The following is a 57,671-nucleotide window of genomic DNA, read 5'->3' as shown; positions in this document are numbered from 1 at the left end:
CGTGTCGGTGATGTCGAAAGCGTGCCGTGCCGCGTGGTCGCCCAGCGCCTGCTGGATTTCCACCCGTGCCACGAACACCGCCGTCTCCGTCTGGCCGGCACTACGGCGCGAACCGGTTTTCGCACCGTACGCCTTCACCTCCGCCAGGTCCCGCGCATACTGGGCCGAGGCCAGTTCAGGCGGTGGTCCGGGGCGGAACTGGCTGGGGCTGTCCACGAGGAACGGGCGCAGCCGGCCGATCCACTCCGTCGTGAAGCCCTCGTGGCCGGGCGGTGTCGGCCGCCACACCCCGGGCGCCGGCCGGGGTATGAACGGCACGGAGGCCTCCCGCCCGTCGTTCGCACGCAGCCCCATGACGTGCTCCGCCGCCCGCTTGCCGAACGCCACTCCCGACCGCTCGGCGGGGCCGTCCGGGACTGCCGCCAACGACGTCTTCCACGCCTTCTCCAGCGCCGGCCCGGCCTGCGGGAACCCGGTCACGAGCACCTGGTACGCCGCCGTCGCGGCCGCCGCCTCGGCCGACGCCTCCTGTGGAGCTCGCGCCTGCCACCGGTAGGGGACGTAGCGGCCCTCGACGCCGACCACCGCGTTGTACATGGCCAAGGTCACATATGCATGCCACACCGCCTCCTCCGGCGTGGTCAGCTTTTCCTCCGGGTCGACGGTCTCGGACACCCTTTCCGCCCACTCCCGTATCACCGAAGGGTCGTCCTCCGGCTGCGGGACAGCGGTCTGCGCTCGGGCGGGCTGCCCACCCACCACCCCCGCCAGCAGCAACGCCGCCACGACCATCGCTCCGCGTCTGCGCACCGCTTTCCTTACGTGCATCGGGTGACCTCCAGGTGAACTCTCCGACACGCGGACCGTGTCGGCTCCGCCCTTACCGTGCCGTTGATGGCGCAGTTCGGGCTGGGGAGGGGCCGGGCGCACTGAAGCATTTTCGCGGCGCGATAGCGCGCCTCCGTGCCAGGGGGGCGCACGCCGGGCGGAAGAGGAGGAGCAGTCCGGGAGGAGGGGAACGACGACGGCGGCCCGACAGCGTCGGCAACTCGTGCGCGCCTCGGTCCGTCCCGCCCCGACGAAGTGTCAGTGCGCTGACGGTCGGGGTCCGGTGGCACAGCGCTTGGAGAGGTGCTGTCGCGTTGCGGCTGGCACCGAGCGGGCGACGGGTGCACCTCCCACCCCAACTGCCGTTCCCGGCTCGGCTTCCTTGTGGCCGGACAACTCGCCCACGCACCAGGGCCCGGCCGCACCACCCCTCCGGCTCTGTGGTCGGCGTCTTCAGACGAGAGTGAGAGGCCGGACCGCCTGCCCGATGGTCAGCGTTCCGTCCTCCAGGCGCAGTCGCAGGGGTCCTGGGACAGGGCCCAGGGTGCGGCGCAAGGCGGCGGGAATGTAATCCATGGTCGCGAGCCGTTCGGTGTAGTGCAGGAAGCGGTGGCAGCCGACGGCACGCAGGGAGGAGCCCTGTGCGGCGGCGGCCACTTCGGGCAGGGCGAAACCGCCGGGGCCCTCGCCCTGTATGACATCGACGGCGTCGACGTGCCTGTGGCGCACGCGTCCGGGATAGAAGCGTGCGGCGAAATGCCGGTAGAGGACGTACTCGGAGGCACCGGTCCACTTGCCAGGATCGGCGGTGCGCAGGAAGGCCTGCCAGAACGGCATGCCGTGGGCGTCCTCGGCCTGTTGAAGGAGGGCGTTGAGGATATCGCGGTCGAAGACGATGTGATGCTGCATACCGCTGTAGGCATCGACGGGCACCCAGCCCGGTACCAGTCTCCCCGCCGCCTCCAGCGCCGAGTGGCGGGCCGGCAACCGGTGCGCATCAGACGGCCCCGGGTGCCAGGAAAGCGGGTAGCCGTACGGCAGCACCGACCTTCCCCGGTTGTCGACGAATGCCGTGTCCATCAGGAACACGAAGTCGGCATCGACCACCAGGATGTGCTGGGGTGCATCGGCGGGGAGGACTGCGAAGCACAGCAGTTTCGCCAGTTGCTGGAAGTACCAGGAGGCCGTGGAGGAGTCCCTGCCCAGTGCCCGCAGGTACGCGCGCACCGCCTGGCTGCTGACGGTGCAACGGTGCTCCGGGCACCACACGACGCGCGAGTCGATGCCGCCGGGGAGTCGTCGCGGCCGGCGCTGGGCGATCACCTGCACCGTGGTGACCGGGTTCAGGCAGTGGGCCAGTATGCCCCGCACACAGACGTCCAGCCCGGACATGTCCTTCTCCGCAGCCAGGATGACCACGGCGACGGGCGGCAGCGCTTCGCTGCGGCACCCGTCGGGCAGTTCCCCGTCGGTCTCGGATGCGAGCGTGGAGGCCGCTGCGTTGACCCACTGCTGCTGCATCGACGCATCGTAGCGGCGCGCGGTGCGCAGCACACGGTGCCGGGTGGCCAGCACGTCGTGAAGCGGGGCCGGCCTGCCCACGCCGCTGGCGCGGTGGCCGACATCATCCGATGGCCCCTGTTCTACGGCGTGATCGCTGGCCCGCGGTGGTCGCAGCTCAGGCCGAGACAGCCGTGTCCAGGAGGAACGACGTCGAAGAAGTGCTGGAAAGCAGACGGCGATACGGACGGCTTCACCGGGCAGGTCGTGGATCGCCGGTTGCTGTCAGGGTCAGGACGGCGAGGTCGTCGCGCAGCCGTTCGCCCCACCAGCGGTGGGCGTCGTCCATCAAGGCGGTGGCCATGTTGCCGGCGGGATCCGGTGCTTCGGTCGGCGGCAGGGAGTCGACGATGGCGGCGAGGTCTTCCGGGGTCCGCTGATCCTCGGCGCCGGCTCCTTCGGTGAAGCCGTCGGTGTAGAGCACCAGAGTGTCGCCGGTCTCCAGCGTCACTTCGGTGATCGGGTGGCGTGGAGTGTCCAGTACGCCCAGCAGGGGGCCCCGTGTCTCCAGCGGTGCCGTGATGCCGTTGGCTCGGCGCAGGAGCGGCGCGGGGTGGCCGGCGCCGGCGATCTGGAGTCGGGCGGGGGTGTGGGTGGTGTCGATGACCACGTAGACGAGGGTGCAGAAGGGGGTGTTCTGGCGGCGCAGCGCGGCGTTGATCAGGCTCAGGACGTGGGTGGGGTCGCTGGTGTGCTGGGCGGCGGTCCACAGGGTGTGGCGGACCAGGCCGGTGATGGCGGCTGCGTCGGGGCCTTTGCCGCAGACGTCTCCCAGGACCAGGACATGGCGGCCGTCGGGGGCTGTGAAGGCGTCGTAGAAGTCGCCGCCTATGTGCAGGCCCTGGCTGAAGGGGGTGTAACGGGCGGCGAGGTCGAAGCCGGGAAGGTCGGGCAGTCGGGGTGGGAGCAGGGGGCGTTCGAGGGCACGGGTCGCCTCGCTGAGGCGGTTGAGCAGGCGGTCCTGCTGGGTGCCGACAGCTATCTGGTCGGCGATGTTCTCCAGGGTGGCCAGGACGGAGCCGGGCACCGCCAGGCGGGTGGTCACCGACAGTACGCCGAGCAGCTCCCCGCCGGAGATGAGCGGGAAGCCGGCGAACAGGCCGCGGCCGTCGGAAGGTTGGGAGGCGTGCGGGTCGGTGTGGGGTGGGACGTCCAGGTGCGGGCGGCGTGCCGCGACGACCTGTTCCACCAGGGTGCGCTGAGCCGTTCGGCACAGGGACGTGTCGGGGTGTTCGGTGTCGTTCTCGGCGCAGGTGACGTGGAGCAGTTCGCCGTGGGTGTTCAGGGTCCAGATGCAGACGCGGTCGGCGCCCAGGCGGTCGGTGGCGGCCCGCACGCACCGGTGCAGGCGCTCCTCCAGTGGCCCCGACGCCGTCATGGCGGCCGCGACTTCCGCGGTGAGCAGGGCGTGGCTGGTGCGTTCGGCGAGCTTGCGCTGGGCGTGCAGACGGTCGGTGACATCCTCGGTGAGGGCGAGAGTGCGGCTGCGTCCCTCGGTGTCCACCACCTGCCGCACGGCCATGCTCAGGGCCTGGGAGGTCCCGTCGCCGCGGATGCGTTCGAAGACCGCATCCGGTTCGGCATTACCGGGTGGCCCCGAAGCGGCCAGGTGGCGGTGCAGTACCGCGCGCTGGTCCTCGGGGAACAGGTCGGTCACCGGCCGGTGCAGCGCATCCGGCTCCGTCAGTTCCAGGATGTCGGCGGCCCGGGGGTTCCAGGCGATGACCGCGTCACCGTCCAGCATGAGCACACCGATCGGAGCCTGGGACAGGAACTGTCCCAGCAGCCGCTCCCCCAGTTGTCGGTCGATCGACACGCTCGACGACAGGTGCTGCTGGGCCGCGGCCTGCGCCGCGGCGTGCGCACGACGGTGACTGAGCTGCTGCAGCAGGACGCTCACCACCTGGGGCATCCGCAGCGCTGCCTGGCTGCCCTCCACGCGGCGGACGACATCGCTGGAGAACAGAAGCGGAAGCACGGCGAGCTTCTGCCTCGTGGCAGGGACGGCCGTCACCGCGACTGCCAGGTCCGCGGGGTGCGGCCGCAGGGCATGGACGACGCCGACAGGCGCCGTGACCGTCTCCCCGATCACGGCCACCGTCGGCCGACGCCGGCCGGGGGTTCCGCCGGTGTGGGCCAGCACGTCCTCGGCCGTGGTCCGGACGATTTCGCACGTCGGGGCCAGTTCGGCGGTGATGGCGTCGGCCGTCTCCGGCGGGACGTCGACGAACAGCAGCAGGGGCAGACCCTGGTCCATGGTGTCAGCCCTCGAGAAGCGGTTCGTCGAGCAGGGCTCTGCCGGTCCACACCCGCAGCAGATCGGTCACCGGAGACATCACGTGCGCGGCGCGGGCGTCCCGGAGCAGGCGGTGCAGGGACGAGTGCTCACCGTAGCCGATCCCGCCCACCAGGGTCAGGGCGTCATTGACGGTGGCCTCCGCGGCCTCGGCGACCTCGGCCTTGGCTGAGGCCAGCCCCAGCAGAGCCTCCGGGGATCCGATCTCCGCCTCGGCGGCGGCGTGGTAGATCAGCCGCCTGGTGCGTTCCACACGGGCCCACATCGTGCCCAGTCGGTGCTGCACCACCGGCTGGCCCGCGGCGGCCCGGCCCGTGCGTGTCCCTTTGCGCCGCAGCAGGTGGGCGCGGGCCTCCTCCAGGGCGGCCGCGGCCACTCCAAGGTAGGTGCCGGCCATCGCCATGAGGAAGTAGGGGGCGACGACATTGAAGACGTACCAGATCTCGTCGCCCTCCTCCCCCAGGAGGCACCAGTCGGGAATCTCGACACCACGCATTTCCAGCCCTCGCGAGGCGTTGCCGCGCATACCGAAACCCTGCCACGGCGGCCCCCACTCCAGCCCCGGCACGGTGGCGTCGACCACCACGCAGGAAAGCTGCCCCGGCGGCGTGCCCGGCCCGGCGGCCAGGGTCGAGACGACATAGGAGTCCGCGTGGCCGGCGTTGGTGACGAAGCTTTTCGCTCCGGTCAGCCGCAGCCGGTTCTCCGGCACACGCTCCATGCGCAGCTGGGGCAGCCAGAACTCTCCGCCCGTCCCCGGCTCGGACAGAGCCAGAGTCGTCAGATGCTCACCAGCAGCGATCGGCTGCACATAGGCTTCCTGCTGCCGGCCGCCGGCCTTCGCGGCGATCACCGCCGAGCCGACCAGATGCATACCGAAGCAGATCGACGTCGAGGCGCAGGCCCGTCCCGTCGCCTCGCCGACCTGCGCGACCGCCAGCAGCCCGTGCCCCATTCCCCCGAACTCGGCCGGCACCACCAGCCCGCCCAGCCGGGACCGCAGCGCGGCCATACCTTGCTCCGGCCATCTTCGCTCCTCGTCCACGGCCCCCGCCTGCGGGGCCAGGACCTGCTCACCGATCTCCCGCGCCATGGACACCGCAGTCCCGAGTTCCACTCGCACCACCGCTGCACTCCGTTACTTTCCATAGGCCCGGTGACGACGTCCGCGGGCATGATGATCCTCTCGGCGCACTTCTGCCAGACGCCCACGAATGTGCAACCCTACGGCGTACCCGGCCGTGACCCGCACGGCCACCGCGGCCGCCCGTCGGTCCCGGACGGATCGGTGTGGCCGCTGGACGGGCCGGGTCAGGCGGGTCCGGGCGTGGTGGGGAGTCGGGCGTTCATCGCGGCCTCGGTGCTGGTGTAGGACGGCATGATGGTGCTCAGGCCGGTGAGATCGAGCAGGCGGGACAGGCGGTCGGGGACCGCGGCCAGGGTCAGGGAGCCGTTCGCGGCCGTCGCGCAGCGCATGATGCCGATCAGGGCGTTGAAGCCGGAGGAGTCGCAGAAGGTGATCCCGGTCAGGTCGAGGATCAGGTGCGGGTGTCCTCGGGCGATGACGTGCAGTGCCTCCCTGCGCAAGGCGGAAGCGGTCCGTGTGTCGATCTCCCCGCCGACGCGGAGGGCCGCCAGGCGTCCGTCGGTGTGGGTGGTGGTGAGAGTGAGAGTGAGATCGTCGGTCACGGGTCAGCGCTCCTGGTCGGCGCGGGCGGTGCCGACGGCGGGCGTGGCGAGGGTGCGGGCCGTGGATACGGCGGCTGTCTGCTCGGTGGCCGGGGCCAGGGGTACGGACAGCGCGAGCAGGGCGATGTCGTCACCGGGACCGGTGGGCAGGTCCGTGATGAGGGCGATGGTGTCCTCGATCAGGCGTCCGGCGTCCGGGGTGATGCGGGTGGTGAGGAAGGCGGCCACGCCTTCCTCACCCAGCATGGTCCCGTCGGGCAGGCGGGTCTCGGTGAGCCCGTCGGTGTAGAGCAGAAGGCCGTGGCCCGGGGCGAGGTGGAAGGTGTGGGCGGCGAACCGGGCGCCTTCCAGTGCACCCACAAGCATGCCTCCCCTGGGACGTACCCCGTTCACCGCCATCGCGCCGTCGTCCCCGTGCTGTATGTGGAAGGCGGGAGGATGGCCTCCCGTGGCCACGGTCACGGTGAAACCGCCGTCCGGCGCGGGCTGCAGGGTGCCGAAGACGCAGGTGCAGAACCGGCTGCCCATCGAGGGATCGAGCAGCAGGGCGCTGTTGAGGGTGTCGAGGACCTCGGTGGGATCGTCGTGGTGCTGGGCTGCCGCGCGCAGGGTGTAGCGGGTCAGCGAGGTGACGGCGGCGGCTTCGGCGCCCTTGCCGCACACGTCCCCGAGGAAGAACGCCCAGCGCTGTCCGCCCAGGGAGAAGACGTCGTAGAAGTCGCCGCCGACGTCCCGGGGCGAGTCGGTCTGGTAGTGGCAGGCCAGCTCCAGCCCCGGAACCGGCGGCAGCGCCGGAGGCAGCAGGGTGCGCTGGAGGGTGGTGGCGAACGCGGTGATCGCCTCCGTGTCCCGCTCGGCCCGCGCCCGCGCCTCCTCCTCCCCCCTGCGGCGTTCCTGCTCCTCGCGCAGCAGCCGCAGGCCCGAAAGCCGCAGCTCCATGGCGTCCAGGACCACCGCGGCCAGGTCGGCCAGTGTGGCGGTGTCGGCTTCGGTGACCAGACGCGGTCTGGTGTCCAGGATGTTGACCGTGCCCAGCCGGTGGCCGTCGACGGTGATGATCGGCGCCGCCGCGTAGAACCGGATCCCCAAAGGACCGGTGACCAGCGGGTTGGCGCGGGCGGTCGGATCGGTGAGGGTGTCGGGGATCACCAGCGCGTCGTCGCGCATGATCGCCGACCCGCACAGTCCTGGGTCCCGGCCGATCTGTTCGACCCCTTCCAGGCCGTGAATGGCCTTGAACCAGATCCGGTCGGCGTCGACGATCGTCACGCTGGCCACAGGGACGTCGAACAGGCGGGCGGCCATCGCCGCGACCCGGTCGAACGCCCCGTCGGGCGGCGTGTCGAGGATGTCGTAGCGGCGCACCGCCTCCATCCGTGCCGTCTCCACCTCGTCCGGCGTCACCCGCCTCAGCCGCGGTTCACCCGGCGAAACCTCAGGCGCACCTGCCATCGCTCAGCTCCTGTCTTCCGCGACGGAACCGGTCCCGGCGCCCAGTCCTCGACCACCGACCCTACGGCAGCGGGGGAACCCGCCTGCCGATGAGCTTTCACCGGTCGAGCCCGCGCCCGGTGCGGGAGCAGTGAGGCGCGGGCGACGCCCGTCCGGCGCAGTCGCGATGGCAGCGCGGCCGCCGCCCGGGGAGGGTGGGACATACCCGGCCGCGTACCGGCCTGCCCGATCACACTGCTCAAGGAGCGCTGTCATGTCCGAGCGCAACACCCTCATCCGGAGCCTGCACGACCTGGGGCTGGCCGCCTGGTTCGGCGGCTCGCTCATGGGCGCGATCGGCCTCAACGGCGCCGCGCACGACGCGGACGGCACACAGTCCACCACGGACCGGATCTCCGCGGCCGGGTGGGCGAAGTGGACGCCGGTCAACGCCGCCGCGATCGGCGCGCACCTGTTCGGGGGCGGCGGACTGCTGGCCGCGAACGCCCACCGTGTCGCCACCCAGCAGGGCGTGGGCGGCTCCACCGCGGCCAAGACCGTCGTCACCGCCGCCGCCCTGGCCGCCACCGCCTACGCCCGCGTCCTGGGCAAGAAGATCGAACTCGCCTCCTCCACAGACCCCGCCGACGCCGAGAAGGCACAGCAACACCCCGTCGACCTGGAAAAAGCACGGCGGCAACTGGCCTACGCCCAGTGGGCAGTCCCGGCGCTGACCGGATGCCTGGTGGTCCTCAACGCCCTGCACGGCGAACAGCAGCGCCCGACCGAGCAGATCCCCGGCATCTGGGAACGCGTCCACTCCACCACCCACCTCATGCACTAGCAAGAGACCTCGTGGCGCGGGGCCGGACGGCGCACGGCGACACTCCGCCCGGCCTCCCACCAGGCGGCGCACGGCGTGGCCGCCGCCGAGGGGACGCCTGTTTCCGGGACGTCGCGGAGCGGCTGCGGGCACCGTCGCCGGCATGAGCGGCCTCCCCCGCCCGGCATCCCCGCGACGTCTGCGTCCGCGGAGGTCAGCCCTCGGCTCGGCAGACGGGTGTCGAGACAGTCGTCGGGGTCAAGCGGGGCGGCGGACAGTATGAGGGCGGGGCGGGCGGCGAGACGGCTGCAATCGCTCCCCGTCCTGTCTGCCTTCCGCGTCCATCTGCCGCTACGGGGCGCCCATGGCCCTGACGCTCATGGGCCCGAGGACGTGGGAAAGCCCGGCGAGCACCGCGGCACGCCCTGCGGGCACGACCCCGCGGTCGTCACTGGGCCGTGCGTGCCGAAGCCGTCCTGGTCCGACCGCGACCCGGAGAGCCGACCATCGCTTCAGGGCGAGCGGGTGCGCCGCCGCGCCCTCGACGGGACCGCCCACCGGCACAGGCCGACCGCCTCGCGCAGGCACGGTCCGGCCAGCGGCCTGCCCTGTGGCCGCCCCGGCGCGGCTCGCGGGGTGCGCGATGCCGTGCACCCGCAGGCGGGCCTGTTGCTGGAGACGGCCGGGCCCACGGCGAGGTGGCCGGGGTCCCGCCACTGCCGGCCGTGGCGGACGAGCATCCGGGACAGAGCCTTGGTGCATCCGGCGGGCCGTCGACTCGGTGCTGGCAGGCGAGCGCTCACGGTTCCGAGTGGGACGGGGCAGGCCGGGAACCGTTCCCTGACGAACCCCTCGGCGGCGAAGGGGCCACGGGGCGAGCGAAGGGGAACGCGGATGTCGGTCGACCTGACGGGTTTCCTCGGGGTGGTGCTGGTGGCCTACGTGGTTCCCGGCCCCGACTTCCTCGTAGTGGTGCGCTCGGCCGCCGAGAACCCCGCCAAGGGACGGGCCGCGGCGTTGGGCGCCCAGACCGGGCTGTGCGTTCATATGCTCGCGGCTGTCGCGGGGCTGTCATTGATCGCCGCCCGCTCCCCCATGGTCTACGACGCCGTCAAGCTGCTCGGCGCGGCTTACCTGGTGTACCTCGGGATCCGGGCGGTTCGGGCCGCCAGGATGACCGCCCGCGAGCGCGGCGCCGAGACAGCGGCGGCAGACGGCCTGGAGGGGCCTGCCGCCGCCTCGGTGCCGGACGAGCCGGCTCGCGGCGGGTGGCGGCCCGGCTTCGTCGAGGGCCTGCTCACCAATGTGCTCAACCCGAAGGCGGCGCTGTTCTTTCTCAGCATCCTGCCGCAGTTCGTGCACGGCGGCGCCTCGGTCGCGCGGCAGATCCTCTTCCTCGGCGTCCTCGACGTCCTGATCGGCGTCGTCTACTGGTTCGCCCTCATCGCCGTTGCCTCGCGGCTGCGGGACCTCCTCGCCCGGCCGAAGATCCGCCACCGCTGGGAGTTGACAACCGGCTGGCTGTTCGTCGCCATCGGTGTCGGTGTCGCGGCCTCCTGAGACGGCGGGTGAGGAAGGCGCATAGGGGACCGGCTCGCCCGTGTCGGCGTCGACCAGTCTGCGTACTGCTCCCAACGATCCCTCCGCACAGAGGGATTGATGGACGGTTCACAAGGGACGGCTGTGAGGCCGACCAGATGAACGCAACGTACATGAGCAGGAAGTAAATCGACTCCGCCTGTCGGCCGTGTCGCCTGCCTCCGCGCTCATTCACGGACCGTCCCGACCCGATGCATCCGGGACCGTGCTCATGTACGTCACGTCAATCTGGTGCTGTCCAGGGATCATCGAACTCGTCGGCCCGATGCGCGCCCTCGACAGCCGGGCCGGCGAGGTCGTCCGGTGACCTCACAGAGCTGCCAGGGCTGTGTCGTCGTTCACTCCGAGCCGGCCTGGGGAGCGCCCGAACCATTGGGGGCCGTGGTCCTTCCCTCACAACCCTCACACAGCCCAAGCATGCAGAAGACCCCCAGGGCCGGACGAGTGTGGGGGCCGCCCTGGAGCCGTTCGCAGCGTCTGAGAGGGTGGGGACATGGATATCGTCCGCAGGAACAACGTCACGGTCACCGGAAACCCGCGGGGACGGGCGGTGGTGCTGGCCCACGGGTTCGGTTGCGACCAGAACATGTGGCGGCTGACGGTGCCTGCACTGGCTGCGGACTACCGGGTCGTGCTGTTCGACTACGTGGGATCGGGCCGCTCGGACCTGTCGGCGTTCTCGGAGGAACGTTACGCCTCCCTGGACGGCTACGCCCAGGACGTGGTCGAGGTCTGTGATGCGCTGGACCTGCGCGACGCGGTGTTCGTGGGCCACTCGGTCAGCGCGATGATCGGCGTGCTGGCCGCCGGCATGGCTCCCGAGCGCATCGGGGCTCTGGTGATGGTCGCCCCCTCCCCCAGGTACATCGACGACGAGGGGTACCGGGGCGGGTTCGGCGCCGAGGACATCGACGAACTGCTGGAATCGCTCGAGTCGAACTACCTGGGCTGGTCGGCAGCGATGGCGCCGGTGATCATGGGCAACCCGGAGCGGCCCGAACTCGGCGAGGAGCTGACGAACAGCTTCTGCGCCACCGACCCGGACATCGCCCGCGTCTTCGCCCGGACCACGTTCCTGTCGGACTCCAGGGACGATCTGAAGACCGTGCAGGTGCCGACACTGGTGCTGGAATGCACCCAGGACGTCATCGCTCCCCGCGAGGTCGGAGCCTTCGTCCACCGCGCGATACCCGGCTCGACGCTGGTCACCCTCGACGCCACCGGACACTGCCCGCACCTGTCCTCGCCGGAGGCGACCAACGAGGCGATCACCGCCTTCCTGGCGGGCCTGCGTTGATGTGCCGAAGCGGGCAGCAGCCCGATCCCTACAGCACGGACGGCGTGGAGAAATCGAATGCGGCGTTCACCGCGCTGCTGGAGGACAGCGCCGAGGAACTGTACGAGAACGCCCCGTGCGGGTATCTGTCCACGCTCATGGACGGCACCGTCGCGAAGATCAACGCCACGCTGCTGGGCTGGCTCGGTCTGGAGCGGGAAGCGGTGGTGGGCCGAATGCGGTTCACCGACTTCCTGACCGTGGGCGGCAAGCTGTACCACGAGACGCACTTCGCGCCGCTGCTGCGGATGCAGGGCGAGATCGGCGGCATCGCCCTGGAGATCAAACAGGCCGGCGGAGACCGGATGCAGGTGCTGGTCTCCTCCGCGGTCAAATACGGCGCCACCGGCGAACCCCTGCTGATCCGCACCACCGTCTTCGACGCCCGCGACCGCCGCGCCTACGAAGAGGAACTCCTGCGGGCCCGCAGGGCGGCCGAGGAAGCACGCCGGCAGGCGGAGGCCGACCGCGCCCGGCTCCAGGACGCCCTCGCCGTGCTCCAGCAGTCACTGCTGCCCGACACCCTGCCCTCGGCACCCGGGCTGGAGTCGGCCGCCCACTACCGGACCGCCTCCCCCGACCGGCTGGGCGGCGACTTCTACGACCTCTTCCGCCTCGACGGCACACGGTTCGCCTTCTTCCTCGGCGACGTGTGCGGCAAGGGGCCGCAAGCCGCCGCGGTCACCTCGCTCACCCGCTACACCCTGCGCGCCGCCGCCCTGCACGATCCCGACCCCGTATCCGCCCTGACCACCCTCAACAAGGTGCTCCACGAGCGGTACACCGGTGGCGACCCCCGCTACTGCACCGCCATATTCGGCGTCGTCGCACCCGACCCCACGACCGGACGAGCCACCGTCCGCCTCGCCTCAGGCGGGCACCTCCCCGCGCTCGTCCTGCGCGCCGACGGCACAGCCGACTTCCTGCCCACACCCGGCGGCCTGCTCGTCGGCGTACTGCCCGACGCACCCTTCACCGCCACCGACACCGTCCTCGACCCCGGCGACACCCTCCTGCTCTACACCGACGGCCTCACCGAAGCCCGCACCGGCGAAGACCGCACCGACCTGTACGGAGCAGAAGCGCTGCGCACCTTCGCCGCCCGCCACGCCGGCAAACCCGCACCCGCCGTCATCCAGGCCTTGGCCGAACTCCTGGACGACTTCGGCGACAAACTCGACGACGACACCGCCCTCCTCGCCCTCGGAACCCCCGCCCCCGCCCCCGCCCCTGACACCACGAAACTCGCCGAATGACCCCGCTCAAGATCACCACACGAGACGCCACAACCGGTCCCCTCCTGCACATCACCGGCGAACTCGATTACAACAGCGCCGCCGAACTACGCGACCTGCTCACCCGGCTCGCCATCAACCCCGGCCAACGCCTCATCCTGGACCTCGGCGGCATGGAGTTCTGCGACTCCAGCGGCCTCACCGCCCTCATCGCCGCGCGCAACATCGCCCACGCCGCCGGAGCCGACATCGCACTCGCCGCAGTCCCCGCCCCCACACTGCGCGTCCTGCACATGGTGGGCCTCGACCAGCTCTTCGCCCTCCACCCCGACAGCGACGCCGCCACGTCCTGACCCGGACCACAGGGCGGGCGGGGCAGGACTCGCGGGAAGTGATCGCTGCGCATCGAGAAGACCCAGCGCCCGTGCGGCAGACCACCGGACGAACGCCGGCTCACGCAGACGCGGACGGTTCGGACGGAACAGGCCTCGCCGCGCCGCCGCGGCCGAGCAGACGCGCTGGCATGACGTCGGCTTCGGCCAGTCTCAGCGGTTGCGGGCGCCCGGACCATCTCCGTAGGCCGGAGGTGATCCGCTCCCGCCGGGTCTCACCCTCGCCCGTCTCGGGTCCTTCCCGCCGACCTGGGCGATTGGTCGTCTCGGCCACCTCGGCCTCCTACCGGCGTCCGTACCTCGTCAGCGAGCTGAGGACGGTGCTCGCCAGCTGCAGAGCACGGCGCACCAGGTCGCCGCCCTAGGTGCTTGAGGTCTTCGACGGTCATGGTGTCCATGAGCGCGAACGCGCCGTCGATCTCCTCGTCCGGCACGTCCACCGGGGGCGGCAGGAGTTCGTCAGGTTACTGCCCGGTGAGGTTGGGGACGCGGATCTCGCGGCCAGCGCATGGAGTGCAGCACGAGAACGTCACCGCGCACCCGCAGCAGGCCGAGGCGTTCGCGCCCGCTCCAGGCGTACTTGGCGACGGCCGCCTTGCTGGAGCGGCCGAGCGCCTGGACGAGGAGTTTGTAGGGCTTGGCCGCGACCTGGAGGGCTGGAGGTGGTAGCCCTCGCCGATCTGGTTGGGGACGCGGGCCTGTTCCCTCTCGCAGTGGCGTTCCCGTGGCAGTGGGGGGGACGGAAGGCCGCGGCCCCGGAGGGCACGGGCGAGGTGGCGGCGGCCTCCGCGCCGGGGGCCAGGGGGGAGATTGCGGCGGGGGTGGCGGCGAGCAGGCCCAGCACGCCGGTCAGCGCAAGCACGAGAAGCCGGTGCCGTCCGAGGGCGCGCCGAAGTCTCAGGATCCGCAACAGATCGACCGACCTGCGCCGGATCGCCGGGATCGCGATCGCCCCGCCTCCGTCGGCGAAGACCTGGTGACGAGCGCCGGGGCGTGCCGTCAGAGCCGGCGCGCCGGGTCCGTCCTAGCGTTCCTGATCAGCGGCCGGTGCCGCGGCGTCCCTCGGTGCTCTCCCGCAGGACGAGCCGGTGCGGCACCCGCAGGTCGCGGGGCGGCCGGTCGGCGGTCGAGGCGTCGCTCTCCCCGGCCGTCCCCGACGCCTCGTCCATGCGGCGTTGCAGCAGGTCCACCGCGGTCTTGGCGACCGCCGCCTTGTCGGGTGCCACCGTGCTCAGCGTGGGGATGCTGAAGCGTCCGCCTTCGACGTCGTCGAAGCCGACGACGGCGACGTCCTCGGGCACGCGGAGGCCGTACTCGTGCAGGGTGCGCAACGCGCCCAGTGCCATCTGGTCGTTGAGGCACAGCAGTGCGTCGGGGCGGACGCCGTCGCGGAGGGCGCGGGCCACCGCCTCGGCGCCGTCGGGCGTGCGGAAGTACGCCACGCGCAGCAGGGCCGCCGGATCGAAGGCGATGCCCGCCTCGGCGAGGGCCGCGCGGTAGCCGCGTGTGCGGGCCTGGGCCGTGCCGTGGCCCGGCTCGTCGCGCCCGCCGACCACCAGGATCGTCCGGCGGCCGAGGCCGATCAGATGCTCGGTCGCCTCGCGCGCGGCCTTCTCGTTGTCGATGGCGACATGGTCCGCGCCCTCCTCCACCAGTTCGCCGAGGAGCACGGTCGGGGGCGCGCCGCGCGGGCGGTCGGTGAGGTCGTCGGCGGTCAGGGCGAGCGGGCTGAGGATGACGCCGTCGACGAAGGTGGAGCCGAACCCGGTGAGCGCCGCCAGTTCGTGAGCCCGGTCCGCGCCGGTCTGGTGGATGAGCACGGTCAGGGAGCGCTGTTCGGCTTCGCGGATGACGTGCCGGGCGAGCTCGGCGAAGTACGGGAGGTCCAGCTCGGGCAGGACCAGCGCGATGATGCCGGTGCGGCCCTTGCGCAGGTGACGGCCGGCCAGGTTCACCCGGTAGCCGAGGTGCTCTATCGCCTCCTGGACCGCGCGTCTGGTGCGGTCGGAGACATGGACGTAGTCGTTGATCACATTGGAGACCGTCTTCTCCGACACGCCCGCGTGCCGTGCGACGTCCTTGATGCTGGGTCGTGCCACCGCGCCCTCCCTGCCCCTCGCCGCCACCGAGTCTATGTCCCGTCCCGGTGGCACACCTGAAGGCAGGCCTCGCGGGCCCGGCACCCGGCTGTCAGCCGGTCGTACGGGACCTCTTTACAGCCAGATGTACATCGATGTAAAAACGCAGCGTCGCATCGCGTCACCCGCACTTCCCCACCCGCCCTGTGCAGTGATCCACACCCTCGCCCGTGGACCACCGCCAGCTCGTTCAGGCGTATCCGGCCGTCGAAAGGTCCGTGATGACTCTCCGACCCCCTGTCCCAGAAGCCGGGCGCTCGCCCGATCCCGCGCCCGGACTCTCCCGCCGCCGGCTGATGCGCAATGGCATGGCCGCGGCCGGTGCGCTGCTCGCCTCGGCACCGCTGTCCGGCTGCGCCACACCGGCCTCGGCCTCCGGCGCCTCCGCGCTGAGCGTCTGGGACCTGTTCCAGGGCGGCGACGGTCTGCTGATGGACGACATGATCAAGGCCGTCTCCAGTGGCCCGAGGGGCTTCGACATCGACCGGACGATCCTGGACTGGGGCCCGTCCTACTACACCAAGCTCGCCATGTCGGCCGCCGGAGGCCGCGCCTCCGACGTGGCCGTGCTCCATCTGTCCCGGCTGGCGGGCTACGCCCCCGGCGGCCTGCTCGACCCCTTCGACCTGGACCTGCTCGCCGAGTTCGGCGTGACCGAGCGGGACTTCACGCCGGCGGTCTGGTCGCGGACCCGGCACGACGGCATCGTGTACGCGATCCCGCTGGACGTGCACCCGTTCATCGTGTTCTACGACAAGGAGGCGGCGGACCGCGCCGGACTCCTCGACTCCGCCGGGGAACTCGCGCCCATGGGTTCGCCCGAGGCGTTTCTGGAGGCGGGCAGGGCGCTGGCCGAGGCCACCGGGAAGTCGGGCGTCCTGTTCGGCCATGTCACCGACACGGCGCAGAGCTGGCGCCAGTTCTCCGCTCTGTACGCGCAGACCGGCGCCTCGCTCTCCCTCCCTGACGGAGGGCCGCCGGAGATCGACGTCGAGGCCGCGGTCCGCGTCGTGACGTTCATGCAGCAGCTGTTCGACGGCCGCACCAACCCCAACAACCTCGACTACAACGGGGCGATGGCCGGCTTCCTCGGCGGTCGCGGCGGCATGATCATGGTGGGCGAATGGGAGCTGCCGACGCTGAAGGAGTCCGGCATCCCCCTCGGTGCAGCGTCCTTCCCCCAGGTCTTCGGCAAGCCGGCCGTCTACACCGACAGCCATGCCTTCGTCCTCCCGCACCAGGACGACCCCGATCCGGCACGGCGGCGCGAGGCCCACCGGTATGTCGCGGAGATCGTCAAGCGGAGCCTGACCTGGGCCACCGCCGGTCACATCCCGGCGTACCGACCGGTGCTGGAGGAACCGGAGTACGCCGCGCTCGATCCGCAGTCCTCGTACGCGGACGCCGCCGACGTGGCGGTCCTCGACCCGCCCAACTGGTTCACCGGGTCCGGGTCGAACTTCCAGAACCGGATGTGCCAGCCGCTGCAGTCGGCGCTGCTGGGCAACACCTCCGCCGAGAAGGCGGTGCGCCAGATGGTCCGCGAGGCGGACGCGCTGCTGCGGCTGCCCAACCCGGTGGCCTGACGAGGACAAGGAGCGTACACATGGCAACCACCGCACCCCCGGGGACGAAGGCGCCCGGCGACGCGAGCATCCGACGGCCGGGCGGCCGTCTCCGTACGGGCCGTGCCGGCATCACCGCCACATCGGGTTCGGGACTCGTCTTCGTCCTGCCGTTCCTGCTCGTCTTCGGCCTGTTCCTGGTGTGGCCCGTCGTGCACGGGCTCTGGATGAGCCTCACCGACACCTCTCTCGCCCTGCGCGAGACGGCGTTCGTCGGCTTCGACAATTACACCGAGGCGTTCGGTGACCCGGACGTGTGGAGCAGTCTCGGCAACACGCTGTTGTTCACCGCGATTTCGAGCGTCCCGCTGGTGCTGGTGTCGTTGGCCATGGCCCTGCTGGTGCACAGTGGGATCGCCGGGCAGTGGGCGTGGCGGCTGGCCTTCTTCGCGCCGTATCTGCTGCCGGTGACCGTGGTGACCCTCATCTGGGCGTGGCTCTACCAGCCGGACCTGGGCCTCGGCAACCAGCTGCTCGGCGCGCTCGGTCTCGAGCCCGTCGGCTGGCTCTCCGACGAGTCCGTGGCGATGTGGTCGATCGCCGCCCTCACCGTCTGGTGGACGATCGGTTTCAACTTCCTGCTCTACCTCGCCGCGCTGCAGTCCCTCCCGTCGACCTACGACGAGGCCGCCGCGCTGGACGGCGCCGGTGCCTGGCGACGGCTGTGGTCGATCACGCTGCCGCAGCTGCACAGGACCACCGCGCTGGTGGCGATGCTGCAGATCCTCGCCTCCCTCAAGGTGTTCGACCAGATCTACATCCTCACCAAGGGCGGCCCCAACGGCTCGACCCGCCCGATCCTGGAGTACGTCTACGACGTCGGCTTCACCGGCTACCGGCTCGGCTACGCCTCGGCCGTCTCATATCTCTTCTTCGCGCTCGTCATCGTCGTCTCGCTCGTGCAGCTCCGCATCTTCCGCCGGGAGGACTGACCGTGTCCGCCATCTCCACCACCTCGCGCCCACGGCCACCCCGCGAAGCGGCCGGCTCACCCCTCCTCCTCGGCCACGGCCGGTTGCCGCGCGTGCTGGCCGGGACCGCGCTCGTCGTCCTCGCGGCCGTCTGGCTGGTGCCCTTCGTGTGGGCGATCGCCACGTCCGTGCAGAGCGAACAGGACGTGGCCTCCCCCGGACTGTCTCCGTTCAAGGGCGCGTTCACGGCGGAGGCGTACCGGCAGATCCTGGAGCGCGGCAACGTCACCCTGTGGGCCTTCAACAGCTTCCTGATCGCGGCGCTGGTCACGGTGATCACGGTCGCCGTCTCCACACTCGCCGCGTACGGCTTCTCCCGCGGCACGTTCCGTGGCCGCCGGGCCCTGCTCGGTGTCACCGTCGCGGCCATCATGATCCCGCCGCAGCTGCTCGTGGTGCCGCTGTTCGAGCAGATGCTGCTGTTCGACCTGGTGGACACCTATACCGGGGTGATCCTGCCGCAGGTGGTCGCGCCCATGATGGTGTTCATCCTCAAGCGTTTCTTCGACGGCATCCCCCGGGAACTGCAGGACGCCGCCCGCATCGACGGCGCCTCGGAGTTCCGGGTGTTCCTGTCCGTGGTGCTGCCGCTGTCGCGCCCGATCGTGGCCGCCGTGGCGATCTTCGTGTTCATCGGGGCGTGGAACAACTTCCTGTGGCCCTTCATCGTCACCAACGACTCCGACCTGATGACCCTTCCGGTGGGCCTGGCCACCGTGAAGGACGCCTACGGCATCCAGTACGCGCAGTCCATGGCGTCCGCGTTGCTCGCCGCGCTGCCGCTGATCGTGGTGTTCCTCTTCTTCCAGCGACGCATCGTCGACTCCGTGGCCACCACCGGCCTCGGCGGTTCCTGACCTTCTCCCCTCGCTCGTCCACGGGCGCGGCCGTCCTGGCCCCCCATCGATCCGACTGGAGTCTGTGTGCTCTCTCACTCCGCCCCGCGTCCGGAGTACCCGCGCCCGCAGTTCGTGCGGCGCGACTGGCTCAACCTCAACGGCGTCTGGCAGTTCGAGACCGACCGGGGCGACAGCGGCCTCGAACGCGGTCTGCTCGGCCGGGAGTTGCGCGAGGAGATCCTGGTCCCCTTCCCTCCCGAGTCGGAGCTGTCCGGCATCGGCGAAACCGACTTCCTGCACGCCGTCTGGTACCGGCGAGCCGTCACCCTGCCGGCTCAGTGGGCCGGGCGTCACGTGCTGCTGCACTTCGGCGCCGTCGACCACGACACGACCGTGTGGGCCAACGGCGAGGAGGTGGCGCGTCATCGCGGCGGCTTCACGCCCTTCACCGCCGACCTCGGTGACATCGCCGGGGCAGGTGAGGAGGTGGTGATCACCGTACGGGCCCGCGACGCCAAGTCGGGACCGCAGGCGCGGGGCAAGCAGGCGATCCAGTACGCCAACCACGACTGCAACTACACGCGGGTGACCGGCATCTGGCAGACCGTCTGGCTCGAGCCCGTCCCTGACCTGCACCTGCGGCGCCCTCGCATCACCCCCGACCTCGCGGGCTCCGCCTTCCACGTCGAACTGCCGCTGTCCGGCAACCGCCCGGGGTACCGGGTGCGGGCCGTTCTCAGCGACGGCGAGGGCGAGGTGAGCCGCGCCGAGGCACGCGCCGACCTGGACCTCGCCCCGCGTCTGCATCTGCCGGTGCCGGAGGAGCGGCGGCGCGAGTGGGGCCCCGGCGACCCGTTCCTGTACGACCTGCGGCTCGAACTCCTCGACGCCGACGGGCAGGTGGCCGACAGCGCGGGCAGTTACGCGGGGCTGCGTGCCGTGGGCCTGCGCGGCAAGGCCGTGACCCTCAACGGACGTCCGGTGTTCCAGCGTCTCGTGCTCGACCAGGGCTGGTACCCGGACGGGCTGATGACCGCGCCGAGCGACGAGGCACTGGTGAGGGACATCGAGCTCGCCATGGCCGCCGGCTTCAACGGCGCGCGCCTGCACCAGAAGGTCTTCGAGGAGCGCTTCCTCTACCACGCCGACCGCCTCGGCTACCTGGTCTGGGGCGAGTTCGGGGACTGGGGCTGCGAGACGGGCGGCTCCTCCGGTGACAACCAGAAACCCGACGCCTCCTACGTCGCCCAGTGGCTGGAAGCGCTGGAACGGGACTACTCCCACCCCTCGATCATCGGCTGGTGCCCGCTGAACGAGACCTACCAGAAGCTCCACGACCGCATCACCCAGCTCGACGACGTGACCCGTGCGATGTTCCTGGCCACCAAGGCGATGGACACCACCCGGCCGGTCATCGACGCGTCCGGCTACTCCCACCGGGTCGCGGAGACCGACGTCTACGACTCCCACAACTACGAGCAGGACCCGGAGACGTTCCGGCAGCTGATGTCGGGGCTCGTCAAGGACGAGCCGTTCGTCAACTCCCACGAGAGCGGCACGCCCTACTCGGTGCCGTACCGCGGTCAGCCGTACTTCGTCAGTGAGTTCGGCGGCATCTGGTGGGACCCCGAGGCCGCTGCCGAGCGGTCCGGCGAGGACCGCACCGTCTCCTGGGGATACGGGGAACGGGTCCGCGACGAGGAGGAGTTCCACGCCCGGTTCAGCGGCCTCGTCGAGGTGCTGCTGAGCGACCCGAACATGTTCGGCTACTGCTACACCCAGCTGACCGACGTGTTCCAGGAGCAGAACGGCGTCTACCGCTTCGACCGCGCCTCGAAGCTCGACGTCGACCGCATCCGGGCGGCGCAACTGCGGCCGGCGGCCATCGAGCACCAGGAGCGGGAGTGACGACGGCAGCCGCTACCGCCTGTGCCCCAGGCGGCCCGGGCGACCACACCAGCAGGGTGTCCGGCAGGACGCCGAAGGCGACGATGAAGGCGAGCTGCACGAGGAAGGCGAGGGGCACGACGCCCGGCGCGGCGAAGATCGCAGCGAGGACGCGGGCGGAGGTGATCACGCCGCCTCGGTGACGAGTCCGGGCACGGCGGCCCTGGCGGCGCGCGGCATACCTGCGCGTACGCCTGGCGGGGTGACTCCTCCCAGCGCCCTGCGTCTCAGGAGCGGGAACCTGCCGGCGTCGCGCCGCGCCCCAGCATGCTCTCGCGCTCGACCAGGGGGCAGCCGGGCCGGAACGGTGCGATGCCGGCCTGGGCGTACGAAGGCGCCTGACGCCACCAGCATCGGATCACCGGCCGCCAGCCCGGACAGCCGATGAACCCGGTCATCCTCCAGGCCCACCTGCGTGACCATCGGCGTCCCTCCGCAGCGCGGCCGGACCTCCACAATCCGACAGCTCGCCCCACACCCCCGGCCCCTGTCGTCGCAATGGCCTTCGACTACCACGACAAGACAATCACCTGCCCGGTCACCGAAGCCGGAGAAACCGGGAGCCGATACGCTCCGGCCGATCACACAAGGTAAGTGCGCTTGAGCTCGGGTTTTCCGCTGTCCCCGCCTGGCTCGCGGAAAACCGCCCTGAACCAGCTACTCGTCGTGACCGAGGTCGTGAATGCCCAGCGAATACACGACACCTCAACGTGCGAGTCCACCAGTCCTGGGGCTGCAGGGCCATCACGGCCAGGAGGTCGCGCAGCTGCCCGCGGATCGCCTGGGCATTGACCGCGGGGTAGCACCGGGGCCCCGTTCCAGAAACCGAAGGCCACCCGGCCTCCCACTGGATGAGCCGGCGACGATGTTCTCGACAGCAAGCGCTCCCAAGCCGCACGTGGCCGGAGACGATGTGGTTCTCGTAGTCCCCCCAACGGGCCAGCGCCAGCAGCACCCCGCGTGCCTGGTCGCTGACCATGGTGCCTGACGTCCAGGAGCCTCTCGCGCCGCTGGACGACCGTGCCCTGCCTTCGACGCCCTCCTTGCGAAAGTCTTTCGTAACCGACGGTTTTCATCGTCTTGTACCGCCTGTGAAACCCGTGCCAGTGTCCCGGTCCATCAGGCACGTGTCCGCAGCGCGCATATCCGAAAGCCTTTCGTGCGAGCTGTCGCACTCCTCAGCAGGAACAGCGCATCAGAAGAGAAAGAGGCAGAGCATGCACAGGAACCAGGAACGCGGTGACGTGGCCGACCGCACGTCCACGAGGATCAGGTGGCGGCGCGCGGTCGTGTCCGCGGCCGCCGCTGCGACGGCCCTGAGCCTCGCCGCGTGCGGGTCCTCCGGTCCTTCCACTACCTCCTCGGGCGAGGGCCTGACGATGTGGGCGCTGACGGACCAGACGATCCTCAAGGAGTCCGTGGACGCCTACAACAAGGACCACCCGGACGAGAAGATCAACCTGCGGCTGTTCGCCAACGACGACTACAAGCAGAAGCTGCGCGTGGCATTCGGCGCGAACCAGGCCCCGGATCTCTTCTTCAACTGGGGCGGCGGGGCACTCAACGACTACGTGGAAGCGGGCAAGGTCGACGCCGTGACCGACAGCCAGGTCAACCTGCTGCGGTTCATGCCGAGCGTGCTGCAGAGCGCCGAGTTCGGGGGCGAGGTCTACGGCGTCCCGGCCAACGGGCTCGCTCCGGTCGTCCTCTTCTACAACAAGAAGGTCCTCAAGGACGCCGGCGTCGAACCGCCGAAGACCTACGACGACCTGCTGAGCGCCGTGAAGAAGCTCAGGGACGACGGGGTCACCCCGATCTCCCTCGCGGCGAACTCCAAGTGGCCGACCCTGATGCACCTGGAGTACCTCCTCGACCGCGAAGGCGGCCACGAGGTGTTCCAGGAGATCGCAGCCGGAGACACGGCCGTCTGGAAGGACCCGGCGGTCACCAAGGCCAACTCCCGCCTGCAGGAACTCGCCGAGGCCGGCGCCTTCGGCGACAACGCCTCCTCCGTCAACTACGACCAGGGCGCCTCCACTGCCCTGCTCTACACCGGTAAGGCCGGCATGGAGCTGATGGGCACCTGGGAGTACGCCAACCTGGTCAAGGCGGCACCGGACTTCGTGAAGAAGGACCTGGGCTACATGGCCTTCCCGGCGCTGCCCGGTGGCGCGGGCGATCCGAAGAACATCGTCGGCAACCCCTCGAACTTCCTGTCGCTGAACTCGGCGAGCAAGAACAAGGAAGCGGCACTGACGTATCTGAAGGACTACGTCATGAACGAGGACCAGATCGACGCCTACATCACCTCCGGCAGCGTGCCGCCCGTCACCAAGCTGGACTCCCGCCTCGCCCAGGTGAAGTCGGCCGACGACAGGAAGTGGCTGTCCTTCGTCCACGGCCTGGTGGAGGGTGCTCCCAACTTCCAGCTCTCCTGGGACCAGGACCTGCCCTCGGACCAGGCGGACCCGCTGCTGACCAACGTGGACAAGTCGCTGCTGGGACAGATCAAGCCCGAGCAGTTCGGCGAGAACATGAGCGAGGCGGCGAAGTAATGACCGCGGTCGCTCGTACGCGTCCGCCCGTGCCCCGCGGGACACGGCCGGACGCGGTGCGTGGCGGGCGGCGCGGCCTCAGCGGCCTGCTGATGGCCGCGCCCGCCCTGATCCTGTTCGGACTGTTCGGCCTGATCCCGCTCGGCGGCGTCGTGGTACTCAGCCTCACCAGCTGGGACGGCCTGGGATCCATCGGCTGGCACGGCTTCGGCAACTGGAGCGGCGTCCTGACTGACGGCTCCACCTGGCAAGCGCTGTGGCTCACCGTCAAGGTGATGCTGATCAGCTGGGTGGTCCAGACACCGCTGGCGCTGGCGCTGGGTCTCTTCCAGGCCCCCCGCGGCCGGACGCGCGCCTTCCTCGCCGTGCTGTGGTTCCTCCCGCTGCTGCTGTCCGCGGTCGCTATCGGCCTGACCTGGCAGGCCCTGCTCGATCCTTCCTTCGGCATCGGCTCCACACCGGGACTGGACTGGCTGGCCCGTCCGCTGCTCGGTTCGCCCGAGCTGGCCCTCTACACGGTGATCTTCGTGATCGCCTGGCAGTTCGTGCCGTTCCACGCCCTGCTGTACCAGGCCGGCATCCGGCAGATCCCCGTTTCCCTGTACGAGGCCGCCGCCATCGACGGCGCCGGTCCGGTGACCCGCCTGCTGCGGATCACGCTGCCCCAGCTGAAGTACACCTTCGTCACGTCGAGCACGCTCATGCTGGTGGGCTCACTGACCTACTTCGACCTGATCTTCGTCCTGTCCGGCGGCACCGGCGGCCCGGGCGACGCGACTCGCGTGCTGCCCCTGGCCATGTACATCACGGGTTTCCAGGCGCACGACATGGGCCGGGCCAGCGCGCTCGCCACGCTCCTGGTCGTCTTCGGCCTCGCCCTGTCGCTGCTCACCACCCGCCTGTCCGGCTTCACCCGGATGGACAGCCAGCAGGAGGGCCTGTGACCACCCCCACCATGGCCAAGGCGCGCAGGGCACGCGGTCCGCAGCATGCCACCCGGTCCCCGGCGCCGTCCTCCACCCGCCCGCGGCGCACCCGCACGCCACTGCGCCGCGCGCTGTCCGGCGCCGCCGCACTGGGGTGGACCGCGCTCGTCGTCGTGCCCGTGTACTGGCTGGTCGTGACCAGCCTGCGCAACCGCACGGACTTCACCAGCGACAGTCCGCTGGCCCTGCCCGGCCACCCCACCCTCGACAACTACCGGACCGTCCTCGACGGCGACTTCACGACCTACCTGCTCAACAGCGTCGTCGTCACGGTCGCGACCGTCGCGCTCACCGTGGTCACCGCCCTGATGGCCTCCTTCTGCATCGTCCGCTACACCAACCCCTGGTCCCGCCTGTCCTTCCGGCTGTACCTGCTGGGCCTCGCCATCCCGCTGCAAGCGGTCATCATCCCGGTCTACCTGCTGATCATCCGCATGCAGATGTACGACAGCCTGCTCGCGATCGTGCTGCCCTCGGCGGCGTTCGCGCTGCCGGTCACGGTGATGATCCTCGTCAGCTTCCTCCGGGACATCCCCCGCTCGCTGTTCGAGGCGATGATCGTCGACGGCGCCGGCGACTGGCGCATGCTGTTCTCCCTCGCCGCGCCGATGGCACGCCCCGCCCTGATGACGGTCGCTGTCTACGACGCGCTCCAGGTGTGGAACGGCTTCCTCTTCCCGCTGATCCTCACCCAGAGCGGGGACAAAGCCGTGCTGCCACTCGCCCTGACCCTTTACCGCGGTCAGTTCGGCATCGACGTGCCCGCGACCATGGCCGCGGTCGTCCTGTCCACCCTTCCCATGCTGGTGGTGTTCGTCCTGGCCAGGCGGCAGCTGGTCGCCGGACTGACCGCCGGATTCTCCAAGTAGCGCATGCCGAGAGGAGGACGGCCGGGCTCACAGCCCGGCCCGCCTCGGCGTGCCCGAAGCCCTCACGAGGAGCAGTCGAATGAGCACCACCACTCCTGACCACGACGCGCCGACGAACCGTGCAAGCCCGCCGCGGGCTACGGACGGCCGGCCCTGGACCGACCCCGCCCTGCCGACGGACGAACGTGTCGAGGCGCTGCTCGCCCGCCTCACCCTGGAGGAGAAGGCCGCCCAGCTGAGCAGCAGCTGGGAGGACGTCGAGCCGGCCGGCCCGGAGGTCGCCCCCGGCACCAGCCTCTTCGCCCCCGTCGGCCCGCTCACCGAGACCGCCCGTCACGGCCTGGGCCAGCTCACCCGCCCCTACGGCACCGTGCCCCGCCCTGCCCTGGAACACGCCCGTCTCCTGGCGGAGCGCCAGCGGCAGATCATGGCGCAGAGCAGGTTCGCCATCCCCGCCATGGCCCACGACGAGTGCCTGACCGGCTTCACCGCCTACGGCGCCACGATCTACCCCACTTCCCTGGCCATGGCCGCCACCTTCGACCCGGACCTGATCCGCCGGGTCGGCGCGGCCATCGGCGCCGACATGGCTGAGGCCGGCGTCCACCAGGGACTCGCCCCGGTCGTCGACGTCGTCCGCGACTACCGCTGGGGCCGCTGCGAGGAGACCTACGGCGAGGACCCGCACCTGGTCGGCGAGATGGGCGAGGCATACGTCCTGGGTCTGCAGAGCGCCGGGGTGTACGCCACACTGAAGCATTTCGCCGGCTACTCCGATTCCATGGGCGGGCGCAACCACGCGCCCGCGCACATCGGGCGCCGCGAGCTGGCCGACGTCATCCTCCCGCCCTTCGAACGGCTCGTCGCCGCCGGCGTGGGCTCCGTCATGAACTCCTACGCCGAGATCGACGGCGAGGCCCCCGCCGCCAGCCGGTGGCTGCTGACCAGCGTCCTGAGGGAGCAGTGGGGCTTCGAGGGGACGGTCGTCTCCGACTACTGGTCGCTGCCGTTCCTGGTGAACGCCCACCGGGTGGCGGCCGACCTGTCAGGCGCCGGTGCGCTCTCCCTCAACGCGGGCATGGATGTGGAACTGCCCGACCAGCGCGGCTTCGGTACCGCCCTCGTCGAAGCCGTGAGACGCGGAGATGCCGACGAGGCCGACGTCGACCGGGCGGTGCGCCGGGTGCTGCGGCAGAAGGTCGAGCTGGGACTTCTCGACGCGCACTGGGATCCTCGCCCGGCCGCCCTGCGCGCCGGCGAACTCGAGCTGGACAAGCCGGAGAGCCGCGCACTCGCCCGTGCCGTCGCCCGGTCCAGTGCCGTCCTGCTGTCGAACGACGGAAGCCTGCCTCTGCCGTCCTCCGGACGCATCGCCCTGATCGGCCCGTGCGCCGACGACGTACGCACCATGTTCGGGTGTTACAGCTTCCCCAACCACGTCCTCTCCGACCGCGACGACCTGGGCAACGGCGTCGACGCAGTGTCGCTGCGGGCGGCGCTGGCCGAACAACTCCCGGGCGTGCGCTGGGAGTTTCAGCAGGGGTGCCCGGTCCGCGAGAAGGACCGCTCGGGCATCGCGGCCGCGGTGGCGGCGAGTGCCGCGGCCGACCTCACCGTCCTGGTCGTCGGCGACAAGCCCGGCATGTTCGGCATCGGCACCTCCGGCGAGGGCTGCGACGTGGAAGACCTGCGCCTGCCCGGCGTCCAGGAGGAACTGGCCGAGGCAGTGCTCGCCACGGACACACCCGTCGTCCTGGTGGTCAACAGCGGCCGCCCGTACGCGGTGGGACGGTTCGCCGCCGCTGCGGCGGCCACGGTGCAGGTCTTCCTGCCAGGGGAGGAGGGCGGACGCGCGGTCGCCGAACTCCTGGCGGGCACGGCGAACTTCAGCGGCAGACTGCCCGTGCAGATCCCGACCTCGCCGGCGGGACAGCCCTACACCTATCTGCACCCGCCCCTGGGTGACCGGCAGAGCTGGCTGTCCAACCTCGACCCCACGCCCGCCTTCCCCTTCGGACACGGGCTGTCGTACACCACGTTCGAGATCGACGGGCTGTCCGTGGACCACGACAGTGTGCCGACCGACGGAGGGTTCACGGCGTCGGTCCGTGTGCGCAACACCGGCGCGGTCCCCGGTGCCGAGACGGTTCAGCTGTACTTCACCGACCCGCTCGCCCAGGTCACCAGGCCGGTGCGGGCGCTACTGGGGTTCGCGAAGGTTTCCTTGGAGCCGGGCGAGGAGGCGACCGTCCGCTTCGACGTCCACACCGACCGCCTCGCCTTCACCGGGCTGGACGGCCACCGGATCGTCGAGCCCGGCGACATCCTCCTGCAGGCCGGTTCCTCCAGCGCCGACACACCCACCGAAGCCGTGGTGCATCTGACCGGCGGAACGCGCGACGCGTCGGTCGTCCGCCGGCACGGCGTACCGGTGACGGTCGTGCGCGGCTGACCCGGACCATGCGACAAGGGCGGTCGGCCCCTCGTGGCCGGCCGCCCCCTTCCACTGCCCTCAGCCGCCGCCGGGCGGGGCCGTCGAGGTCCGCAGGACGAGGCTGGTCGCCAGCTCCATGCGCGGGGAGGCGGGCGGGCGGCCGTCGGCGACCTGGAGCAGCACCCGGGTGGCCTCCCGCCCCAGCTCCTCGAACGGCTGCCGCACCGCGCTCAGCGGCGGGCTGGCCATGGCTGCCACCAGGGTGTCGTCGAAGGACATGACCGCCAGCTCGCCCGGGACTCGCAGACCCCGCTGCCGGGCCGCCTCCAGGACGCCCAGCGCCTGCGCGTCACTGGCCGCGAACATGGCCGTGGGCGGCTGCTCGGTGCCGAGGATGTGCAGGGTGGCGGCCAGCGCCTCGTCGTAGTCGAAGTCCGTCGAGCGCACGAGCGCCGGGTCATAGCCGATGCCCGCCTCCTCCAGCGCGGCGCGGTAGCCGTGCAGACGCGCCGCCCCGGCCAGCGAGTGGGAGCGCCCGGCGACCATGCCGATCCGGGTGTGGCCCAGGCCGACGAGGTACTGCACCGCGTCCCTGGCCCCGCTCCAGTTGGTCACCCCGATGCTCGGGATGTCCGCCGACGGAGCGCTGAGCGGATCGACGAGAACCACCGGCAGCCCCTGCTCGATGATGCGGCGCTGGTCGTCCTCCGACAGCATCGAGATCACGATGATCAGCCCGGCGGCGCCCAGCGCCACGCACTCCTGGAACCACTGGGACACGGAGCGCCTGCTGGTGGTGCCGGTGACCACGTGCACGCCGAGTTCGCCGGCCGCGTCGACGATCCCGCGGACAACCTCCAGGGTGTAGGGGCCCGAAAGATCCCTGAACACCGCGACGATCTGCCGCGGGACCTCCGGGTGCCGCTCCCACGGGCGCACGTACCCGTGCCGGATCAGCAGTTCCTCAACCCGGTCCCGGGTCGTGCGGCCCACGTCCCGGCGCCGGTGCACCACCTTGGAGACGGTACTGAGAGACACGCCCGCCTCTTGAGCGATGCTCGTCAGCAGCCCGTACTGCGCCTCCAGCTGTCCCTTGTCCTGAACAGTCACTGTCCTGCTTCCTTCGCCGGCTCGGCACCGGGCGTTCGGGCGTAAGCCAACAGCAGCGGGCGCCGACGGACAAGTCCGCGGCGCCCGCTGCGGCGGTGTTAGACGCGGCTCCACCGCTGGGTGTCGTTGCCGAGGGCGTGCCACAGCTGCACGGGGGACCCGTTGGCCGTGCCCCAGCCGGCGACGTCGATCACCAGACCGTTGGAGCGGTTGATCACCGAGCCGTCCAGCCGGAACGACCACTGCTGGCTGGTCCTGCCGTTGCACGACCAGAGGATGACCTTGGTGCCCGCGGCAGTGCCGTCACCCTCGGCAGCGAGACACTTGCCGGCCACACGGAGTTCCCCCGCGGCGGTCTGAGTGATGGCCTGGTTGGCGTTGCCGGTGCAGTCGAAGATCTGCACCTGTACCCCGGTGCGCCCGTCCGGCACATCCAGGCAACGGTTGGAGTGGGCGCCCTTGAGAATGAAGGGGGAGTCGACCGGCAGTGGTTCGCGGACGAGGCGCCATTCCTGCGCGTCGTCCGCGGACGCGTTCGTGGAGGCATCGATCCCCGGCTGCACGTCGACGGCCGCACCGGCGGTCGTGCCGCTCATGTAGAGGCTGCTGTTCCCGACGGAGCGGAGCTTGTAGTAGCCGTCGCTGGTGGGGACGAGCGTCCACTGCTTGTCGGTGCCGCCGTCGTCGACCCACTGGGCGAGGCTCGCCCCGGCCGTCGCGGCGCCGCCCCAGATCCCGGCGGCACGGCCGCCGGCCTTGTTGAGCAGCGTCACCTTGCCGCTCTTGTCGGCGAGGTGCCAGCGCTGGGTGTCCTCGCTCGCAGACACCGGGTTCGTGATCAGGTCGGCAACATCGCCGGTGAGGTCGGCGTCCTGGGTCTTGCGTGACTGAGGGCTGAGGGCCTGGCCGGTCTTCCGGTTGACGAGGGTGTAGTAATCACCGTCGGAGTGCCCGAGGTCCACCTCGCCGTACTTGACCGGGCCGATGCTTCCACCCGCCCAGGACGCCTGCAGGATCAGCACCCGGCCGGTGCCGTCGACGTGCTGGAGGTTGCGGCTGTATCCGGCGGGGACCGGTGTCCGGTACTCCTTCCAGGTGCCGGTGCTCCTGCCGGACTCGTTCACCCAGACGTGGCCGCTGCCGCTGGCGTTGTAGACGATCCGGCCGTCGGCCAGCGCGGAGAGCACGGGGCTGCCGCCCGTCGCGAGCCGGCCGCCTCCGGAGGGGACGGGCAGCTCGCCGACGGCGTCGTCGTGGGCGGCGTGGAACTTCAGCGGATCGTCTCCCATCCGGTAACGGACGTTGGAACCTCCGCCCCAGTACTCGTACGTCATGAGCCACTTGCCGTCGGTGGTCGGGGCGAGGGTCGTCATACCGGGGCGCCCGCCGCCGATCAGGTTCCTGCCGTTGACGGCCACGGTCGTGCCGGGCACGTCGACCACGGGCGTGCTCCAGGAGGTGCTGGTGCCGTCCCAGGTCTTGTGTGCGAGGATCTGGTGGCCGGGGTCCGTCGCCGTGTCGTTGTCCGGGGCCAGGGCGGGCACCCCGGTGGTGGTGTCGAAGCCGGTGAACTCGTTCTCGTCGGAGTAGTAGGCGATCAGCTTGCCGCCCCGGGCGTACAGGTAGGGCTCCCAGACGGGGTCCTGCTGCTTGTTCGTGTTGGCGGCCGAGCGGTTCGAGCCTCCGCCGCCCTGCCATCCGCCGGCGGCGATGATGTTCTCGAAGCTCCAGGTGGCGCCGTCGTCCGTGCTGGCGTACAGGGCGATCGACACGTCCTTGCGGTCGCCGTCGCCGGTGGGCTGCCAGTCGGGGTCGGCGGCCTTGCGCTCCTTGTAGTAGTAATCGTCGCCCGAGACGACGCTCGCAAGGAGCAGGGTGCCGGCCTTCAGGCTGCCCACGTCGTGAGGGAGCACATAGAGGTAGGGGTTGGTCCAGTTGCTCGTGTACTTGGCGTACTGCGGATCACTGGAGAGGTAGGCCGGGGCCTTGAGGTCGGTGAGCTTCTGCCAGGTCGTGCCGTGGTCGTCGCTCTTGTACAGCGGCATCGTCTGCCCGACCGGATCGCCCTGGCTGTTCTCGAACGCCGCCACGATCCGGCCGCTCGGCAGCTGCGCCGACTTCGGGTAAAGCACGCAGGGACGCTTGTTGCAGGTCGGGCTCTGCGCCACGTACAGGTCGGCAGGGGCCGGCTGGTACGCCGACGCGCTCGGCGCGAGTGTGAGGGTGAGCGCCCCTGCTATTGCTGCGGCGGTCGCCACCGCGAACGTCTTGCGTATCGAGTCAGATCTCAACTGCGGCTCCTTCTAGCATGCGCGTGCCGGGGCCGTCGTCCTGGGCGGCCTGAATGCGCGCGGGAATCGTCTTGCGGGCTGGCGGGATGTCACCAGGGGCGCGCGAAAGCGGCGGTGCGCCTCCCAGTCGCGCGCTGGTTGGTGGCAAGTATCAGGACGGGACATCTCCGTGTCACCGGTCGGTTTACGAAAGCCTTTCGGACCTTCGACAGGCCCGGCAGTTGACGCCGACCGGCGGGCCTCCCAGAGCGCATGTGCCTCACGTGCCGGACACCATGGACCGCCGAGGCCGCGGACAGCGGCCGTCGCGGAAGAGCGCAGCGCGGAGATCGCGTAGCGAAAGTCTTTCGGGGCAAACTGGCAGCTCGGCCGGGAGACCCTTGAGACCGCCGAACTGATCGTCAGCGAACTCGCCGGCAACGCCGCCATGCACGGACGGTGCCAGGTCACCTTGGGCCTGACGCTGGAGGACGACGGGCAGCTGGGCCTCACGGTCGTCGACCACGGCGGTCCGCGCGCGGGCGTTGCCACGGAACTCCCGGACGAAGAGCACGGCAGAGGGATGCACATCGTGCGGGCCCTGGCGCGGCACGTACGTGTCGCCCAGCACCGCAACAGCTGGCGGATCGTCGTGGTCCTTGCCGGATCAGAAGACGAACGGGCTACGCCTGTCCCTCTCCCTCACCATGACACCAGCGGCCACTGCTGGCCCGATGCCCCGGTGTCGGTGCACTGGCCCGCCGTGCGGAGGCGATAGGCAGCGATACCCCGGCCCAGTTCGAGTGCGGCAAGAGCTCGAGCCGCGATCATCAGTGCGCGAACAAGAAGACCGGCTTCGTCTGAGGGGCACGGCCGCTGCATCGCCACCAACGACGTCGACATCTGTTGCACGGCAAGAAGTCCGCGATCGGGTCCGCAGAGGCCGAGGACTGGGCCCTGCTCGACAGCCGCGTCCACTTGGCCCCCTGTGCAGCGTGTTCCGCGGCTGGAGGTTGACCTCCTGGAGGGGTGTCGGCTTCCACGGGCCGGCGCGCTCGCGATGAGCGAGGAAGCGCGCCGCGCCGCGCGTCGCCTGCCCACGGTGGTTCCGGCCGACTGGCTGTTCGGCATCAGCCCCGCCGCGGTCGACCTGTACGCCGTCGGTGTCCACTGCGCTCGGCGACGCCGGCGCCGCGCTGGAGACCGGGAAGAGCCTGCGGGCTTACGAGGTTGTGAGCGAATACGGATCGGACGTGCTGGCCTTGCGGCCTGGCTGATGGGAGGTCAGCAGCCAGCGGCGCGGACGAGGACGAGTTCGGTGCTCGTCCGTTGCTTCGCGGCCCGGCGGTAGGCGCGGTCGGACACCAGGCCGGCAACGGCCCGATGGATCTCCGGATGGTGTTCACGGCGGCCGATGTACCGCTGGAGGGGGCGCCACTGCTTGTGCTCGGCGTTGGTGTGCTCCACGCAGATCCGCGTCGAGGACTGTCGGCGACGCTTTTCACGCCAGGCGTATCTCTCGCCCAGCGGCGCGTCGTCTTTCGGTTTGCGGGGCGGGGCGCCGACCTGGCCGGGGAACTCGTTGGCCAAGCCCCGGTATCCCGGCCAACTCCTCGATCAGCTCGCGGAGATGCGCACGGGAGATGCCGGTGAAGGCAGGATGCGACAAGGAGGCACGGGCCCATACAGACGACACACCCCCATAACATCCACAATCCTCTTCACGTTCCGAGGGAGCCTGCACCCGGCCGTCGCACCATGTAGACGTCGATCGGGTCCTGAACCTCCACGGTGAACCCGTGGCGCTCGTACAGCCGCCGGGCAGCGCTGCCCTGCAGGACGTTCAAGCGGACAGGCACGCCGTCAGCATCGATCTGCTTCAGCAGTGTTCGCAGGACAGCCGATCCGAGCCCTCGGCCCTGGAGGCTCGGGGCGAGATAGAAATGCTCCAGCCACCGCCCGTCCTCGGCCGGCCGCAAAGTGACGCAGCCCGCGAAGGCGCCATCGGCCACGATGACCAACGTGTGCTGCGGGGAGAAAGTATCCCGCAGCCGCTGCCGGACCCGATGCTCGTCGAACCGGCCCAACCGCTCCAGGTCCGGGCGCATCACCGTTGCCCGCAGCTCCGCGATCGCCTCGACATCCGCCAGCTCTGCGGAACGCAGCACCCATGCCACGGGACGGCCCGACTCGATCCCGGGCGCCGCCCGGCCCTGCCGCATCCCGTCCGCCCTCGCACTTGTATCCATGGCCGGAGTATTTCAATGGCCCTCGATAGCCACGTACACAGCTGACCGGGCACGCAGCAGCCCCTATCGCACACCGCGCCGTTATCTGTTCCCGGCCGCGGAGCGTAAGGCGCATGGGGACCAACACGGGGACGGCCTGGTGGGCGTGGAGCCGGCCCGAGCACGACCGTTGTGAGTCAGACGGCTCGGACTGCGGTGAGACCGATCAGCAGCACGCCGGGCACGTCCGGCAGCGACACCTTCAGCCCGTCCCCGTCCCACGCCGCAGAGCCGCCGGTACGGAGGGGATGCAGGATCTCCGCGGTGACTTCCGATCCTGCGAGGCGCCGGATCGACAGGCGCAGGTCGGCCTTCCCGCCGCGACGCCAGACCGAGAGGTAGGCCATAGGACTGTCGGGTGCGTGCAGGCCCATGGCCAGCCATTCGTCGGTCCATCCCGGCAGGCCCAAGGGCCAGAAGGGCACGGCGCCGACGAGGTCCGTGCGGATGGTCTTGTACACGGCCACGGCATCCCGGACGAGCGCCAGCTGGTGCGGTGACATCCGGTCCAGGTGGCCCGACAGGTGGATGCGTCCGAGCAGGGCGCCGCCCAGGGTGAAGGCGTTGAGGGTGTCGTCGTAGCCGGGCTGCGGGTAGGCCCAGACCGCGCCCTGCTCAGGGGGGACGGCGGTCGGCGCGGAGGCGGCGATGGCCGGATAGCGCATCGGGTCCTGCTGGTCGCTGGTGGACTGGAGCTGGGTCACGGCCAGGGTGGCACCGTCCATGCGCATGCCGCCGGAGGCGCAGTTCTCGACGACGAGGTGCGGATACCGGTCCAGTACGCCAGAGAGCCAGTCTAGGTAAGCCCGGGCGTGCCCCAACAGCCCCGCCCCGGGGGCGGTGTCACTCGGCCCGCAGGTGCCGGGGTCGATGACGATGTTGTAGTCGAGTTTGAGGTATCCCACGCCCCAGCTGGCGACGATCCGGTCCACCGTCCTGTCGAGGTGTGCGCGGGCGGCAGGGTGTCGCAGGTCCAGTTGGTGGCGGCCCTGTTCGCTCAGGCGCACGCCGTCGCGCTGGAAGAACGCCTCCGGTGGGAGCTGGGACGCGACGGGGCTGCGCACGCCCACCACTTCGGGTTCCAGCCACAGTCCGGGCACCATGCCGCGTTCCCGGATCCGGTCCAGGACGGCGCGGATGCCGCCGTCGGGGAAACGCCGCCGGGAGGGCAGCCACTCCCCCACGCTGTCCCACCAGCCCACGGTGTCGTCGTCGTACCAGCCGGAGTCGATGCAGAAGTACTCCGCGCCGGCCTCGGCCGCGGCGTCGATGAGCGGCAGTAGTTTCTCGGTGGTCGGGTCGCCCATCAGCGTGTTCATGTAGTCGTTGTAGACGACGGGCAGCCCTGTGTGGTCGGGGTGCGGGCGGCGTACGGCGCGGCGGTAGGAGGTCAGCGCTCCGAAGGCGTCATCCAGTCCGGAACCAAGGGCGAGCACGCCGGGCACGGTGGTGAACTCGGCACCCGGCTCCAGTCCGGCCCGCCACTGGTGCTCCGCGTCCGTGGGTCCGTTCAGCGCCAGGTGTGTGCCGTGGCGGTTCTCGCCCAGGTCCCACCGCCAGCCGGCCGGGGACTCGATCTGCCAGATCCAGGCGTGGCCTTCGCCGCGCGTGGTGGCGGCGCCCATCGGGAGGTGTCCGCTGGTGGGCCAGCTGCCCCGTCCGGTGAGCGAAAGGGCGGCCCGGCTGTCGTGCTGGTGGGCGTCGACGCTGATGTCGACGACGGTGTCGCGCAATGGCTCGGCGTACCAGCGGCACTCAGCCAGCCAGTCGTTGCGTGCGCGGTGGACGTCGAGGCGGTCGGGAGAGGGCAGGGTGCCGAGCAGCAGGCTGCTGACGGACTGGACGACCATTCTGTGGTGGCCTTCGTTGCGCAGTCGGACGCTTGAACGCAGCACCGGCAGGCCGATGGGCGACGACAGTTCGACGATGACGGCCAGGCCGCTTTGCGCTTCGTCAAGTTCGACGGTGAGTCGGGTCCAGCCATCGCGTTCCAGGATGCTGTGACCTCGGTAGCGGAGCCGCGCGCCGAAGGCGGTGCCGGTGAAGCGCGGGCCGGACCAGCCGCTGCCGTGACCGAAGGCGGTCAATTCCACCAGAGGCAGTGGCGCGTCCGCGTCGGGTGCGGGCGCCGGGTCGCCGGGGCGGTCCAGTCGGGTAAGCCGCGGGACCGAGTCGGCGCCGATGAGCAGCTCCGCCTCCAGCGCGCGGTGACCCCACATGATTTTCTGGAGGGTGTTGCCGGGGGACGCGCCCGCCGCATCGGACATGACGGTCAAGGTCGGTTCCCTTCCGAGCCGCGCGACCGGCGGCCTGTTGTTGCGTGAATCCATCGTTACGGGCTCTTGACGAGAAAAATGTGACCGGTCACAATCCTGACATGAATGTGACCGGTCACACAAGGCGCTCCGTAAGTATCCGGGACGTCGCCACCGCAGCCGGGGTCTCCTATCAGACGGTCTCCCGGGTGATCAACGAGCATCCCAGCGTCAAGCCGGCCACCCGGGAGCGCGTGCTCGCGGTCGTCGACGAGCTGGGCTTCCGACGCAGTTCGACCGCATTCGCCCTGGCCAGCGGACGCAGCCGGACCGTGACCGTGCTCACCGCGAACACCACGCACTACGGCTACGCCTCGATCCTCCAGGGCGTCGAGGAGGCGGCCCGCGCCGCCTCCTACGCGGTGGGTATCAGCGTGCTGGAGTCCACCGACGACGAAATCGCGCTGCAGGTTCAGCGGGCCACGGACACCGGCGGCGGCCTGATCGTGATCGCATACGATCCCGCCGGCGTGCGCGCCCTGGACGCGGTGCCCCCAGAGCTGCCCCTCGTCGGTGTCGTGGAGACCCCGGCGACCCCGCCCGGGGCCGACCGCCCCTGGGTGTGGACCGACGACCGCGCCGCCGCCTTCCAGGCAACCTGTCACCTGCTCTCCCTGGGCCATGAGACCGTGCACTACGTCGCCATCCCTTCCAGCACGCGGCGGACCAGTGCTCGGACCAAGGGCTGGCGACAGGCGCTCAAGGAAGCCGGCGCACCTCAGCCCCGCCCTGTGCAGGGCAGGTGGGGGCCCGACGGCGGCCATGCGGCGGGCCTGAAACTCGCGAAGGACCCCGGCGTCACCGCGATCCTGTGCGGCAACGACGATCTTGCGCTCGGGGTGATCCGCGCCCTGCACGAGGCGGGCCGGGCCGTCCCCGGCGATGTGAGCGTGGCCGGTTTCGACGACGCCCCGCACTCCGCCTACCTCGTCCCCTCCCTGACGACCGTACGCCTGGACTTCACCGGCCTGGGGCGGTCCGCGTTCGGCCTGTTGCACGGCGCTCTGGAGCAGTCCGCGCCGGTGAGCCCTCACCTCGTCTGCGCGCCGCACCTGGTCATTCGGGAGAGCACGGGACCAGTGCCCACGCACGAGTGACCCGCCGCCCGTCCCCCGCCCCCGTCCTGCAAGCCTCCAGCGCACGCTCCCTGCCCTGATTCTGCCTCGCCTCTCCTTGAGGCCGTTCTTGTGAAAGGCACGTCATGAAGAGAAGAACCCTCACCGCGCTGGCGTTACTGTGTGCCGCGGCCCTGTCCGCCACCGCATGCAGCGACCCCACCGCCGGCGACGCCGGTTCATCCGGCGACGAGCAGGTCAAGGTCGATCCGACCGCCCGGCTGGACGGCGTGAAGCTGACGATGTGGACCGCGCAGAACACGCTCAACGCGCCCAAGCAGGTCGTAGAAGCCTTCGAGAAGGCTACGGGAGCCGAGGTCGAGACCCAGGCGATACCAGACCTGTACGAACAGAACGTGCCGACCAAGCTCGCCTCCGGCGAGAGGCCCGACCTGATGTTCTGGCAGCCGTCGATCTCGACGCTGCCCTTCATCCAGCCGCAACAGAACCTGCTCACCCTCGACAACGAGGAGTGGGCCTCGAAGCTCGGAGACACCGAGAGGACGCTGGGCGTCATCGACGGCAAGCGTTACGCGGCGATCGTCACCAGCCCCGCGATGCTCGGTGTCTACTACAACAAGGACGTCTTCGAGCAGGCTGGACTTACCGAACAGGACTTCCCCACCTCGTACGACGAGCTGCTCAAGCTCGGCCGCACCATCGTCGACAAGACCGCCGCCGCCGCCTTCTACGAGGCAGGCGGCGACAAATGGCCCATGCAGTGGCAGATGCAGGTCCAGCTCACAGACCTCGACGAGCAGTGGTGGGCCGGCCTCAACCGGAACAAGGAGAAGTGGACCGACCCGGTCGTCGTCGGCGCGATCAAGAAGTACAAGGAGAAAGTGCTCGACGCGGGGCTCGCCCAGAAAAACTACAGGACCGGCACCTTCACGGGCCAGGCCGACTCCCTCTGGAAGGGCGAGTCCGCCATGGTCCTGAACGTCACCTCCTTCCAGAGCCAGTTGCAGGCCAAGTACTCCACCGCCGAGATCGACGAGAAGATCGGCTGGTTCCCGATCTCCAACTCCTCCGCGACCGGCATGTACTCACCCGACCAGACCAACGGCGTCGTCGCCTTCAGGACCGGCGACGAGAAGCGGCACAACGCCGCCCGCCAGTTCCTCGCCTTCTGGCTCGGACCCAACTACCCCGAGTACGTCAGGACAATGAGGATCCCGTCCGTCCAGCCGTTCGTGCTCCACCCGGACGGTCTTCCGCAGAGTTCACAGGCTCAGCTCAAGGCGCTGCCCTCGGCCGTCGGCGTCTTCCAGGCAAAGGCGATCGTCGCTCCCGACACACACCTGTACCTCGCCGACATGATCTACGGCAAGAAGGACCCGCAGCAGGTCGCACAGGCGATCCAGGACCAGTTCGCGCAGGTGGCCAAGGCCCAGGGCGCGCCCGGTTTCTAGCCTCACCGACCCGACGGGCAAGGACTTGCGATGGCGCACACGGCCTTACGAACACGCACACACGAAGCGGCGACCGGCGAGGGCCGGAGGCAAAGGGCGGGACGACTGCCGCGCGCAGCCGTCCACCACCCCTGGTGGTTCGCGCTCCCCGCGATCGCCGTCTTCGCCGCCTTCTTCCTGGCGCCGAACCTGCTCAACTTCTATTACCCCTTCACCGACTGGTCCTCGTACCACGCCGACGTCGCCTTCACCGGGCTGGACAACTTCAGGGCCATTGCGGACGACGGATCGCTGCTGCGCGCTATCCGCACCACCATGCTGTACGCCCTGCTGGCAGCGTTCTTCCAGAACGGGTTCGGACTGCTGCTGGCCCTGCTGCTGGAGGCGGACTCCCGGTTCAACCGCTTCTTCCGCGCCGTCTTCTTCCTGCCCGTCCTCATCTCGGCACTGGCCACCGGCTACGTCTTCCAAGCCCTGCTGGACCAGGACGGCGCCGTCAACGGCCTGCTCGGCACGGACATTCCCTGGCTCGGATCGACGACCTGGACGCTGGTCGTGGTCACCGTCATCCACGGCTGGAAGTGGATGGGCCTGTCCATGCTCGTCTACCTCGCCGGCCTCAAGGGCATCCCGGGCGACATGCTCGAGGCGGCCCGGATGGACGGCGCCGGACCGTGGCGGACCTTCTGGTCGGTGCGCTGGCCGATGCTGGCGCCCGCGCTCACCTTCAACGTCACCACGGCGCTGATCGGCTCGATGAACACCTTCGACATCGTCCAGGCCACCACCGGCGGCGGCCCCGCCGCCTCCACCGAAGTCTTCAACATCTACATGTTCCGCGTCTTCGGCCAAGGCCTGTACGCGCAGGCCTCCGCCATGAGCCTGGTCCTCTTCCTGGTCGTCGTCGCCATGGCCATTCCTCTGGTCGTCGGCCTGCGCCGAAGGGAGCAAGTGCTGTGAGCATCTCCGCGAAGGCGATTCCGGCCGTGCATCCCGCCTGGCGCTACGGCCGCCCGGCCATCGTCCTCCTGCTCGCCGGGCTCTCCGTCGGCGTACCCGTCTGGCTGGTCGCCCTCACCTCCACCAAGCCGCAGTCCGAGGCGATCAAACCCAACCTGGACTTGCCGCGGCAGTGGCAGCCCGGCAGCAATTATGAAGACGCCCTCAGCCAAGGCGAAATGCTCCGCGGCTTCGCCAACTCCCTGCTGGTGGTCGTGCCTTCGGTCGCCCTCGTGCTGATCCTGGGGGCCGCCGCGGCCTGGGTGTTCGCCCGCCGCAAGTCGAAGCTCGTCTCCGCCGCGTACGCGCTGTGCATCAGCGGACTGCTGCTGCCGCCCGCCGTGATCACCATCGTGATGGAACTGCGGCAGCTGGGGCTCGCCGGCTCCCGCCCCGGCATGATCGCCGTGTACACCGGGATGTACCTCTCGACGTCGATCTTCTTCATGACCGGCTTCATCAAGGCCATCCCGGTGGAACTCGAGGAGGCCGCACGCATGGACGGCGCCGGGCCCCTGCGGATCTTCATCCACATCATCATGCCGTTGCTCCGGCCCGTCATCGCCACCGCGACGATCATGGTGATGCTCTACGCCTGGAGCGATGTCTTCTACGCCTTCTTCGTTCTCGGCGGCGGAGACGGGGCGACCCTCCCACTCAACCTCTACAAGGTCGCCAGCGCACAGCTCTACCTCAACAACTGGCATCTCGTCTTCGCGTACATCGTGGTGATGAGCCTGCCCATGGTCGCCATCTTCCTGGTGGCGCAGCGAAAGATCGTGTCCGGAATCACCAGTGGAGCCGTCAAATAGCCGACGGCCCGACAAGCCGTCCCTCGCCAGCGCCACGGACCGGCACCAGGAGTGCGCCGCATCCCGGGGCTCGCCCCTGTGTCACGCACCTCCAGGTGGGGACGGTCTCGGCGGTGCTCTCGGCAACAACGCCTGCCCACCACGGCAGCGGTTCCGCGAAGCAGGTCCCCGAAAGATTGCCGCCCCGTACGCCTACGAGCCGACTCGATCGCCTGTTCGGGCGACGACGCGCAGATGTGAGTCCAGCCGTCTACGGGCCGTGCCGCTCACGAGACGGGGCGGACCACGCTCACCTTCAGGAGCTGACGCATGAGACAAGTCTTCGCCCGCCTGACCGTGGCCGCCGCCATGGCCATCGCAACCGGATTACTGACGTCGCCTGGGGCCGCCGCGGCCGAGGCCGAGGTGCTGACCGTCGACTTCGCCGAGAGGACCGGCTCCTTCCGTGGGGGTGCCAGCGGCACGCTCTACGGCTTCGGCGATGACGGCTCCCCGACTCAACCGATCATCAACGGCGCTCACATCACCAACTCCTCGCAGAAGCCGCAGGGCGGGCTCCAGCATCCCAGCGGAGACGTCCGCAACATCGAGGGCGGCTTCTTCGCGAAGCACGGCCGCGAACTCGCGGTCTATGTCCAGGACCTGTATCCCGACTGGGCCTACCACGGCAACGTGCGCCCCCAGGACACACGCACCTACGACCAGTCGGACGGCTCCTGGACCGACGGCGGGAACGGAACCTGGGACTACCTCGAGGTCGTGCGGTACGTCGTCACGGACATCGCCACCAACTCGGACCACCCGGAACAGTACCTCTTCATTCCCTTCAACGAACCGGACTGGATCTGGTACGGGGACTGGGACACCATGCGGGACCAGTTCCTGGCCGACTGGAGTGAGGTCCACCGCCTCATCCACAGCATCTACGACGACGTGTTCGACGGAGCCGTCACTCCACGCATCGGCGGTCCCGGTCACGCGACCTGGCAGGGCGGTGACAGCGATCAGCGTGAGCGAAGCTTCCTCCAGTACACCGCGGACCACGACGTAGTGCCCGACGTCTACGTCTGGCACGAACTCTTCACCAGCCCGGACGCCTTCCGCCAGCACTACCGCGAGTTCCGGGCTCTGGAGGACGACGTCCTCGGTCCGGACTCCGAACTGCCCGTCACGATCAGTGAGTGGGGCGTACTGGAAGACATGAGCACCCCGGGGCGAATGATCCGCTGGTTCGACGCCTTCGAAGAAGCGAAGGTCGACGCCCAGGCCGCCTACTGGAACTACGCCGGCAATTTGTCGGACAACATGGCCAGGGCCAATGGAGCCAACGGCGGCTGGTGGCTGTTCAAGTGGTACGGCGACCTCGCCGGCTCCGAAACCGTTCAGGTGACCCCTCCCCGGGCCGACGTCTGGAACTCGCTGCGCGGCATCGGCGCAGTGGACGGAAAGAACAGGAAGGCCAGCGTCCTGTACGGCGGCACGAACGCCAACGTGACTCTCCATGCCAGTGGCCTCGACCCGTCGCTGTTCGGGGACTCGGCCGACGTCGAGGTCAGAGAGATCTCCCTTTCCGGCGCGGAGGGAATACAGGGCTCCCCGCGCCTCGTAGCCGCCCATGACGGTCTGCCGATCGGCCAGGACGGAACACTGCCCGACCTCACTCTCCCGACCCGCGACGAGGACTCCGCCTACCAGGTCCTGATCACCCCGAGCCAGGCACGCGACGTCGAACAGACACTGGCTGCCCAGCCCTGGAGCTGGTCCACGGAGGCAGAGGACACCCAGCTCACCGGTGCGCAGAGGCGCGATGCCACCGGCCATGCCTTCCAGGCATCAGGTGACGCCGACGTGTTCCGCTTCAACCAGGCCGGATCCCGCTCCGACTTCACCGTCACCCTGCCCCGCGCGGGCACCTATCGCCTCCAGGTCATCGGCTCAGCGCCCGCGCCCGGCCGCCATGCCTTGTTCGTGGACGGTGAGTTCAGCAGGACGGTGCAGTACTCCGCCGACCTGGGCAGCGGCCGGGCCGAACGGATCTACCGGGGCAGCACCGAGGTCGACGTCGAGTTGCCCGCCGGAGAGCACACCCTGTCCCTGCGCACCAGCAGGGACGGCACGAACGTGCTGCCCAACAGTGACATCAGCTTGGACAAGTACACCCTCACCGACGTCACCGGCGGTGAACCGACCGTTCATCCCGCCAGCACCATGCGTCTCAAGGGCGGTGCCCGCCTCGCCTACGGTGACGCGAGTACGGCGGGTTCCGCACGCATCGCAGGCCGGGGACAGCGGGCCGACCTGTACCTGACGGCCTGGAAGTCGGGATACCACAACATCGCCATCGACTACGCGACCACCGCGGCCGCCGCGGCGACACTCACCGTCAACGGAGCCAAAGCCGGCACCTTCCAGGCCGACGGGGCCGGCACCTGGCGTTCCACCGCCCCGGTGTTCCTCGCCGAGGGCATCAACGAACTGGGAATCACTTCCGCCCAGGGGATCAACGTCTACGCGGTCGCAACCACACGGAACGCACAGGCCGATACCTCGGCCGTGACCGTCCAGGCCGAGGACGCCACCCTGCACGGCATGGCGGGGATCGCCACGCTGCCCGACGCCTCCGGCACCAACGCCTCCGGCAACGCCTACGTCCGCTGGCTCGGCAACGACACCGAAGACTCCCGCAACGCCCTGGAGCTACCGCGCCAGGCGGGGATCGACCGTCCGGGTGTCCACGTTGTCGTTGTGCGGTACTCCAACGCCGAACTGAGCGGCGGCCACGCCTACAACCCACAGGTCGTCGACCGCAGGCTGCAGATCGCCGAGACCGGCGGCAAGGGCCGCGTCGACACCAACGTCCGCAACAACCACCACTGGGACAGCTTCTGGGAGCGCTCGGTCCACATCGATCTGAGCACTGCTGACGGCTCCCTCACGCTGGGCAGCGAGGAGCCGGGCGCCTGGGCACCGGATATCGACTCGGTGACCATCGCCCCCCTCTCCCCCGACGGTTTCCGCACAGACCCCGCCTAGAAGACTGATGAAGATCTTGAAGGGCTGCCCGGCCAGAGGCCGGGCAGCCCTTCTGGCTGTAAGCACACGAGGCGACGGCACCGGTCGATGCGGTCGCCTCTGCGGCGGGCGCGGTCTCGACGAGGTCGGTCTCCTCCGGCTGCGGCGGGGCGACCGTCTCGACGACGGGTATGTCGCCGGCCTCGGGCCCGGGTCCTCAGCGGCTGCCGGACCGGCCGCCGCAACCAGGGTCGCCGGGGTCATGCAGGCCAGAGTCAGCGCGGTACGCGCAACGCGCGGGTTCTTCATGGAGCCGCCCATCTCGGTGGGCCGCCCCCGTGGCGATCAACGACCCGAACGCTACGCAGCGGGTCATGCACGCAGCAGCCATGCACGGCAAAGCCTGAGAAAGATTCGAGCAACGGTCGGCGACCAGCATTTCACTCGTCGTGGTCAAGCCACATGGTCAGGCGAAGAGCTGTCATCAGGGATGAACCTGGCATGGCGTTCCCAGCAGGGCCACGCCCTCATAGGGGTGGCCCGCCCCGTGCTGCCGTCCAGGCGACTGCCGACGTGAGGGCCCCCTACAGGCCAGTGACGGCACGGGCGGGGGCATGACGGTCAGGCGAGGTTCTTGGTGAAGAACTCGTCGAGCCGGTCGAAGGGGATGAGATCCGTGCGGTCGTACAGGTCGACGTGGTCCGCACCCGGGACGATCACGAGGTCGACGGTGCCGGGGGCCTTTGCCTGGACGTCCTCGGAGTAGTAGCGGGAGTGCGCATCGGCGCCGGCCACCAGCAACGCCTTGCGGGGGGCCAGCATGTCGATGTTCGTCATCAGCGGGAAGGCGAAGAACGACATCGGCGTGGTTCCGGTCCACGCGGTGGTGGAGTTGATCGAGCGCGGGTGGTAGCCGCGCTCGGTGCGGTAGTAGTCGAAGAAGATCTTCGTGACCGGGTCGGCGTCGGCCGGGAGGGTCTCGGGCAACACGCGGTTGGAGGGGGCGACGTTACCGCTCTCGTCGAAGGGGACCTCGTGGGAGAGCCGCGCATAGGTACCGTTCTCGGCGTCGATCCAGCGCTGCCGGCTGACGTGGTCCGCGACCGCCTGGCGCTGCTCACGCGTGTAGTAGTCCTCGTGACCGCGGGATATGCTCCGCGACATGTCGTACATCGAGGCGGTGGCGACGGCCTTGATGCGGCTGTCTGCCGCCGCTGCGGTGAGCGCCATGCCGCTCAGGCCGCAGATGGCCTGAGCGCCGATCCGCTCGCGGTCGACGATCTTTTGCAGGCCGAGGAAGTCGACGGCGGCGCTGTAGTCCTCGGTGTAGATGTCGGGCGAGGCCACGTCACGCACCATGCCGCCGCTCTCCCCGGTGAAGGAAGGGTCGAAGGCGAGGGTGACGTAACCGCGGCGGGCGAACTCGTTGGCGTAGAGCCCCGAGGACTGTTCCTTGACCGCGCCGAACGGGCCGCTGACGACCAGGGCGGGCAACTTGCCCCTGCCCTTTTTCGGCACGTAAAGGTCTGCGGCGACCTCGATGCCGTATCGGTTCTTGAACCGCACCGACGTCCGCTTGACGTTCGGGTCCAGAGCGAAGGTGTAGCCGCCCTCGGCTGCGGTCCCGCTCCGTCCTGCGGCGCCCGCGGCGCGGCCGGTCTCTGCACCGAAGGAGGGCGCGGCCGTGAAGGCGGCGGCACCGGTGGCGGCGATCAGTCCGAGCGCTTTGCGACGTTCCATGGAGTGAACCTCTTCTTCAGTCGGTGGAGGAAGTGCGCGACGGCCCGCGGGGGCGCGACCGAGGCGCGATGTGCACAGACCGCTTTCTGCGTCCGGCGTGGCGAGTTGGGTGCTGCATGACCCGGACACGCCGGAATCGGACGAGGAGGACCTGACGGCTTGACGGCAGTGCAGGGGGTTACTGGGCGGTGTAGCCGCCGTCGACGGGCAGGGCGACGCCGGTGACGTAGCTGGCGCCGGGGCTGGAGAGCCACAGGACGGCCTGGGCGATTTCGTCGGCGGTGCCGAGACGGTCGATGGCCTGGCCGATTTCGGCCTGGGCGGGGTCGAGTTCACCGCCTTCGATCATGGCGTCGACCATGGGGGTGGCGATGGTGCCGGGGCAGACGGCGTTGATGCGGACGCCGCGGGGTCCGTATTCGAGGGCGGCGCTCTTGGTGAGGCCGATCACGCCGTGCTTGGCGGCGTGGTAGGCGGCGCGGCCGGGGTTGCCGACGAGGCCGCCGAGGGAGGAGCAGTTGACGATGGCGCCGCTGCCCTGGTCGCGCATGTGGCGCAGTTCGTGCTTCATGCTCGCCCAGATGCCGCGCAGGTTGATGTGCTGGACGCGGTCGAACTGTTCGGCGCTCTCGTCGGCGGCATCGGTGGGCGGGACCATGATTCCGGCGTTGTTGTAGGCCATGTCGAGGCGTCCGAAGGTCTCCACCGTGTGGTCGACGGCTGCGGCGACCTGGTCCTCGCCGCTGACGTCGCAGACCAGGGCGAGGGCCCGGTGGCCGGCGTTGGTGAGTTCCTTCACGGCGGCGCTGACGGCTGTCTCGTCGATGTCGGCGAGGCCGACGGCGGCGCCGGCTTCGGCGAAGGCGCGGGCGGTGGCCAGGCCCATGCCGGAGGAGGCGCCGGTGACGAAGGCGACCTGTCCGGTGAAGTCATAGGTGGGGTTCATGGAGACGGTTCCTCGCACGCATTTCGACGGGGTGGTCCTGGGGGCGGGGATGCCGGAAGGTTCAGGTGGTCTGACCTCCGTCGACGACGAGGGCGGTGCCGGTGGTGAAGGCGGCGTCGGCGGAACACAGCCAGAGCACGGCGGAGGCGATCTCCTCGGGCCGGCCGAGGCGACCGACGGGCTCGTCGGCGATGAGTCCTGCGCGGCCCCCGGGGCGGGTGTCGCCGAAGCGGTGGATCATCTCGGTGTCGATGATCCCGGGGCAGACGGCATTGATACGGATGCCCTGTGCGGCGTGGTCGAGGGCGGCGGATCGGGTGAAACCGATGATCCCGTGCTTGGCGGCGGCGTAGGCGGCCTGCCCCTTGAATCCCTTGACACCGGCTCCGGAGGAGACGTTGACGATCGCCCCTCCGCCGTCCTGCCGCAGCATCTGCCGGATCTGGGCCCTGGTACACAGGAACGCTCCGGTGAGGCTGACGCCGAGAATGCGGTCCCAGTCCTTCTTGGCGGTGTCGGCGGCCGACCGGACGGGCTGCTCGACGCCGGCGTTGTTGAAGGCCGCGTCCAGGCTCCCGAAGCGCTCGACGGTCCGGTCGACTGCGGCTTGGACGTCGTTCTCGCTGGTGACGTCGCAGGTGAGGGTGAGGGCTTCGCCGCCGTCGGCGTCGATGAGGCGGGCGGTTTCGCGCAGGCCGTCGTCGGACAGGTCGGCGAGGGCGACCCGCGCGCCCGCGCAGGCGAAGGCGAGGGCAGTGGCCCGGCCGATGCCGCCGGCGGCGCCGGTGACGAAGGCGGTCTTGTCCTGGAAGTCGTAGGAGACGCTCATGTGTGTGCTCCCTTCGGGAGGCGAGCCGCAGGCGTAGGGCCCACAGGCAGGTCAGTGCCGCGGAGGCACCGGTGCGCCGGCGCCGGCGAGCAGGCGGGGTCAGGAGGCGGCTTCGATGGTGATGCCGGCTGCCCGACCGAGCTGACCGGCGCTGACGTCGAGGTGGCCGAGGACGAGCAAATCCGGGGAGGGAGCGGGCCCGTCCTGGTAGAAGAGGGCCAGGTTGCCCCAGGGCGCGTAGTAGGCGATGTCGCCTACGGTGGCCGCGACCGGTTCGGGGGCGCCGGCGGTGTCGAGCTTGCGCGGCAGGTCGGCGATCCGCTCGGTGCCGTGGAAATCCTTCAGGTCCAGGGTGAGCGGCAGCAGCGCGGCGAAGTCGCGGGCGGCGGGGCTGTCGTTCAGGACGGCGTCGACGGGGCGGCCGTCGAGGGTGACATGGATGTTCATGGACGTACTCCTCCCGGATGCGGACGGCGAGGTGGGGGCCGCCGACTCCCGCTGCCCCGTGGAGGCGGAGGGGGTGGCGGCCGGGGTGGTCTCCTGTGTTCCGCTGGAGCAGGCACTCACGGCCAGCAGCAGGGCGGCCGCCGAAGCGGCACGGCCCAGGCCACGACGGGCTGCGCGATTCATGAGCGGCGTCCCGGGGATGATCATGTGGGCATGGGCTCGGCGTAGTGCCGGAAGGCGCCACGCTCGGCGTGGATGGCGTACAGGCGTTCGGCGAGCGCGTCGGGGCTGGAGTGCTCGGCGTCCTGGCGGATCGCGCCGGGGACGACGAGCTGGGCGGCGTGGATGTTCTCGGGTGCGAGAGCATCGTGGAGCATGGCCGCGTATGCGCTTTCGGCGGCGAACGCGACCGAGGTGCCGGCCACCTTGGGATTCGGGCGTATGGCACTGCCGCCGTTGACGAACAGCAGCGTGCCCCGGCCCAGTTCCCGCATCCCCGGAAGGACGGCGTGCACACAGGTCACCGGCCCCTTGACGGAGAAGGCCAGCGGGTCCTCCAGGTCGTCGGCGGTCGTCTCCAGGACCGGCTTCATGAAGTCGCCGCGGGGCACCGGGCTGAACTGGAGGATTTCGATCGGCCCCAGCTCCTTGGCCGCCGTGTCCAGGGCTGCGGTCAGGGAGGCGGGGTCAAGGACGTCGGCGGTGAAGCCGCGCGCCCGGATGCCCTCGCCGTCGAGTTCGCCCGTGAGGGCCTCGAGGTGAGCGGCGTTGCGGGACAGGAGGGCGACGTGGTGGCCGGCGGCGCCGAACCGGCGGGCGGCGGCCAGCCCCAGTCCAGGGCCGGCGCCGACGAGAGCGAACGTGGTCACGGTGAGCCTTTCAGGTGAGGCGGTGCGGACGCAGGGCCGGGCGGACCGCAGTGTCAGTCGGTGGCCGGGGCGGCGGTGTACTCGTCGTCGGTGACCGGGTTCAGCCAGTGCACGACGGCGTGGTCGTCGTCGCCCTCGTTGATGGCCAGGTGGACCATCAGCCGGTTCGGGGCGGCGCCGTGCCAGTGCTCCTCGTCGGCCTCGAACAAGACGCGGTCACCAGGCCGGATGACTTCTACCGAGCCGCCGCGGCGCTGGCACAGGCCGACCCCTTCGATGACGAAGACGGTCTGGCCCAGCGGGTGGCGGTGCCAGTGGGTGCGGGCGCCGGGCGTGAAGTGCACCAGAGAGGCGGTGACCCGGGAAGGGGCGGGGGCGGCGGCGACCGGGTCGATGTACACGTCGCCGGTGAACCAGTCGGCCGGGCCCTTGACGGTGTCGAGCGAGCTGCGGGTGATCTGCACGGGTGCTCCTTGTTCCCAAGCGACGGGATCAGGGCTTGAGGAGGGCTTTGATGGCGCGGCGCTCGTCCATGGCCTTGTAGCCCTCGGCGACCTGGTCCAGGGGAAGGCTGAGGTCGAAAACCTTGCCCGGGTCGATCCGATGGGTGAGGACGCGGTCGATCAGGTCGGGCAGGTAACGGCGCACGGGGGCGGGGCCGCCGCGCACGCCGACGTGGGAGAAGAACAGCTCCTGCCCGTCGATCGCGACCTCGTGGGGGACACCGACGAAGCCGACGTGGCCGCCGGGCCGGGCGGAGTGCAGGGCCTGGCTCATGGCCTCGCCGGTGCCGACGCACTCCAGAACGGAGTCCGCGCCGATCCCGCCGGTCAGCTCCTTGATCCTCTGCACGCCCTCGTCGCCGCGCTCCGTGACGATGTCGGTGGCGCCGAACGCGCGGGCGAGCTGCTGCCGGGACTCGTGCCGGGACATGGCGATGATCCGCTCCGCGCCCATCTCCCTCGCCGCGATCACCCCGCACAGGCCGACCGCGCCGTCACCGACGACCACGGCGGTCGAGCCCGGCTTCACCTCGGCGGCGTCGGCGGCCCACCAGCCGGTGCCCATGACGTCGGAGACGGCCAGCAGGCCGGGCCACAGCTCCTCGCCGGGGATCTCGTCGGTGGCGACGAGGGTGCCCTGGGCGTTGGGGATGCGGACGTAGTCGGCCTGGCAGGTGGACATGAACTCGCGGTGCAGGCAGTGGGACTGGAAGCCGTTCCGACAGTTCGGGCAGGTGTTGTCGGAGGTGGCGAAGGAGCCGACGACGAACTGGCCCGGCTTCACCGCGGTGACCTCGGAGCCGACCTCCTCGACGAAGCCGACGTACTCGTGGCCCATCGGGTGCGGGTCGCCGATCGGCTCGGCGCCGCGGTAGGGCCACAGGTCGGAGCCGCACACGCAGGTGACGGCCGTGCGGATGATCGCGTCAGTGGGGTGAAGCAGCTTCGGGTCCTCGAGGGACTCGAAGCGGACGTCGCGGGGGGCGTGGATGACTGCGCCGCGCATAGATGATCTTCCTTCGCGTGCCGAGGCGTGCGCTCCCGGAGGCCGAAGTCGTCTCCGAGTGCAGGGCCGGGTGCACCGTCCCGTCGTCATGACCGGGCGAAAAGCACCACGTCATCCAGGTAACCCGCTCTTCGCGCGGTCAGCGAGACACCATCAAGGGGTGTACCGCCAGTACATCCCTATGGACGCGGGCGGGACGTACCGTCGAAGGCGTGGACAACCAAGCAGAGGTCCGCGAGTTCCTGACCTCGCGGCGGGCCAGGATCACTCCCGAGCAGGCCGGTCTGCCCTCCGGGAGCCGGCGCCGGGTGCCTGGCCTGCGCCGCAGCGAGGTCGCCGCCTTGGCCGACGTGAGCGTGGAGTACTACGCGAAACTGGAGCGCGGCAACCTCGCCGGCGTCTCCCCGGCCGTCCTCGAAGCCCTCGCCCGCGCCCTCCAGCTCGACGACGCCGAACGCGCCCACCTGCTCAACCTCGCCCACACCGCCGACGGCTCCAATGCCCTCACCCGCCCGAGACGCCGCACCGCGCAATGGAAGGCGCACCGCAGCCTGCAATGGGTCCTGAACGCCGTCACCGGTGGCCCCGCTTTCGTCCGCAACGGCCGCATGGACCTCCTGGCCGCCAACGAGCTTGCCCGCGCCTTCTACGACGACGTCTACGCGGCGGCCGGCAACCACGCGAACCTGGCCCGTTTCCAGTTCCTCGATCCCGCCTCCCGGCGCTTCTACCCCGACTGGGAACAGGCCGCCGACGTCGCGGTGGCCATTCTGCGGACCGAAGCCGGCCGCAACCCCCATGACAAGGACCTGCACGACCTCGTCGGCGAGCTGTCCACCCGCAGCGACGACTTCCGCACCCGCTGGGGCGCCCACAACGTCCGCCACCACGGCACCGGCACCAAGCGCTTCCACCACCACACCGTCGGCGACCTGACCCTCGCCTACGAGGGCCTGGAGATGGCCGCTGCACCTGGGCTCACCCTCACCATCTACACTGCCGAGCCCGGTTCGGCCTCCGAGGAGGGCCTGCGGCTGCTCGCCTCCTGGGCCTCCACCCAGAACACCGCCTCGCCAGCGGAGCAGGGTGTCGACTGACCACCACCGGGTTCTCCGAGAGCGCCGCCGGTGTGGACCGTGCGCACGCGCCGCGCGCCGGGCGTCCCAGTGAATCCGTTTCAGCGTCGGCGCCGGCCGAAGTCGGCGACGGCCCTGTGGCTGGCCAGCTGGGCCTCCAGCCGGCTGCGGGCCTCCTCCTTGAGCCGGTGGTTCTCCATCTCCAGGACCTGGACGATCCGCGCCATGAGCTGCAGCCGGGTACGCAGGTCGTCGCGCTCGGCGCGCACGTGCGTCAGGTCTCGCTGCCCGACGCGGGCGCGAGCCCGCGCCCGCGTCGGGCAGCACGTCGGGGCTGGGGTACGGGCTTTGGCCAGGGACGCGGTGGCCCGGGCTCGGGGTGGCGTCGTGGACTCCAACCCGAGCCCTCACGCATGCGCGGTCTTGTCCGCGCCACCATCACCCGGGGTAAGGACGACCAACGTGTGCCTGCTACGGCTCTGCCGAGTCACATACATGCGCGCCGCCAGCGCCTGAATGATGTGCATGCCTCTGCCGTGCTCGTCATCGGCCAGTGGGGAGGCAGCGCTCTCGGGTTCGTCGCCACGATCGATGACCGTGATGTGCAGGAGCCCATTCGCGTCCAGGCGCAGGCGCACGGTCAGGTCGCACCGGCCGTGGGTGGCCGCATTGCCGGCGAGTTCACTCACCACCAGCTCGGCATCCTCCAGCAGCTCGCCGCCGACCTTCCACAGCGTCAGAACCGTCGTGGTGAAACGGCGAGCCAACGGGACGCTGGCAGCCTCCGCGGGCAGCCGGAAGGACGACTCCCGTACCTCACGGGGGGTCGCCTGCTTGCGGGGGGCCTCTTCGCGGAGGTCCAGCAGAGTATGTGTTCGCTCGTACACGGGAAGCCCCTCACGAAGGCACGGAATCCTAGGTGCTGCAGAGACAGAACGGCTGCAGAACTCGCGAGACATCGGCTGCCGTTCCCGTCGGCTGCATCTCGCGTCGGAGATGTCTATACGGTTCCTGGACAAGGGCAGGAAGCGCAAGAGCAACGTTTCGAAACTTTTTTCGTACTGATGGGAAGGGTCGGACCGGCACCGCACAGCGCTCAGCCTCGGGCCGGCCTGGTCGCCGCCTACGATGGGGACGGCCCGCGTCGTGCCGCGAAAGAGAGGCGCAGCTCCCCGTCGGCAGATCCGCGGCGCGGCACAGCCGGTCGATCGACACTGCGCGTGGCCGTCCGTCGGCCGCGGACGGCCGTGCAGCCCGGCGCCTTCCACCGTCCCGATCTGCGAGTGCAGGTGGGCACGTTCCCGTACGCCGACCGCGCGGACGGCCCGAACACGGGCCGTCAGATGGGCGTTGCGCCATCTCTTGACGGCGACCGGGCCGGTTCCTACAGTCCAGTCCATCCAGCGTTACTTGTTTTCGCGCAAAATTTCGGAGCGACGTGCAGTCCGCCTTTCCCGGCCCTGTCGAGAGGACCGATGGAGCACCATGAGCTATGCCAGACGACGGGCGTTGATCGTGCGCGGCGGTCTGGAGGGCTACAGCCCCGTCCAGACCACTGACCTCTTCCTGCCCTTCCTCGACCGGCACGGGTTCGACGTGGTCATCGAGGACTGCCTGGAGGTCTACGAGGACGAGAAGTTTCTGGCCGAGACGGATCTGGTGGTCCAGTGCTGGCCCGGGGGCGAGATCACGCCCAAGGAGAGCGCCGGACTTCGGGCCGCCGTCAGGAGCGGCATGGGACTCGCGGGCTGGGGCGCTGGGCTGGTGGACGCATTCCGGGAGGACTTCGACTACCAGTTGCTCGTCGGAGGGAGGTTCCAGCTCGACCCGTCGGAGTCCGGCCGTCGCCGGGTGCGGCTGGCCGCGGAGCACAGCGACCACCCTGTGATCAGCGGGTTGTCCGACTTCGAGGCCCCCTCCGAACGGTACTGGCCGCTCAGCGATCCCCTGATCGACGTCCTGGCGACCGTCACCTTCGACGGCGACGAGAACCGGCCGGGCGTCGCGTCCGTACCGGCGGTATGGACGCGGACGTGGGGGCGCGGCCGGGTTTTCGCCTCCGTCTTCGGCCACGCGCCCGACGACTTCGACACCCCGCAGGTGCGCGCGCTCACCGAGCGCGGGCTGCTGTGGGCCAGTCGGTGACGCACGCTGAAACGGCGGACGAAGCGGCGGAAGTCGTGACGGAGGCCGCAACGCCGGGGACCGTGCGCCCGAGGTCCGTCCCGGCGGACGCCGGGCGGGTCGTCCACGCCGCTTCCAGGGGCGCCCTGATGTCGTCCACTATGATTTCCTAGCTTCAGTATCGGTTGTTTCGAAACTTTTGCATTTCGAGTGCCGGTACTCGTCCAGCGCACCCAGCCGACGACGGCATCCCTCCCCCGGCGGGATCTGCCGTCGCTCGTCGCCCGCATCGCACCGTGGAAGAGAAGCCATGTCAACAGCCACACCGAGACCCTTGCGGGTCACCGTCTGGAACGAGGGACGGCACGAGCAGCAGAACCCCGAGGTCGCGGCGCGCTACCCCGAGGGCATACACGGGGCGGTGGCGGGGGCCGTCGCCGAGCATCTGGGCGGGACGGCCGAGGTGCGGACCGCGACGCTGGACGAACCGGAGCACGGGCTGACCGAGGACGTGCTGGCCGCGACGGACGTGCTGACCTGGTGGGGGAACCTGGCACACCGCGAGGTGTCGGACGAGGTGGTCAAGCGGGTGCACCGCCGGGTGCTGGCCGGAATGGGCCTGGTCGTGCTGCACTCCGGGCACTTGTCGAAGGTCTTCACCCGGCTCATGGGCACGACCTGCACGCTGCGCTGGCGCAGCGGACGCGATCGCGAAGTGGTCTGGACGGTGGCACCCACCCATCCCGTGGCGGCCGGCGTACCCCACCCGTTCGTCATCGACGAGCAGGAGATGTACGGGGAGTACTTCGACATCCCCGTCCCCGACGAACTGGTCTTCCTCAGCTCCTTCAGCGGCGGCGAGGTGTTCCGCAGCGGCTGTGCCTTCCGGCGCGGCCACGGAAAGATCTTCTACTTCAGTCCCGGGGACCAGGACTATCCCGTCTACCACCATCCCCACGTCCGCCGCGTCATCGCCAACGCCGTGCGCTGGACGGCGCCCGAGGCCGACCGGACGGTCCCCAGGCTGGTCCACAGCGAATCCGGCTGGTTCGAACGGGGCGGCGACCAGGCGTGAGATCCCAGACCTTCAGAACGATCCCGTCCGACCGCGGTCCCTTGCGCGTCCTGGTCGTGGGGGCCGGCCGCATGGCCCGTGTCTGGATCCGGGCCGTCCTGGCCTCGCCGGACACGGAACTCGCGGGCGTCGTCGACCGCGTCCCCGCCCACGCCGAGGCCCTCGTGCACCGGTTGGGCGTGCCGGGAACGCCCACCGGTCACGACCTGGCCTCGCTGGCGGCGGCCACGCGTCCCGACGCCGTCGTGGACGTGACCGTCCCCGAGGCCCACCTGCCCGTGACACTGGCGGCACTGGCCCTCGGACTGCCCGTCCTGGGCGAGAAACCCGTAGCCGCCACGGTGCCCGAGGCACTGCGGCTGGCCGCCGCGTCCGAGGCGGCGGGCGAACTGTTCATGGTCAGCCAGTCCCGGCGGTACAACCGGCACCTGGACGCCCTCCGGGACCGCGCGCACCTGCTCGGCCGGCCGGGCATCCTCACCACCGACTTCTTCCGGGCCCCGCATTTCGGCGGATTCCGCGAGACCATGGCCCATCCGCTCCTGCTCGACATGGCGATCCACCCGTTCGACACCGCCCGCTGGCTCCTGAACGCCGATCCCGTGTCGGTGCGCTGCGAGGAGTACAACCCCTCTTGGAGTTGGTACGCGGGCGACGCCGCCGCCACGGCCGTCTTCGAGATGGCCGGCGGCATCAGGTACGTGTACAACGGCAGTTGGTGCAGCGGTGGCTTGGAGACCTCCTGGAACGGGGCCTGGCGGCTCAGCGCCGAGCTGGGGTCGGCCGTCTGGGACGGCGAGGGCCCGCCCGAGACCGAGCTCCACGAGTCCGAGGGCCGACTGCCGCCGCAGAGCGGGACCGGGAGCGACGACGGCGTTCCGGAAGGAGTGGCGGGCGCGCTGGCCGAGTTCGTCCACGCACTGCGCACCGGCGTCACGCCCACCGGGGAAGTGCACCGCAACGTGCTCAGCCTCGCCATGGTGACGGCCGCCGTGGCCTCCGCGCGAACGGACCGCCGCGTGCACATCGAGCCGCTCCTCGACGAGGCAATGGCCGAGGCGCTCGCTACCGCCACCGGACCGGAAGCGGCACGTCTGCGTGCCTGGCCGTCGGTGGGCGAAGCTCTGGCCGTCACACCGAAAGGACTGAACCGTGCTGGATGACATCACGTCGGCGGACAGCGGTCTGAGAGCCGCGAACCGGCTGCCGCGCCCCACTCTGGCCCAGATCGCCAAGACGGCGGGAGTGTCGGTCTCCACCGTCTCCAAGGTCCTCAACGACCGGACCGACGTCTCGCAGGACACGCGCGCCAAGGTGGACTCGGCCCTGCGTGAGCACCGGTACGTCCGTCGCGGCATCTCCGCCGAGGGGCCGACCGTCCGGACCGTCGACCTGGTGGTGAGCGGGCTCGACGGCTCCTGGCCCGCCAGCGTCGCCAGCGGCATGGAGGCGGCGGCGTACGAGGCCGGCGTCCACGTGGTGATCTCGGTGGCGCGCACCTCCCCGCCCGTCGGCAGGCACCGGGGGCGGGACTGGGTGGACCGCATCCTCGAACGCGGCAGTGCCGGGGTGGTTCTGGGCCTGATCGAACCGACGGAGGACCAGCTGACGAGGTTGCGGCGGGCACAGGTACCGTGCGTCGTCATCGACCCGCTCAGCGACCCGTCGCCCGATGTGATGTCCGTGGGCACGACGAACTGGGCCGGCGCCTACGAGGGGACCGCTCACCTCCTGGAGCTGGGTCACCGCCGCATCGGACTGGTGACGGGTCCGCCCGACCACCTCTATGCCCGAGCCCGGCTTGCGGGCTACCGCTCGGCGATGGCCGCCGCGGGCGTCGAGGTGTCGCCGGAACTGCTGCGGCACGGCACCTACGAGCGGGCCAGCGGCGCCGAGCAGGTCAGGGCTCTGCTCACACTGCCCAAGCCCCCGACCGCCCTCTTCATCTGCTCCGACCACTTGGCCATCGGCGGGTACGAGGCGCTGGCCGAGGCCGGTCTGCGCGTGCCCGACGACGTCAGCGTGATCGGCTTCGACGACCTGCCCGAAGCCCGCTGGGTCAATCCCGCTCTGACGACCGTGCGCCAGCCGCTCAAGGAGATGGGCCGCAGCGCCCTGCGCACCCTGCTCAGACTGATCGAGGGTGAGGAACTGGAGAGCCGCCGGGTCGAGCTGGCTACCACCCTCGTGGTCCGGGACAGTACGGCTCCTCACAAGGAGGCCTGACGGCGCCAACTTTCCGCCCCAAGGGAGCGCTCCCATCGCCCTTCCGCTCGACGCAGCCCGTGGGCGCTGTCGCGGCGTGGTGGGTCTCCGTCTCACGGGAGGTTCCGGGTCGGGTGAGCATGGTGCGAGCCGGTCCGAGTTGCGATGGCTACAGCGCGGACTTTCACCGAATCCCGTCTGATATTGGCCGCAATTTGGATCACAAGAAGGGTTTACGCGAAGCCTTAAGCATAAGTGCCTCGGTCTGTATGCTTATCCCTGGAGAGAGGTATCGCGACACGAGGAGACACGGAGTTGACCATGGAACCGGTAGGCGCGGGCGCCCTTCTGGCGCTACTGCGTAACGGCCAGGCGCAGACCCGCGCCGAATTGGTGCAACTCACCGGTCTCTCCAGGTCCACGGTGGCCCAGCGCGTCGACGCCCTCCTCGATCACCGTTGGATCGTGCCGAAGGGCGACGCGATCTCCTCGGGCGGCAGACCCGCCGTCTCCTTCGCCTTCAACGCCGGCGCGAGGGTCGTGCTCTCCGCCGACGTCGGCACCACACAGACCCGGGTCGCCGTGACCGACCTGGCGACGCAGGTGCTGGCCGAGCGCAGCCAGGACATGGCCATTACCGAGGGACCCGAGTACGTCCTGAAGTGGCTCGTCCAGGAATTCGAGAACCTGCTGGCAGAAACCGGGCACAGCCTCGCCGACGTGTGCGGGGTCGGCATCGGCCTCCCGGGCCCCGTAGAGCACACGACCGGCCGGCCGGTCAATCCGCCGGTCATGTCCGGCTGGGACGGCTTCGACGTGCCGGGCTGGTTCCAGCACAGATGGGGAGCGCCCGTCCTGGTCGACAACTCCGTCAACGTGATGGCTCTCAGCGAGCACGGCGCGCTCAGTCCCCAGGTCGAGCACCTGCTCTTCGTCAAAGTCGGCACCGAGATCGGCTGCGGCATCATCACCGAGCACCGCCTCCACCGCGGCGCGCAGGGAGCGGCCGGGGACATCGGCCACATCCAGGTCACCACTGCGCCGGAGCGGGTCTGCCGATGCGGCAATGTCGGCTGCCTGGAAGCCGTCGCCAGTGGATGGGCGATCGCCGAACGGCTTCGGGACCTCGGCGAGGACGTTGCCGACAGCCGCGACGTGCTGGGACTGGTCCGGACCGGAAACGCCGCCGCGATGCAGATGATCCGTCAGGCCGGCCGGGACATCGGAGACGTACTGGCATCTCTGGTGAACTTCTTCAACCCCGGCGCGATCGTCATAGGCGGTGAGCTCTCCGATGCCGGTGAGCACCTCCTCGCAGGCGTGCGGGAAGTCATCTACAGCCGCTCCCTCCCCCTGGTCACCCAACACCTGAACATTCGTGTCCGCCAGATGGGAGACCGCGCCGGCGTGGTCGGAGCGTCCCTCATGGTGATCGAGCACGTGCTCAGTCCCGCCGCGATCGACCGCTCGGTAGCCGGCGGGTAGGCCCTCAGCTCCTATAGGTTGATGGACGGCGAACTTTTGCTTGACGTTAGGCATAAGCACGGGGGATCATGGTGATCGGCACGGGCAGTTCCGCCTGAGCCTTTACCGATGGCAGTCCCCCGACATCGGTAGACCACGCCGAGGCGCTTCATCCCGAGCCGTACAGGCGCTCCCGGGCACATCGCGATCCGGAACCTTACGGCTGTCACCCTCCCGGGTGAGGCGCCCGGCGTGGCTCACTGGCCCTGGCCATGCGTGACCCGCTCAGGAAATCGAACCGCACCTTCCCCGACCCGCCTTCCGGCGCTTCCACGCCGCTGCCGTCGGCACGCTCGCCTCGCTCGACCAGGGTGCGCTCGGCGACAGCCGGCGCACCGCTGTCTCATCCGAGGCCGGCGAGTTCGAGGAGGAGGGACTTGACCTCGGTGGCCGCGATGCGGTCGCCGAGGGGGTGGGGGGTGGAGCAGATGAGGAGTGGGC

Annotated in this window: 47 protein-coding genes and 2 pseudogenes (1 of these 49 running past the window's edge); 26 read left to right on the top strand and 23 right to left on the bottom strand. The window is 70.1% G+C overall.

Annotated elements, in window-relative coordinates:
- From ACZ6KF_RS31085 to ACZ6KF_RS31060, 6 genes are all read right to left on the bottom strand, one after another.
- Positions 1 to 810 carry the 5' portion of a vanadium-dependent haloperoxidase gene (locus ACZ6KF_RS31085; protein WP_469241397.1) on the bottom strand. It extends 450 nt beyond the left edge of the window, so 810 of the gene's 1,260 nt are visible here — the first part of the coding sequence; it begins with the start codon at positions 808 to 810; its stop codon lies off the left edge, out of view.
- A 471-nt stretch (positions 811 to 1,281) separates the two neighbouring features.
- Positions 1,282 to 2,403, bottom strand: a complete 1,122-nt coding sequence (locus ACZ6KF_RS31080) for a hypothetical protein (RefSeq protein WP_469179079.1) — start codon at positions 2,401 to 2,403, stop codon at positions 1,282 to 1,284.
- A gap of 178 nt (positions 2,404 to 2,581) precedes the next feature.
- The gene (locus tag ACZ6KF_RS31075) at positions 2,582 to 4,645 is read right to left on the bottom strand and encodes a SpoIIE family protein phosphatase (RefSeq protein WP_469179081.1); all 2,064 of its coding nucleotides are present in this window, start codon (positions 4,643 to 4,645) and stop codon (positions 2,582 to 2,584) included.
- Positions 4,646 to 4,649: 4 nt separating this feature from the next.
- The gene (locus tag ACZ6KF_RS31070; RefSeq protein ID WP_469179083.1) at positions 4,650 to 5,801 is read right to left on the bottom strand and encodes an acyl-CoA dehydrogenase family protein; all 1,152 of its coding nucleotides are present in this window, start codon (positions 5,799 to 5,801) and stop codon (positions 4,650 to 4,652) included.
- Positions 5,802 to 5,995: 194 nt separating this feature from the next.
- A complete protein-coding gene (locus ACZ6KF_RS31065; protein WP_469179085.1) occupies positions 5,996 to 6,373 on the bottom strand; it encodes an STAS domain-containing protein in 378 nt (125 codons plus the stop codon).
- A 3-nt stretch (positions 6,374 to 6,376) separates the two neighbouring features.
- Positions 6,377 to 7,825, bottom strand: coding sequence for a PP2C family protein-serine/threonine phosphatase (locus tag ACZ6KF_RS31060; protein WP_469241395.1), 1,449 nt, complete (start codon positions 7,823 to 7,825; stop codon positions 6,377 to 6,379).
- A gap of 253 nt (positions 7,826 to 8,078) precedes the next feature.
- Between ACZ6KF_RS31060 and ACZ6KF_RS31055 the strand changes: the two genes are divergently transcribed.
- From ACZ6KF_RS31055 to ACZ6KF_RS31035, 5 genes are all read left to right on the top strand, one after another.
- Positions 8,079 to 8,648, top strand: coding sequence for a hypothetical protein (locus ACZ6KF_RS31055; protein ID WP_469179089.1), 570 nt, complete (start codon positions 8,079 to 8,081; stop codon positions 8,646 to 8,648).
- Positions 8,649 to 9,521: 873 nt separating this feature from the next.
- Positions 9,522 to 10,187: a LysE family translocator gene (locus ACZ6KF_RS31050; protein ID WP_356635233.1), complete on the top strand. Its 666-nt coding sequence runs from the start codon at positions 9,522 to 9,524 to the stop codon at positions 10,185 to 10,187.
- Positions 10,188 to 10,719: 532 nt separating this feature from the next.
- Complete coding sequence (locus ACZ6KF_RS31045) at positions 10,720 to 11,523, top strand: alpha/beta fold hydrolase (protein WP_356635231.1); 804 nt, start codon at positions 10,720 to 10,722, stop codon at positions 11,521 to 11,523.
- The gene (locus ACZ6KF_RS31040; RefSeq protein ID WP_469160376.1) at positions 11,523 to 12,818 is read left to right on the top strand and encodes a PP2C family protein-serine/threonine phosphatase; all 1,296 of its coding nucleotides are present in this window, start codon (positions 11,523 to 11,525) and stop codon (positions 12,816 to 12,818) included. Before ACZ6KF_RS31045 ends, ACZ6KF_RS31040 begins: the two co-directional genes overlap by 1 nt.
- Positions 12,815 to 13,150 carry an STAS domain-containing protein gene (locus ACZ6KF_RS31035; protein ID WP_469160377.1) on the top strand — a complete coding sequence of 112 codons (336 nt, stop codon included), beginning with the start codon at positions 12,815 to 12,817 and terminating at the stop codon, positions 13,148 to 13,150. The genes ACZ6KF_RS31040 and ACZ6KF_RS31035 overlap by 4 nt, the downstream gene beginning before the upstream one ends.
- A gap of 498 nt (positions 13,151 to 13,648) precedes the next feature.
- On the opposite strand, the gene ACZ6KF_RS31030 is transcribed toward ACZ6KF_RS31035, so the two are convergent.
- Positions 13,649 to 13,903: a Ku protein gene (locus ACZ6KF_RS31030; RefSeq protein ID WP_469241414.1), complete on the bottom strand. Its 255-nt coding sequence runs from the start codon at positions 13,901 to 13,903 to the stop codon at positions 13,649 to 13,651.
- 323 nt (positions 13,904 to 14,226) lie between these two features.
- Entirely contained in the window at positions 14,227 to 15,288 is a 1,062-nt protein-coding gene (locus ACZ6KF_RS31025; protein WP_356635225.1) for a LacI family DNA-binding transcriptional regulator, read from the bottom strand.
- Positions 15,289 to 15,548: 260 nt separating this feature from the next.
- On the opposite strand from ACZ6KF_RS31025, the gene ACZ6KF_RS31020 reads away from it, so the two are divergent.
- From ACZ6KF_RS31020 to ACZ6KF_RS31005, 4 genes are all read left to right on the top strand, one after another.
- Entirely contained in the window at positions 15,549 to 16,913 is a 1,365-nt protein-coding gene (locus ACZ6KF_RS31020; RefSeq protein ID WP_469160379.1) for an extracellular solute-binding protein, read from the top strand.
- A gap of 20 nt (positions 16,914 to 16,933) precedes the next feature.
- Positions 16,934 to 17,884 carry a carbohydrate ABC transporter permease gene (locus ACZ6KF_RS31015; protein ID WP_469160380.1) on the top strand — a complete coding sequence of 317 codons (951 nt, stop codon included), beginning with the start codon at positions 16,934 to 16,936 and terminating at the stop codon, positions 17,882 to 17,884.
- 2 nt (positions 17,885 to 17,886) lie between these two features.
- Positions 17,887 to 18,780 carry a carbohydrate ABC transporter permease gene (locus ACZ6KF_RS31010; protein WP_469241393.1) on the top strand — a complete coding sequence of 298 codons (894 nt, stop codon included), beginning with the start codon at positions 17,887 to 17,889 and terminating at the stop codon, positions 18,778 to 18,780.
- 66 nt (positions 18,781 to 18,846) lie between these two features.
- Positions 18,847 to 20,670, top strand: a complete 1,824-nt coding sequence (locus ACZ6KF_RS31005; protein ID WP_469241391.1) for a glycoside hydrolase family 2 protein — start codon at positions 18,847 to 18,849, stop codon at positions 20,668 to 20,670.
- Here ACZ6KF_RS31005 and ACZ6KF_RS31000 read toward each other — a convergent pair.
- Positions 20,636 to 20,878: pseudogene (locus tag ACZ6KF_RS31000) on the bottom strand (MMPL family transporter); the annotation flags it as partial. The gene ACZ6KF_RS31005 and the pseudogene ACZ6KF_RS31000 overlap by 35 nt on opposite strands.
- 1,048 nt (positions 20,879 to 21,926) lie before the next feature.
- Between ACZ6KF_RS31000 and ACZ6KF_RS30995 the strand changes: the two are divergent.
- From ACZ6KF_RS30995 to ACZ6KF_RS30980, 4 genes are all read left to right on the top strand, one after another.
- The gene (locus ACZ6KF_RS30995; protein WP_469179099.1) at positions 21,927 to 23,264 is read left to right on the top strand and encodes an extracellular solute-binding protein; all 1,338 of its coding nucleotides are present in this window, start codon (positions 21,927 to 21,929) and stop codon (positions 23,262 to 23,264) included.
- Between the two features lie 92 nt (positions 23,265 to 23,356).
- A complete protein-coding gene (locus ACZ6KF_RS30990; RefSeq protein WP_356635267.1) occupies positions 23,357 to 24,208 on the top strand; it encodes a carbohydrate ABC transporter permease in 852 nt (283 codons plus the stop codon).
- Between the two features lie 11 nt (positions 24,209 to 24,219).
- Positions 24,220 to 25,119: a carbohydrate ABC transporter permease gene (locus ACZ6KF_RS30985; protein WP_469241412.1), complete on the top strand. Its 900-nt coding sequence runs from the start codon at positions 24,220 to 24,222 to the stop codon at positions 25,117 to 25,119.
- A 79-nt stretch (positions 25,120 to 25,198) separates the two neighbouring features.
- The gene (locus ACZ6KF_RS30980) at positions 25,199 to 27,571 is read left to right on the top strand and encodes a glycoside hydrolase family 3 N-terminal domain-containing protein (RefSeq protein WP_469241389.1); all 2,373 of its coding nucleotides are present in this window, start codon (positions 25,199 to 25,201) and stop codon (positions 27,569 to 27,571) included.
- Positions 27,572 to 27,631: 60 nt separating this feature from the next.
- On the opposite strand, the gene ACZ6KF_RS30975 is transcribed toward ACZ6KF_RS30980, so the two are convergent.
- Both ACZ6KF_RS30975 and ACZ6KF_RS30970 read right to left on the bottom strand, forming a co-directional pair.
- The gene (locus ACZ6KF_RS30975) at positions 27,632 to 28,663 is read right to left on the bottom strand and encodes a LacI family DNA-binding transcriptional regulator (RefSeq protein ID WP_356635208.1); all 1,032 of its coding nucleotides are present in this window, start codon (positions 28,661 to 28,663) and stop codon (positions 27,632 to 27,634) included.
- Between the two features lie 98 nt (positions 28,664 to 28,761).
- Complete coding sequence (locus tag ACZ6KF_RS30970) at positions 28,762 to 30,954, bottom strand: RICIN domain-containing protein (RefSeq protein ID WP_469241387.1); 2,193 nt, start codon at positions 30,952 to 30,954, stop codon at positions 28,762 to 28,764.
- 394 nt (positions 30,955 to 31,348) lie between these two features.
- Between ACZ6KF_RS30970 and ACZ6KF_RS30965 the strand changes: the two genes are divergently transcribed.
- Together ACZ6KF_RS30965 and ACZ6KF_RS30960 are read left to right on the top strand one after the other, a co-directional pair.
- Entirely contained in the window at positions 31,349 to 31,711 is a 363-nt protein-coding gene (locus ACZ6KF_RS30965; RefSeq protein ID WP_469241410.1) for an ATP-binding protein, read from the top strand.
- A gap of 264 nt (positions 31,712 to 31,975) precedes the next feature.
- Positions 31,976 to 32,153, top strand: a pseudogene (locus ACZ6KF_RS30960) (transcriptional regulator); the annotation flags it as partial.
- Positions 32,154 to 32,217: 64 nt separating this feature from the next.
- On the opposite strand, the gene ACZ6KF_RS30955 reads toward ACZ6KF_RS30960, so the two are convergent.
- The 3 genes from ACZ6KF_RS30955 to ACZ6KF_RS30945 all read right to left on the bottom strand — a co-directional run bounded on the left by ACZ6KF_RS30955 (position 32,218) and on the right by ACZ6KF_RS30945 (position 35,488).
- Positions 32,218 to 32,523, bottom strand: coding sequence for a transposase (locus ACZ6KF_RS30955; RefSeq protein WP_356635206.1), 306 nt, complete (start codon positions 32,521 to 32,523; stop codon positions 32,218 to 32,220).
- A 131-nt stretch (positions 32,524 to 32,654) separates the two neighbouring features.
- Complete coding sequence (locus ACZ6KF_RS30950) at positions 32,655 to 33,155, bottom strand: GNAT family N-acetyltransferase (RefSeq protein WP_469160386.1); 501 nt, start codon at positions 33,153 to 33,155, stop codon at positions 32,655 to 32,657.
- Between the two features lie 203 nt (positions 33,156 to 33,358).
- Positions 33,359 to 35,488, bottom strand: coding sequence for a glycoside hydrolase family 36 protein (locus ACZ6KF_RS30945; protein ID WP_469241385.1), 2,130 nt, complete (start codon positions 35,486 to 35,488; stop codon positions 33,359 to 33,361).
- A 110-nt stretch (positions 35,489 to 35,598) separates the two neighbouring features.
- Here ACZ6KF_RS30945 and ACZ6KF_RS30940 point away from each other — a divergent pair, with 110 nt between their 5' ends.
- The 5 genes from ACZ6KF_RS30940 to ACZ6KF_RS30920 all read left to right on the top strand — a co-directional run bounded on the left by ACZ6KF_RS30940 (position 35,599) and on the right by ACZ6KF_RS30920 (position 42,907).
- Complete coding sequence (locus tag ACZ6KF_RS30940; protein ID WP_356635200.1) at positions 35,599 to 36,633, top strand: LacI family DNA-binding transcriptional regulator; 1,035 nt, start codon at positions 35,599 to 35,601, stop codon at positions 36,631 to 36,633.
- 104 nt (positions 36,634 to 36,737) lie between these two features.
- On the top strand, positions 36,738 to 38,063 hold the full coding sequence (locus tag ACZ6KF_RS30935) for an ABC transporter substrate-binding protein (RefSeq protein ID WP_356635198.1): 1,326 nt from the start codon (positions 36,738 to 36,740) through the stop codon (positions 38,061 to 38,063).
- A gap of 30 nt (positions 38,064 to 38,093) precedes the next feature.
- Positions 38,094 to 39,023, top strand: coding sequence for a carbohydrate ABC transporter permease (locus ACZ6KF_RS30930; protein ID WP_469241383.1), 930 nt, complete (start codon positions 38,094 to 38,096; stop codon positions 39,021 to 39,023).
- 26 nt (positions 39,024 to 39,049) lie between these two features.
- Positions 39,050 to 39,874, top strand: a complete 825-nt coding sequence (locus tag ACZ6KF_RS30925) for a carbohydrate ABC transporter permease (protein ID WP_469241408.1) — start codon at positions 39,050 to 39,052, stop codon at positions 39,872 to 39,874.
- A gap of 309 nt (positions 39,875 to 40,183) precedes the next feature.
- The gene (locus tag ACZ6KF_RS30920) at positions 40,184 to 42,907 is read left to right on the top strand and encodes a carbohydrate-binding protein (RefSeq protein ID WP_469241381.1); all 2,724 of its coding nucleotides are present in this window, start codon (positions 40,184 to 40,186) and stop codon (positions 42,905 to 42,907) included.
- A gap of 600 nt (positions 42,908 to 43,507) precedes the next feature.
- On the opposite strand, the gene ACZ6KF_RS30915 is transcribed toward ACZ6KF_RS30920, so the two are convergent.
- From ACZ6KF_RS30915 to ACZ6KF_RS30885, 7 genes are all read right to left on the bottom strand, one after another.
- Positions 43,508 to 44,626, bottom strand: coding sequence for an alpha/beta hydrolase (locus ACZ6KF_RS30915; RefSeq protein ID WP_469241379.1), 1,119 nt, complete (start codon positions 44,624 to 44,626; stop codon positions 43,508 to 43,510).
- Between the two features lie 178 nt (positions 44,627 to 44,804).
- Positions 44,805 to 45,572 (bottom strand): SDR family NAD(P)-dependent oxidoreductase, encoded by a 768-nt coding sequence (locus ACZ6KF_RS30910; RefSeq protein ID WP_356635190.1) that lies wholly within the window; start codon positions 45,570 to 45,572, stop codon positions 44,805 to 44,807.
- 61 nt (positions 45,573 to 45,633) lie between these two features.
- Complete coding sequence (locus ACZ6KF_RS30905; protein ID WP_469241377.1) at positions 45,634 to 46,401, bottom strand: glucose 1-dehydrogenase; 768 nt, start codon at positions 46,399 to 46,401, stop codon at positions 45,634 to 45,636.
- A gap of 99 nt (positions 46,402 to 46,500) precedes the next feature.
- On the bottom strand, positions 46,501 to 46,848 hold the full coding sequence (locus tag ACZ6KF_RS30900; protein WP_356635186.1) for a cyclophilin-like fold protein: 348 nt from the start codon (positions 46,846 to 46,848) through the stop codon (positions 46,501 to 46,503).
- 203 nt (positions 46,849 to 47,051) lie between these two features.
- Positions 47,052 to 47,717: an SDR family NAD(P)-dependent oxidoreductase gene (locus ACZ6KF_RS30895; protein WP_356635184.1), complete on the bottom strand. Its 666-nt coding sequence runs from the start codon at positions 47,715 to 47,717 to the stop codon at positions 47,052 to 47,054.
- Between the two features lie 53 nt (positions 47,718 to 47,770).
- Positions 47,771 to 48,181 carry a (R)-mandelonitrile lyase gene (locus ACZ6KF_RS30890; protein ID WP_356635182.1) on the bottom strand — a complete coding sequence of 137 codons (411 nt, stop codon included), beginning with the start codon at positions 48,179 to 48,181 and terminating at the stop codon, positions 47,771 to 47,773.
- Positions 48,182 to 48,209: 28 nt separating this feature from the next.
- Positions 48,210 to 49,226 (bottom strand): zinc-dependent alcohol dehydrogenase family protein, encoded by a 1,017-nt coding sequence (locus ACZ6KF_RS30885; protein ID WP_356635180.1) that lies wholly within the window; start codon positions 49,224 to 49,226, stop codon positions 48,210 to 48,212.
- A 212-nt stretch (positions 49,227 to 49,438) separates the two neighbouring features.
- Between ACZ6KF_RS30885 and ACZ6KF_RS30880 the strand changes: the two genes are divergently transcribed.
- Positions 49,439 to 50,323 (top strand): helix-turn-helix transcriptional regulator, encoded by an 885-nt coding sequence (locus ACZ6KF_RS30880; protein WP_469241374.1) that lies wholly within the window; start codon positions 49,439 to 49,441, stop codon positions 50,321 to 50,323.
- An 80-nt stretch (positions 50,324 to 50,403) separates the two neighbouring features.
- Here the strand turns inward: ACZ6KF_RS30880 and ACZ6KF_RS30875 are convergent, their stop codons facing one another.
- Positions 50,404 to 50,571, bottom strand: a complete 168-nt coding sequence (locus tag ACZ6KF_RS30875) for a hypothetical protein (RefSeq protein WP_469241372.1) — start codon at positions 50,569 to 50,571, stop codon at positions 50,404 to 50,406.
- A gap of 138 nt (positions 50,572 to 50,709) precedes the next feature.
- Positions 50,710 to 51,189 (bottom strand): ATP-binding protein, encoded by a 480-nt coding sequence (locus tag ACZ6KF_RS30870; RefSeq protein ID WP_356635174.1) that lies wholly within the window; start codon positions 51,187 to 51,189, stop codon positions 50,710 to 50,712.
- A 598-nt stretch (positions 51,190 to 51,787) separates the two neighbouring features.
- Here ACZ6KF_RS30870 and ACZ6KF_RS30865 point away from each other — a divergent pair.
- The 5 genes from ACZ6KF_RS30865 (at position 51,788) to ACZ6KF_RS30845 (ending at position 57,191) form a co-directional block, all read left to right on the top strand.
- Positions 51,788 to 52,447, top strand: coding sequence for a ThuA domain-containing protein (locus ACZ6KF_RS30865; RefSeq protein ID WP_469241370.1), 660 nt, complete (start codon positions 51,788 to 51,790; stop codon positions 52,445 to 52,447).
- A gap of 313 nt (positions 52,448 to 52,760) precedes the next feature.
- The gene (locus tag ACZ6KF_RS30860) at positions 52,761 to 53,501 is read left to right on the top strand and encodes a ThuA domain-containing protein (RefSeq protein ID WP_469241368.1); all 741 of its coding nucleotides are present in this window, start codon (positions 52,761 to 52,763) and stop codon (positions 53,499 to 53,501) included.
- Between the two features lie 71 nt (positions 53,502 to 53,572).
- A complete protein-coding gene (locus ACZ6KF_RS30855; RefSeq protein WP_400040665.1) occupies positions 53,573 to 54,664 on the top strand; it encodes a Gfo/Idh/MocA family protein in 1,092 nt (363 codons plus the stop codon).
- Positions 54,665 to 54,704: 40 nt separating this feature from the next.
- A complete protein-coding gene (locus ACZ6KF_RS30850) occupies positions 54,705 to 55,727 on the top strand; it encodes a LacI family DNA-binding transcriptional regulator (protein WP_356635259.1) in 1,023 nt (340 codons plus the stop codon).
- Positions 55,728 to 56,027: 300 nt separating this feature from the next.
- Positions 56,028 to 57,191: an ROK family protein gene (locus ACZ6KF_RS30845; RefSeq protein WP_469241406.1), complete on the top strand. Its 1,164-nt coding sequence runs from the start codon at positions 56,028 to 56,030 to the stop codon at positions 57,189 to 57,191.
- The last annotated feature ends 480 nt before the right edge of the window (positions 57,192 to 57,671 follow it).

Source organism: Streptomyces sp. NPDC046379, from assembly GCF_055587785.1.
The sequence above is the reverse complement of the archived record's forward strand: the minus strand, read 5'-3'. Positions and strand labels throughout refer to the sequence as shown.

Coding starts and splice junctions, on each gene's coding strand:
- ACZ6KF_RS31075 (WP_469179081.1), bottom strand. CDS start 4,645: ATGGACCAGGGTCTGCCCCTGCTGCTGTTCGTCGACGTCCCGCCGGAG.
- ACZ6KF_RS31060 (WP_469241395.1), bottom strand. CDS start 7,825: ATGGCAGGTGCGCCTGAGGTTTCGCCGGGTGAACCGCGGCTGAGGCGG.
- ACZ6KF_RS31055 (WP_469179089.1), top strand. CDS start 8,079: ATGTCCGAGCGCAACACCCTCATCCGGAGCCTGCACGACCTGGGGCTG.
- ACZ6KF_RS31050 (WP_356635233.1), top strand. CDS start 9,522: ATGTCGGTCGACCTGACGGGTTTCCTCGGGGTGGTGCTGGTGGCCTAC.
- ACZ6KF_RS31045 (WP_356635231.1), top strand. CDS start 10,720: ATGGATATCGTCCGCAGGAACAACGTCACGGTCACCGGAAACCCGCGG.
- ACZ6KF_RS31040 (WP_469160376.1), top strand. CDS start 11,523: ATGTGCCGAAGCGGGCAGCAGCCCGATCCCTACAGCACGGACGGCGTG.
- ACZ6KF_RS31035 (WP_469160377.1), top strand. CDS start 12,815: ATGACCCCGCTCAAGATCACCACACGAGACGCCACAACCGGTCCCCTC.
- ACZ6KF_RS31020 (WP_469160379.1), top strand. CDS start 15,549: ATGACTCTCCGACCCCCTGTCCCAGAAGCCGGGCGCTCGCCCGATCCC.
- ACZ6KF_RS31015 (WP_469160380.1), top strand. CDS start 16,934: ATGGCAACCACCGCACCCCCGGGGACGAAGGCGCCCGGCGACGCGAGC.
- ACZ6KF_RS30995 (WP_469179099.1), top strand. CDS start 21,927: ATGCACAGGAACCAGGAACGCGGTGACGTGGCCGACCGCACGTCCACG.
- ACZ6KF_RS30990 (WP_356635267.1), top strand. CDS start 23,357: ATGGCCGCGCCCGCCCTGATCCTGTTCGGACTGTTCGGCCTGATCCCG.
- ACZ6KF_RS30985 (WP_469241412.1), top strand. CDS start 24,220: ATGGCCAAGGCGCGCAGGGCACGCGGTCCGCAGCATGCCACCCGGTCC.
- ACZ6KF_RS30980 (WP_469241389.1), top strand. CDS start 25,199: ATGAGCACCACCACTCCTGACCACGACGCGCCGACGAACCGTGCAAGC.
- ACZ6KF_RS30950 (WP_469160386.1), bottom strand. CDS start 33,155: ATGCGGCAGGGCCGGGCGGCGCCCGGGATCGAGTCGGGCCGTCCCGTG.
- ACZ6KF_RS30945 (WP_469241385.1), bottom strand. CDS start 35,488: ATGTCCGATGCGGCGGGCGCGTCCCCCGGCAACACCCTCCAGAAAATC.
- ACZ6KF_RS30940 (WP_356635200.1), top strand. CDS start 35,599: ATGAATGTGACCGGTCACACAAGGCGCTCCGTAAGTATCCGGGACGTC.
- ACZ6KF_RS30935 (WP_356635198.1), top strand. CDS start 36,738: ATGAAGAGAAGAACCCTCACCGCGCTGGCGTTACTGTGTGCCGCGGCC.
- ACZ6KF_RS30930 (WP_469241383.1), top strand. CDS start 38,094: ATGGCGCACACGGCCTTACGAACACGCACACACGAAGCGGCGACCGGC.
- ACZ6KF_RS30920 (WP_469241381.1), top strand. CDS start 40,184: ATGAGACAAGTCTTCGCCCGCCTGACCGTGGCCGCCGCCATGGCCATC.
- ACZ6KF_RS30915 (WP_469241379.1), bottom strand. CDS start 44,626: ATGGAACGTCGCAAAGCGCTCGGACTGATCGCCGCCACCGGTGCCGCC.
- ACZ6KF_RS30910 (WP_356635190.1), bottom strand. CDS start 45,572: ATGAACCCCACCTATGACTTCACCGGACAGGTCGCCTTCGTCACCGGC.
- ACZ6KF_RS30905 (WP_469241377.1), bottom strand. CDS start 46,401: ATGAGCGTCTCCTACGACTTCCAGGACAAGACCGCCTTCGTCACCGGC.
- ACZ6KF_RS30900 (WP_356635186.1), bottom strand. CDS start 46,848: ATGAACATCCATGTCACCCTCGACGGCCGCCCCGTCGACGCCGTCCTG.
- ACZ6KF_RS30885 (WP_356635180.1), bottom strand. CDS start 49,226: ATGCGCGGCGCAGTCATCCACGCCCCCCGCGACGTCCGCTTCGAGTCC.
- ACZ6KF_RS30865 (WP_469241370.1), top strand. CDS start 51,788: ATGAGCTATGCCAGACGACGGGCGTTGATCGTGCGCGGCGGTCTGGAG.
- ACZ6KF_RS30855 (WP_400040665.1), top strand. CDS start 53,573: ATGGCCCGTGTCTGGATCCGGGCCGTCCTGGCCTCGCCGGACACGGAA.
- ACZ6KF_RS30845 (WP_469241406.1), top strand. CDS start 56,028: ATGGAACCGGTAGGCGCGGGCGCCCTTCTGGCGCTACTGCGTAACGGC.